The 57,671-nt window shown below is 61.6% G+C and carries 50 protein-coding genes and 2 pseudogenes (1 of these 52 running past the window's edge); 30 read left to right on the forward strand and 22 right to left on the reverse strand.

Going from position 1 to position 57,671, the window contains the following annotated elements; genetic code table 11:
* The 6 genes from araG to BFQ04_RS22735 all read right to left on the reverse strand — a co-directional run.
* On the reverse strand, positions 1 to 1,376 hold a 1,376-nt coding region (gene araG / locus BFQ04_RS22710), incomplete at its 3' end, for an L-arabinose ABC transporter ATP-binding protein AraG (protein WP_065951036.1).
* Positions 1,373 to 2,377, reverse strand: a complete 1,005-nt coding sequence (locus BFQ04_RS22715; RefSeq protein WP_065952735.1) for a substrate-binding domain-containing protein — start codon at positions 2,375 to 2,377, stop codon at positions 1,373 to 1,375. The genes BFQ04_RS22715 and araG, both read right to left, overlap by 4 nt.
* A gap of 140 nt (positions 2,378 to 2,517) precedes the next feature.
* Positions 2,518 to 3,381: an SMP-30/gluconolactonase/LRE family protein gene (locus tag BFQ04_RS22720; protein WP_065952736.1), complete on the reverse strand. Its 864-nt coding sequence runs from the start codon at positions 3,379 to 3,381 to the stop codon at positions 2,518 to 2,520.
* 16 nt (positions 3,382 to 3,397) lie between these two features.
* Complete coding sequence (locus tag BFQ04_RS22725) at positions 3,398 to 4,978, reverse strand: aldehyde dehydrogenase (NADP(+)) (RefSeq protein WP_065952737.1); 1,581 nt, start codon at positions 4,976 to 4,978, stop codon at positions 3,398 to 3,400.
* Positions 4,979 to 4,989: 11 nt separating this feature from the next.
* On the reverse strand, positions 4,990 to 5,979 hold the full coding sequence (araD1, locus tag BFQ04_RS22730; RefSeq protein ID WP_065952738.1) for an AraD1 family protein: 990 nt from the start codon (positions 5,977 to 5,979) through the stop codon (positions 4,990 to 4,992).
* Positions 5,980 to 5,994: 15 nt separating this feature from the next.
* On the reverse strand, positions 5,995 to 7,317 hold the full coding sequence (locus tag BFQ04_RS22735) for an MFS transporter (protein WP_065952739.1): 1,323 nt from the start codon (positions 7,315 to 7,317) through the stop codon (positions 5,995 to 5,997).
* A 192-nt stretch (positions 7,318 to 7,509) separates the two neighbouring features.
* On the opposite strand from BFQ04_RS22735, the gene BFQ04_RS22740 reads away from it, so the two are divergent.
* Positions 7,510 to 9,246 (forward strand): IlvD/Edd family dehydratase, encoded by a 1,737-nt coding sequence (locus BFQ04_RS22740; protein ID WP_065952740.1) that lies wholly within the window; start codon positions 7,510 to 7,512, stop codon positions 9,244 to 9,246.
* 48 nt (positions 9,247 to 9,294) lie between these two features.
* Positions 9,295 to 10,017 carry a FadR/GntR family transcriptional regulator gene (locus BFQ04_RS22745; RefSeq protein ID WP_065952741.1) on the forward strand — a complete coding sequence of 241 codons (723 nt, stop codon included), beginning with the start codon at positions 9,295 to 9,297 and terminating at the stop codon, positions 10,015 to 10,017.
* Positions 10,018 to 10,152: 135 nt separating this feature from the next.
* Here BFQ04_RS22745 and BFQ04_RS22750 read toward each other — a convergent pair whose 3' ends face one another.
* Together BFQ04_RS22750 and BFQ04_RS22755 are read right to left on the reverse strand one after the other, a co-directional pair.
* Complete coding sequence (locus tag BFQ04_RS22750) at positions 10,153 to 12,288, reverse strand: TonB-dependent siderophore receptor (protein WP_065952742.1); 2,136 nt, start codon at positions 12,286 to 12,288, stop codon at positions 10,153 to 10,155.
* A gap of 286 nt (positions 12,289 to 12,574) precedes the next feature.
* Positions 12,575 to 13,666, reverse strand: a complete 1,092-nt coding sequence (locus tag BFQ04_RS22755) for an NADH:flavin oxidoreductase/NADH oxidase (protein ID WP_065952743.1) — start codon at positions 13,664 to 13,666, stop codon at positions 12,575 to 12,577.
* A 91-nt stretch (positions 13,667 to 13,757) separates the two neighbouring features.
* On the opposite strand from BFQ04_RS22755, the gene BFQ04_RS22760 reads away from it, so the two are divergent.
* A complete protein-coding gene (locus tag BFQ04_RS22760) occupies positions 13,758 to 14,057 on the forward strand; it encodes an ArsR/SmtB family transcription factor (protein ID WP_065952744.1) in 300 nt (99 codons plus the stop codon).
* A 17-nt stretch (positions 14,058 to 14,074) separates the two neighbouring features.
* Here the strand turns inward: BFQ04_RS22760 and BFQ04_RS22765 are convergent, their stop codons facing one another.
* Both BFQ04_RS22765 and BFQ04_RS22770 read right to left on the reverse strand, forming a co-directional pair.
* Positions 14,075 to 15,100: a GGDEF domain-containing protein gene (locus BFQ04_RS22765; protein WP_065952745.1), complete on the reverse strand. Its 1,026-nt coding sequence runs from the start codon at positions 15,098 to 15,100 to the stop codon at positions 14,075 to 14,077.
* Between the two features lie 2 nt (positions 15,101 to 15,102).
* Positions 15,103 to 15,954 (reverse strand): hypothetical protein, encoded by an 852-nt coding sequence (locus tag BFQ04_RS22770; protein WP_175413314.1) that lies wholly within the window; start codon positions 15,952 to 15,954, stop codon positions 15,103 to 15,105.
* 342 nt (positions 15,955 to 16,296) lie between these two features.
* On the opposite strand from BFQ04_RS22770, the gene BFQ04_RS22775 reads away from it, so the two are divergent.
* The 10 genes and pseudogenes from BFQ04_RS22775 (at position 16,297) to BFQ04_RS22815 (ending at position 24,624) form a co-directional block, all read left to right on the forward strand.
* Entirely contained in the window at positions 16,297 to 17,187 is an 891-nt protein-coding gene (locus tag BFQ04_RS22775; RefSeq protein ID WP_065952747.1) for a bestrophin family protein, read from the forward strand.
* Positions 17,188 to 17,330: 143 nt separating this feature from the next.
* A pseudogene (locus tag BFQ04_RS30515) lies at positions 17,331 to 18,410 on the forward strand (cache domain-containing protein); the annotation flags it as partial.
* Positions 18,411 to 18,737: 327 nt separating this feature from the next.
* Positions 18,738 to 19,274 (forward strand): annotated as a pseudogene (locus BFQ04_RS30520) (methyl-accepting chemotaxis protein); the annotation flags it as partial.
* 165 nt (positions 19,275 to 19,439) lie between these two features.
* Positions 19,440 to 20,030: an amino acid synthesis family protein gene (locus BFQ04_RS22785; protein ID WP_049708911.1), complete on the forward strand. Its 591-nt coding sequence runs from the start codon at positions 19,440 to 19,442 to the stop codon at positions 20,028 to 20,030.
* A gap of 39 nt (positions 20,031 to 20,069) precedes the next feature.
* Positions 20,070 to 20,903, forward strand: coding sequence for an alpha/beta fold hydrolase (locus tag BFQ04_RS22790; RefSeq protein ID WP_065952749.1), 834 nt, complete (start codon positions 20,070 to 20,072; stop codon positions 20,901 to 20,903).
* Positions 20,900 to 22,381 (forward strand): aldehyde dehydrogenase, encoded by a 1,482-nt coding sequence (locus BFQ04_RS22795; protein WP_065952750.1) that lies wholly within the window; start codon positions 20,900 to 20,902, stop codon positions 22,379 to 22,381. The genes BFQ04_RS22790 and BFQ04_RS22795 overlap by 4 nt, the downstream gene beginning before the upstream one ends.
* Positions 22,382 to 22,393: 12 nt before the next feature.
* Positions 22,394 to 22,879: a flavin reductase family protein gene (locus BFQ04_RS22800; RefSeq protein WP_065952751.1), complete on the forward strand. Its 486-nt coding sequence runs from the start codon at positions 22,394 to 22,396 to the stop codon at positions 22,877 to 22,879.
* Between the two features lie 13 nt (positions 22,880 to 22,892).
* Positions 22,893 to 23,282, forward strand: a complete 390-nt coding sequence (locus tag BFQ04_RS22805; protein WP_065952752.1) for a carboxymuconolactone decarboxylase family protein — start codon at positions 22,893 to 22,895, stop codon at positions 23,280 to 23,282.
* Positions 23,283 to 23,305: 23 nt separating this feature from the next.
* The gene (locus BFQ04_RS22810; RefSeq protein WP_065952753.1) at positions 23,306 to 24,058 is read left to right on the forward strand and encodes a GntR family transcriptional regulator; all 753 of its coding nucleotides are present in this window, start codon (positions 23,306 to 23,308) and stop codon (positions 24,056 to 24,058) included.
* Between the two features lie 2 nt (positions 24,059 to 24,060).
* Positions 24,061 to 24,624, forward strand: a complete 564-nt coding sequence (locus BFQ04_RS22815) for an NUDIX hydrolase (protein ID WP_065952754.1) — start codon at positions 24,061 to 24,063, stop codon at positions 24,622 to 24,624.
* Between the two features lie 141 nt (positions 24,625 to 24,765).
* Here BFQ04_RS22815 and BFQ04_RS22820 read toward each other — a convergent pair whose 3' ends face one another.
* Entirely contained in the window at positions 24,766 to 25,059 is a 294-nt protein-coding gene (locus tag BFQ04_RS22820) for a DUF1330 domain-containing protein (RefSeq protein ID WP_065952755.1), read from the reverse strand.
* Positions 25,060 to 25,128: 69 nt separating this feature from the next.
* Between BFQ04_RS22820 and ribBA the strand changes: the two genes are divergently transcribed.
* From ribBA to BFQ04_RS22845, 5 genes are all read left to right on the forward strand, one after another.
* Positions 25,129 to 26,235, forward strand: a complete 1,107-nt coding sequence (gene ribBA / locus BFQ04_RS22825) for a bifunctional 3,4-dihydroxy-2-butanone-4-phosphate synthase/GTP cyclohydrolase II (RefSeq protein WP_065952756.1) — start codon at positions 25,129 to 25,131, stop codon at positions 26,233 to 26,235.
* Between the two features lie 178 nt (positions 26,236 to 26,413).
* Positions 26,414 to 27,439 carry an ABC transporter substrate-binding protein gene (locus BFQ04_RS22830; RefSeq protein ID WP_065952757.1) on the forward strand — a complete coding sequence of 342 codons (1,026 nt, stop codon included), beginning with the start codon at positions 26,414 to 26,416 and terminating at the stop codon, positions 27,437 to 27,439.
* Complete coding sequence (locus BFQ04_RS22835; RefSeq protein WP_065952758.1) at positions 27,436 to 28,347, forward strand: ABC transporter permease; 912 nt, start codon at positions 27,436 to 27,438, stop codon at positions 28,345 to 28,347. The genes BFQ04_RS22830 and BFQ04_RS22835 overlap by 4 nt, the downstream gene beginning before the upstream one ends.
* Positions 28,348 to 28,353: 6 nt before the next feature.
* Positions 28,354 to 29,163, forward strand: a complete 810-nt coding sequence (locus BFQ04_RS22840) for an ABC transporter permease (protein ID WP_065952759.1) — start codon at positions 28,354 to 28,356, stop codon at positions 29,161 to 29,163.
* Between the two features lie 17 nt (positions 29,164 to 29,180).
* A complete protein-coding gene (locus BFQ04_RS22845) occupies positions 29,181 to 30,335 on the forward strand; it encodes an ABC transporter ATP-binding protein (protein WP_065952760.1) in 1,155 nt (384 codons plus the stop codon).
* 85 nt (positions 30,336 to 30,420) lie between these two features.
* Here the strand turns inward: BFQ04_RS22845 and BFQ04_RS22850 are convergent, their stop codons facing one another.
* The 3 genes from BFQ04_RS22850 to BFQ04_RS22860 all read right to left on the reverse strand — a co-directional run bounded on the left by BFQ04_RS22850 (position 30,421) and on the right by BFQ04_RS22860 (position 33,359).
* Positions 30,421 to 30,783: a hypothetical protein gene (locus BFQ04_RS22850; RefSeq protein ID WP_065952761.1), complete on the reverse strand. Its 363-nt coding sequence runs from the start codon at positions 30,781 to 30,783 to the stop codon at positions 30,421 to 30,423.
* 2 nt (positions 30,784 to 30,785) lie between these two features.
* On the reverse strand, positions 30,786 to 31,781 hold the full coding sequence (locus tag BFQ04_RS22855; RefSeq protein WP_065952866.1) for a hypothetical protein: 996 nt from the start codon (positions 31,779 to 31,781) through the stop codon (positions 30,786 to 30,788).
* A gap of 171 nt (positions 31,782 to 31,952) precedes the next feature.
* Positions 31,953 to 33,359, reverse strand: coding sequence for a purine-cytosine permease family protein (locus BFQ04_RS22860; RefSeq protein WP_065952762.1), 1,407 nt, complete (start codon positions 33,357 to 33,359; stop codon positions 31,953 to 31,955).
* Positions 33,360 to 33,678: 319 nt separating this feature from the next.
* Here BFQ04_RS22860 and BFQ04_RS22865 point away from each other — a divergent pair, with 319 nt between their 5' ends.
* Both BFQ04_RS22865 and BFQ04_RS22870 read left to right on the forward strand, forming a co-directional pair.
* The gene (locus BFQ04_RS22865; RefSeq protein ID WP_065952763.1) at positions 33,679 to 34,164 is read left to right on the forward strand and encodes a flavin reductase family protein; all 486 of its coding nucleotides are present in this window, start codon (positions 33,679 to 33,681) and stop codon (positions 34,162 to 34,164) included.
* A 57-nt stretch (positions 34,165 to 34,221) separates the two neighbouring features.
* Complete coding sequence (locus BFQ04_RS22870) at positions 34,222 to 35,265, forward strand: LLM class flavin-dependent oxidoreductase (protein WP_065952764.1); 1,044 nt, start codon at positions 34,222 to 34,224, stop codon at positions 35,263 to 35,265.
* A 50-nt stretch (positions 35,266 to 35,315) separates the two neighbouring features.
* Here the strand turns inward: BFQ04_RS22870 and BFQ04_RS22875 are convergent, their stop codons facing one another.
* On the reverse strand, positions 35,316 to 36,617 hold the full coding sequence (locus tag BFQ04_RS22875; RefSeq protein WP_065952765.1) for an Nramp family divalent metal transporter: 1,302 nt from the start codon (positions 36,615 to 36,617) through the stop codon (positions 35,316 to 35,318).
* Between the two features lie 318 nt (positions 36,618 to 36,935).
* On the opposite strand from BFQ04_RS22875, the gene BFQ04_RS22880 reads away from it, so the two are divergent.
* Positions 36,936 to 39,344 (forward strand): glucose/quinate/shikimate family membrane-bound PQQ-dependent dehydrogenase, encoded by a 2,409-nt coding sequence (locus BFQ04_RS22880; protein ID WP_065952766.1) that lies wholly within the window; start codon positions 36,936 to 36,938, stop codon positions 39,342 to 39,344.
* Positions 39,345 to 39,400: 56 nt separating this feature from the next.
* Positions 39,401 to 40,666: a carbohydrate porin gene (locus BFQ04_RS22885; protein ID WP_065952767.1), complete on the forward strand. Its 1,266-nt coding sequence runs from the start codon at positions 39,401 to 39,403 to the stop codon at positions 40,664 to 40,666.
* On the opposite strand, the gene BFQ04_RS22890 is transcribed toward BFQ04_RS22885, so the two are convergent.
* The 3 genes from BFQ04_RS22890 to BFQ04_RS22900 all read right to left on the reverse strand — a co-directional run bounded on the left by BFQ04_RS22890 (position 40,663) and on the right by BFQ04_RS22900 (position 43,737).
* Entirely contained in the window at positions 40,663 to 41,838 is a 1,176-nt protein-coding gene (locus BFQ04_RS22890; RefSeq protein ID WP_065952768.1) for a XylR family transcriptional regulator, read from the reverse strand. The two genes, BFQ04_RS22885 and BFQ04_RS22890, sit on opposite strands and share 4 nt — an antisense overlap.
* Before the next feature lie 113 nt (positions 41,839 to 41,951).
* Complete coding sequence (locus BFQ04_RS22895; protein WP_065952769.1) at positions 41,952 to 42,341, reverse strand: hypothetical protein; 390 nt, start codon at positions 42,339 to 42,341, stop codon at positions 41,952 to 41,954.
* Positions 42,334 to 43,737, reverse strand: coding sequence for a PAAR domain-containing protein (locus BFQ04_RS22900; RefSeq protein ID WP_065952770.1), 1,404 nt, complete (start codon positions 43,735 to 43,737; stop codon positions 42,334 to 42,336). The genes BFQ04_RS22895 and BFQ04_RS22900 overlap by 8 nt, the downstream gene beginning before the upstream one ends.
* 525 nt (positions 43,738 to 44,262) lie before the next feature.
* Here BFQ04_RS22900 and xylA point away from each other — a divergent pair.
* The 7 genes from xylA (at position 44,263) to BFQ04_RS22935 (ending at position 52,236) form a co-directional block, all read left to right on the forward strand.
* Positions 44,263 to 45,579: a xylose isomerase gene (xylA, locus tag BFQ04_RS22905; RefSeq protein ID WP_065952771.1), complete on the forward strand. Its 1,317-nt coding sequence runs from the start codon at positions 44,263 to 44,265 to the stop codon at positions 45,577 to 45,579.
* A 122-nt stretch (positions 45,580 to 45,701) separates the two neighbouring features.
* On the forward strand, positions 45,702 to 46,703 hold the full coding sequence (xylF, locus tag BFQ04_RS22910) for a D-xylose ABC transporter substrate-binding protein (RefSeq protein WP_065952772.1): 1,002 nt from the start codon (positions 45,702 to 45,704) through the stop codon (positions 46,701 to 46,703).
* 163 nt (positions 46,704 to 46,866) lie between these two features.
* Positions 46,867 to 48,411, forward strand: a complete 1,545-nt coding sequence (xylG, locus tag BFQ04_RS22915) for a D-xylose ABC transporter ATP-binding protein (RefSeq protein ID WP_065952773.1) — start codon at positions 46,867 to 46,869, stop codon at positions 48,409 to 48,411.
* Entirely contained in the window at positions 48,412 to 49,548 is a 1,137-nt protein-coding gene (locus tag BFQ04_RS22920; RefSeq protein WP_065952774.1) for a sugar ABC transporter permease, read from the forward strand.
* A gap of 405 nt (positions 49,549 to 49,953) precedes the next feature.
* Positions 49,954 to 50,262, forward strand: a complete 309-nt coding sequence (locus BFQ04_RS22925) for a DUF6124 family protein (protein ID WP_065952775.1) — start codon at positions 49,954 to 49,956, stop codon at positions 50,260 to 50,262.
* A gap of 181 nt (positions 50,263 to 50,443) precedes the next feature.
* Positions 50,444 to 51,610 (forward strand): NAD(P)/FAD-dependent oxidoreductase, encoded by a 1,167-nt coding sequence (locus BFQ04_RS22930; protein ID WP_232790591.1) that lies wholly within the window; start codon positions 50,444 to 50,446, stop codon positions 51,608 to 51,610.
* On the forward strand, positions 51,610 to 52,236 hold the full coding sequence (locus BFQ04_RS22935; protein WP_065952776.1) for a helix-turn-helix transcriptional regulator: 627 nt from the start codon (positions 51,610 to 51,612) through the stop codon (positions 52,234 to 52,236). The genes BFQ04_RS22930 and BFQ04_RS22935 overlap by 1 nt, the downstream gene beginning before the upstream one ends.
* Positions 52,237 to 52,359: 123 nt before the next feature.
* Here BFQ04_RS22935 and BFQ04_RS22940 read toward each other — a convergent pair whose 3' ends face one another.
* Together BFQ04_RS22940 and BFQ04_RS22945 are read right to left on the reverse strand one after the other, a co-directional pair.
* Entirely contained in the window at positions 52,360 to 53,136 is a 777-nt protein-coding gene (locus tag BFQ04_RS22940; protein ID WP_065952777.1) for an ABC transporter substrate-binding protein, read from the reverse strand.
* Positions 53,137 to 53,376: 240 nt separating this feature from the next.
* A complete protein-coding gene (locus BFQ04_RS22945; protein ID WP_065952778.1) occupies positions 53,377 to 54,876 on the reverse strand; it encodes a CoA-acylating methylmalonate-semialdehyde dehydrogenase in 1,500 nt (499 codons plus the stop codon).
* A 108-nt stretch (positions 54,877 to 54,984) separates the two neighbouring features.
* Here BFQ04_RS22945 and BFQ04_RS22950 point away from each other — a divergent pair, with 108 nt between their 5' ends.
* The gene (locus BFQ04_RS22950; RefSeq protein ID WP_065952779.1) at positions 54,985 to 55,923 is read left to right on the forward strand and encodes a LysR family transcriptional regulator; all 939 of its coding nucleotides are present in this window, start codon (positions 54,985 to 54,987) and stop codon (positions 55,921 to 55,923) included.
* Positions 55,924 to 55,983: 60 nt separating this feature from the next.
* Here the strand turns inward: BFQ04_RS22950 and BFQ04_RS22955 are convergent, their stop codons facing one another.
* A complete protein-coding gene (locus BFQ04_RS22955; protein ID WP_065952780.1) occupies positions 55,984 to 57,258 on the reverse strand; it encodes a glucarate dehydratase family protein in 1,275 nt (424 codons plus the stop codon).
* Positions 57,255 to 57,671, reverse strand: partial view of an MFS transporter gene (locus BFQ04_RS22960; RefSeq protein WP_065952781.1) — the 3' portion only. The gene runs 945 nt beyond the window's last position; 417 of the gene's 1,362 nt are visible here — the last part of the coding sequence; its start codon lies off the right edge, out of view; it ends in the stop codon at positions 57,255 to 57,257. The genes BFQ04_RS22955 and BFQ04_RS22960 overlap by 4 nt, the downstream gene beginning before the upstream one ends.

The raw sequence follows: 57,671 nt of genomic DNA on the forward strand, positions 1-57,671 counted from the left end.
TCCATCAGGTCGCTGGACACCACGATCACGGCAATGCCCTGCGCCGCGAGGTTGTGGATGATCTGGTAGATCTCGGCCTTGGCGCCGATGTCGATGCCGCGCGTGGGCTCGTCCAGCAGCAGCACTTTCATCGGCATCGACAACCAGCGGCCGAGAATGGCCTTCTGTTGGTTGCCGCCGGACAGGTACATGATCTTCTGCGCCACGTTCGGGGTCTTGACCTTCATGGCCTTGATTTGCCCGTCGGCGTTGCCCTTTTCCCAGCCATCGCGCAACAGCCAGCCGAACGCCGAATGCGCGCCACGGGCACTGATGTTGATGTTTTCGGCGACGCTGGACAGCGGGATGATGCCCTCCTTCTTGCGGTCTTCCGGACACAGCAGCACGCCGGCCGCGATGGCATCGCGCGGTGAGCGTAATTGCAGCGGCTCACCGCACAACTCCAGGCTGCCGGCACTGGCGCGTTCCAGGCCGCTGAGCAGACGGAACAGTTCCGTGCGCCCTGCCCCCACCAAGCCGAACAGGCCGAGAATTTCGCCTTTGCGCACGTTGAAACTGATCGGTTCGCGCAGGCCGGGGCCGAGCAGGCCGTCAACCTTCAGGGCGACGTCGCCATGCTCGCGCGGGCGATAGTCGTAGATGTCCTGGATATCGCGCCCGACCATGCAGGTCACCAACTGATCGTGGCTCAGCGCGCTCATGTCCTCGAAGGTGCGCACGAAGCGGCCGTCCTTGAACACCGTCACCGCATTGCAGATACGGAACACTTCTTCCATGCGATGCGAGACGTAGAGCACCACTTTGCCCTCATCGCGCAGGCGCGTGATGATCGCCATCAAGCGGTCGATCTCCCGCGCCGAGAGGCTGCTGGTCGGTTCATCGAAGGCAATCACATGGGCGCCACGGGACAGCGCCTTGGCGATTTCCACCAATTGGCGCTGACCCAGGGACAGGCGCCCGAGCTTTTCCTCGGGATCGATTTCATCGGCCAGGCCCTTGAGGCACGCCAGCGCCTGCTGGCGCAGCACGCCGCGGTTGACCACGCCAAAGCGCGACGGCAGATGCCCGAGGAACAGGTTTTCGGCGACGGTCATTTCCGGCACCAGGTGCAGCTCCTGATGGATCACCGCCACACCGCTGGCAATGCTGTCGGCGGCGTTCTTGAAGGCCATGGTCTGCTCGCCGATCTGCACCGTGCCGCTGCTGGGAATATAGGCGCCGCCGAGGATCTTCAGCAGCGTCGATTTACCCGCACCGTTCTCGCCCATCAGGGCGTGCACTTGCCCCGGGTGGGCGGTGAAGCTGATGCCATCGAGCGCCTTGACCCCAGGGAAGGTTTTGCCGATACCGTCAAAACGCAGGGCCGCAGCGGTCATTTCCACAGCCCGATCTTGGTCAGTTCTTCCTGGAAGTTGGCGCGGGTGATCAAGGTCACTTCGTCCATGGCGGTGTATTTGGCCGGTTCCTTGCCGGTGGTGACCCACTCGTACATTGCCAGCGCGGTGTTGTAGCCCTCGATATGCGGGCTTGGCAGCATCGAGCCGAAGAAGCCGCTGTCGGCTTTCTTCAATTCGCCGATGGCGTCGGTGCCATTGATGCCGATGCCGATCACGTTGGCGGCCTTGAAGCCGGCGCTTTCGGTAGCACGTACGCCGCCGAGCACGGTGTTGTCGTTCATGCCGCCGATGATCAGGTTTTTCGCGCCGCTGGGCAGCTTGACCAGGGCCGAGTTGGTGGCGTCCATGCTGCCGGGCACGTCGAGGGTTTTAAGCGCGGCGGTGAGGATGTGGTCCTTGGGAATGCCGGCTTCTTCCAGGGATTTGATCGAACCGTCGGTGCGTTTCTTGCCGGTGTCGAGTTCGTTGAAGGTGTTGATCACCGCGTAGGTGTCCTTCCAGTCCCACCCGCGTTTTTTCGCTTCGGCGGCCATGGCGGCGCCCTGCTTCTGGCCCACTTCAAACGCGGCCATGCCCAGGTACGGCACGTCTTCCATGAAGTTGCCCTTGGCGTCGACGAAGCGGTCGTCCACGGCCATCACTTTGAGGCCGTTGACCTTGGCCTTGGCGACGATGGCCGGGCCCAGGGACACATCCGGCGGGCAGATCACAAAGCCCTTGGCGCCGTTGGCGGCCAGGCTGTCGATGGCCGACAGGGTTTTCTCGCCATCCGGCACGGCGATCTTGATCACGGTGAAACCGTGCTCCTTGCCGGCTTTTTCGGCGAAGGCCCATTCGGTCTGGAACCAGGGTTCTTCGGCCTGCTTGACCAGGAAGCCGATCTTCACTTCTTCAGCGGCCAGCAACAGCCCGCTCAAGCTCATGGCCGAGACCGCCACAGCGGCGCAGCACAGGGAACGCAAACCAGGACGACGATTCATACGGGTGACTCCTTGTTGTTGTTTTGTGTTTTTTTTGTAGGAGCGAGCTTGCTCGCGAAAAACCTGAGAGCCCCGCGTTCATCCAGGATGAACGCGTTGTCGTTGACGTTTTTTCGCGGGCAAGCCCGCTCCTACAGGGTTTATCCGGCAAAGCGATGGCAAGGTTTGCCAGGGACATCAACTTCTATGGCCAGCACCGCACCGTCCAGGGGGTGAGCCAGGGGGCTGGCGGCGCTGGTGATATACAGGGTGGTGAGGTTGGGGCCACCGAACACACAACTGGTCGGACGGCTGACCGGCAGTTCGATGATGCGGTCCACCTGACCGTCGGGCGCAAGGCGCAGCAGGCAACTGCCGTCCCAGCGCGCATTCCAGATATAGCCTTGCGCGTCCATGGCCGAGCCGTCCGGCCCGCCGCGCTCGTGCGGACCGAACCACACCTGTGCCGGTGCAAGCTGGCCATCGGCGTGGATCGAATGCTGATAGAGCGTGCCATCCAGGCTGTCGCCAAAGTGCACCTGGCTACCCTCCTCGTTCCACAGCAAGGTATTGGGAATGCCCAGCCCGCTGAGCAACGGCGTGACCTGCGCATCGGCATCGATGCGAAACAGGCCGCCGGAGCGTCGCGTGACGGGCAGGTCTTCACCCTGCTCGCCGATATTGTTTTGCATGGTGCCCAGCCACAGTCGGCCCTGGGCATCACAGCGCGCTTCATTGCCACGGTTGCCCGCTTGCGGGTCGGCGACGCACAGCAGGGTCAAGGCTTCGGTGCTCAAGTCCAGCCGGTACACACCGCTGCTCAGGGTCACCAGTGCATCGCCGCTTTCACAGGGAATGAACGCCGAGACGTGCTCGGGCAATTGCCAGACCCGCAACTGCCCGCCCATCAGGCGCAGCGCCTGCCGGGCGGCGATATCCACCCAATAAAGGGCCTGGGACCGCCCATCCCAGAACGGCCCTTCGCCCAACCGGGCACGGTGTGAGGTGACTGCGCTCAACGTCATGAAGCCTCCGGGTGACTTACAGCGATTCGCGAGACGGCGCGCCATCCACCAGCCGCTGGATACGCAGCGGGTTGGCGTTCTTCAGCGCGTCGGGCAGCAGGCTGTCAGGGTAGTTCTGGAAACACACCGGGCGCAGGAAACGATCGATGGCCAAGGTGCCGACCGAGGTGCCACGGGCATCGGAGGTGGCCGGGTATGGCCCGCCGTGCACCATCGAATCGCAGACTTCCACGCCGGTGGGGTAACCGTTGAGCAGGATGCGCCCGACTTTCTGCTCCAGCAGCGGCGTCAGCTCGGCGAACTGTTGCAGATCGGCCGGCTCGCCAATGATCGTAGCCGTCAACTGCCCGTGCAGGCCGTGCAAGGCGGCGCTGAGCTGGGCCTGGTCGGCGACTTCGACAAACACCGTGGTGGGGCCGAAGACTTCTTCCTGCAGCACTTCGTCGCCGTCGATCAACAGGCGTGCATCGGCTTTGAACAGTTGCGGCTGCGCCTGGTTGCCCGATTGCGCGTTGCCTGCCAGGTGCTCGATCCCGGCGTGGGACCGGAGTTTTTCCAGGCCCTTGCCGTAGCTGCCCAGGGTACCGGCGTTGAGCATGGTCTGCGCCGGTTGATCGGCGATCAGTTGCGCCACTTGTTGAGTAAATGCCGTGAATTCGGGCGACGCGATGCCGATCACCAGGCCTGGGTTGGTGCAGAACTGGCCGCAGCCTTGCACCACCGAAGCGGTCAGGTCGCGGGCCACGCTTTCAGCCCGTGCCTTGAGGGCCTGGGGCAATACGATCACCGGGTTGATGCTCGACATCTCGGCAAACACCGGGATCGGTTGCGGGCGTGCTGCCGCCATGTCGCACAGGGCACGACCGCCCTTGAGCGAACCGGTAAAGCCCACTGCCTGGATCGCCGGATGCTTGACCAGCGCTTCGCCGACGCCGCCGCCAAAGATCATGTTGAATACACCGGCTGGCATCTCGGTGGCTTCTGCTGCGCGGATGATCGCGTTGGCGACCTGTTCGGCCGTGGCCATGTGACCGCTGTGCGCCTTGAAGACCACCGGGCAACCTGCCGCCAACGCCGCCGCGGTATCGCCACCCGCCGTGGAAAAAGCCAGCGGGAAGTTGCTTGCGCCAAACACGGCCACCGGGCCGAGGCCGATGCGGTATTGACGCAGGTCCGGGCGTGGCAGCGGCTGGCGATCCGGCAGTGCCTTGTCGATGCGTGCACCGTAGAAATCACCGCGTCGCAGCACGCTTGCGAACAGGCGCATCTGGCCGCTGGTACGCCCACGCTCGCCCTTGATACGCGCAGCCGGCAAGGCGGTTTCGCGGCACACCAACTCGACGAAGTTATCGCTCAGGGCATCCAGTTCGTCGGCGATCGCATCCAGAAACTGCGCGCGCCGTGCCGCACTCAATGCGCGGTAGGCGGGATATGCCTGCGCGGCCGCCTTGGCGGCGGCGTCGACTTCTTCCGGGGTGGCCTGATAGAAATCCTGAGGCAAGGCCTGGCCGGTGGTCGCGTCGACGCTTTGCAGCTTGACGCTGCCGTTGGCGCTGCGCTGGCCGCCGATATAGTTGTGGCCGAGGAACTGGGTCATGGGGCTCTCCTTTAAAGGGTGATGACGTTGCCGGGTTCGAATGCCGCATCGCTGCTGCCGACACGGTTGACCAGCGGCGCGCCGAACTCGGCCTGGCTGATCTCGAACACATCGCCGGCCTGGGTACGTATACCGTCGGCAAATGACAGCGTGGCGGTGCCGAAGAAGTGAATATGCACATCGCCGGGCTTGAGGAACTGACGGTATTTGAAGTGGTGGTACTCGAGGTTTTCCAGGCTGTGGCACATATTGGCCTCGCCGCTGAGGAATTCGTTCCGCCAGATTTCCTCGCCGTTGCGCAGGATACGGCTGGTACCCGCCAGGTGCTGGGGCAACTCGCCCACGCGCACTTCCGGGCCATAGCTGCAACTGCGCAGTTTGGAATGGGCCAGGTACAGGTAGTTCTTGCGCTCCATGATGTGGTCGGAGAACTCGTTACCCACCGCAAAGCCCACACGATAGGGCTTGCTGTCCGGGCCGATCACGTAGAGGCCACCGATTTCCGGCTCTTCACCGGCATCTTCGGCAAACGGCGGCACCGGGAAGGCAGCGCCCGGGCGCACGACGGTGCTGCCGTCGCCCTTGTAGAACCACTCCGGTTGCACGCCCGCCTGGCCGGCCGCCGGCTTGCCGCCCTCCACGCCCCATTTGAAGATGCGCATGGTGTCGGTCAAGGCGGTCTCGTCGCCCGCCTGGTGCATCTTGTCGCGTGCCGAGGCGCTGCCCAGGTGGGTCAGGCCGGTGCCGCTGATCAGCATGTGCGCGGGGTCCGGATGATCCAGCGGCGGCAGGACCTTCAGGTCGGCCAGCAGGCTCGCATAGTCGTGGCTGTCGCCCAGACCGAGGCCGTGCACCTGTTGTTCCAGGCTCACGCCCGCTTCGATGGCGGCCAGGGCCAGTTCGCGCACGCTGCGCGCCGTGCGCACCTCACGCAGTTGACTGCCCGCGACGACGCCGACGCGGCGTTCGCCGTTGCTTGACTCGAACTGAACTAAACGCATGAATTTTCTCCCAGATTAAGGTCGTGTGGCGCCACGGGCGCTGGCGGCGAATTGGTCGACGGGCAGCACATGCTTGCGCTCCAGCACGCGGTAGACCACGCCGGTCAAGACCAGCCCGAACACCATCACCGCAGACAGGAAATACAGGCCCGAGGCCAGGTTGCCGGTGTATTCCTTGAGCGCACCGATCACGAACGGGCCGATATAGCCGCCGAGGTTGCCCACCGAGTTGATCAACGCAATACCCGCCGCCGCACTGGCGCCGGCAAAGAACCGCCCCGGCAAGGTCCAGAACACCGCCGTGCAGGAAAACATGGCGAATGCGGCCAGGCACAGCGCGGCCATTTGCAGCACTGGCGCGCTCAGCCAGGCGCTTGAGAACAGGCCGATGGCGCCCAGCACATAGAGCACGGCGAGATGGCCATAACGGTCGTTCAGGCGGTCGGAACTGCGCGGAATGATCAGCAAACCGATGATGCCGAAGAGGTAGGGCACGGCCGAGATGAAGCCGGTAGTGAGGTCACTGCCGCCAAACTGCTTGATCAAGGTCGGCAGCCACAGGCCCAGGCCGTAGATGCTCAGGGTCACCGGCAGGTAGAACAGCGCCAGCAGCAACACGCGCTTGTCTTTCAACGCATGCAGCGGGTTGCCATGGCGGGTCTGGCCGTAGGCTTGCAGGTCTTTGTTCAACTCACCCGTGAGCCAGGCCTTTTCTTCCTCGCTCATCCACTTGACCTGTTTGGGACCGTCCGGCAGGTAGCGCAGCACCGGCCAGGTCAGCAGGATCGCCGGGGTGCCGATCACGATAAACAGCCACTGCCAGCCGTGCAGGCCGAGAATCCCATCCATGCCCAGCAGGCCACCCGACACCGGGCCGGTGATCATCATCGCGATGGGTTGGGAGAGAATGAACAGCCCGAGGATCTTGCCGCGATGGCGCACCGGGAACCATTGGGTGATGTAGTACAAAACGCCGGGAAAGAACCCCGCCTCGGCCGCGCCAAGCAGAAAGCGCATCACATAGAAGCTGTGCGGCCCCTGCACAAAGGCCATGCCGATGGTGATGGTGCCCCAGGTGATCATGATGCGCGCAAACCAGCGCCGCGCGCCGAAGCGGTCGAGCATCAGGTTGCTGGGAATCTCGAACAGGAAGTAGCCAATGAAGAACAACCCCGCGCCCAGGCCATAGGCCGCATCGCCGATGCCGACGTCGGCGCCCATGTGCAGCTTGGCGAAGCCCACGGCGGAGCGGTCCACATAGGCAATCAGGTACAGCAGGATCAGGAAGGGAATCAGTTTCAGCGTGATGCGCCGAATAAGCCGCAGTTCCTGGCTCATGGGGTCGATCTCCGATTGTTGTTTTTATAGAAGCTCGGGGGACGCCTCTCGCGAAAATCCGCCAGGGTCATACCTCAGTTGAGAAAGACTATATAGTAGGACTATTTACAAAACAACTCTTCCAAAGCTTGGTTTTTGCGCTTATGTTTAGCTACGGTTAGAACATATAGTCATACAATAAGAGAATCGATCATGTCTGATAAAAAGCCCGGCCTACGCTCCGCCCAGTGGTTCGGTACTGCCGACAAGAACGGCTTCATGTACCGCAGCTGGATGAAGAACCAGGGCATTGCCGACCATCAGTTCCATGGCAAGCCGATCATCGGCATCTGCAACACCTGGTCGGAGCTGACCCCGTGCAACGCGCATTTCCGCCAGATCGCCGAGCACGTCAAACGCGGCGTGATCGAAGCCGGTGGCTTCCCGGTGGAATTTCCGGTGTTCTCCAACGGCGAATCCAACCTGCGCCCTACCGCCATGCTCACGCGCAACCTGGCGAGCATGGATGTGGAAGAGGCGATTCGCGGCAACCCGATCGATGGCGTGGTGTTGCTGACCGGCTGCGACAAAACCACCCCGGCGCTGCTGATGGGCGCCGCCAGTTGCGATGTGCCGGCCATCGTTGTCACCGGCGGGCCGATGCTCAACGGCAAGCACAAGGGCCAGGACATCGGCTCGGGCACGGTGGTGTGGCAGCTCAGCGAACAGGTCAAGGCCGGCACCATCACCCTGGATGATTTCCTTGCGGCCGAAGGCGGCATGTCGCGCTCGGCGGGTACCTGCAACACCATGGGCACCGCGTCGACCATGGCCTGCATGGCCGAGGCGCTGGGCACTTCCCTGCCGCACAACGCAGCGATCCCGGCGGTGGATGCGCGGCGTTACGTACTGGCGCACATGTCGGGCATGCGCGCGGTGGAGATGGTGCGTGAAGACTTGAAGCTGTCGAAAATCCTCACCAAGGAAGCCTTCGAAAACGCGATCCGCGTGAACGCGGCCATCGGCGGTTCGACCAACGCGGTGATTCACCTGAAAGCCATCGCCGGGCGCATCGGCGTCGAGCTCGACCTGGATGACTGGACCCGCATCGGACGTGGCATGCCGACCATCGTCGATTTGCAGCCGTCGGGGCGCTTTTTGATGGAGGAGTTCTACTACGCCGGTGGCCTGCCCGCCGTGTTGCGACGCCTGGGCGAAGCCGACCTGATCCCGCACCCGAACGCCCTGACCGTGAACGGCAAGTCGCTGGGCGAGAATACCAAGGACTCACCGATCTACGGCCAGGACCAGGTGATCCGCACCCTCGATAACCCGATCCGCGCCGACGGCGGCATCTGCGTGCTGCGCGGCAACCTGGCGCCACTGGGTGCGGTGCTCAAGCCGTCGGCCGCCAGCGCCGAGCTGATGCAGCACCGGGGCCGCGCGGTGGTGTTCGAAAACTTCGACATGTACAAGGCCCGCATCAACGACCCGGCGCTGGACGTGGACGCCAACTCGATCCTGGTCATGAAAAACTGCGGGCCCAAGGGTTACCCAGGCATGGCCGAGGTCGGCAATATGGGCCTGCCGGCCAAGCTGCTGGCCCAGGGCGTGACGGATATGGTGCGCATTTCCGATGCGCGCATGAGTGGCACCGCTTACGGCACGGTGGTGCTGCACGTGGCGCCGGAAGCCGCGGCCGGCGGGCCCTTGGCCGCGGTGAAGGAAGGCGACTGGATCGAACTGGACTGCGCCAATGGCCGCTTGCACCTGGACATCCCCGACGCAGAGCTGGCGGCGCGCATGGCCGACCTGGCGCCCACCGAAAAACTCATCGTCGGCGGCTATCGCCAGCTGTACATCGACCATGTGCTGCAGGCCGACCAGGGCTGCGACTTTGACTTCCTGGTGGGCTGCCGTGGCGCCGAAGTCCCACGGCATTCCCACTAATTGGGATGCTATGATGCGGCGAATCTAAGCCAGAGCCTGCCCGTCGTTATGGATCACCAGCCGCCCAAGCCGCGCAAGAGCATGCATGCCCAGATCGTTCAGGACTTGGGCATGCACATCGTTTCCGGTCGCTTCAAGCCCGAAGAAAGACTGCCCATGGAAGCCACGCTGTGCGAGGAATACAAGGTCAGCCGTTCGGTGCTCCGCGAGGCGACCCGGGTGCTCAGCGCCAAGGGCCTGGTGTATTCCAAGCCCCGGGTGGGCGCCGTGGTGCGGCCGCGCTTGAAATGGCACCTGCTCGACCCGGACGTGCTGTCCTGGTTGATGCAGTCCACGCCCCACAGTGAATTCTTCAACACCCTGGCTGGGGTGCGGCGCATTCTCGAACCGGAAATCGCCGCCATGGCCGCGACCACCGCCACCGATGAAGACATCGCCACCATCGAACACGCCTACCAGGGCATGGAAACCGCCAAGACCCACGACGAGCTGTTGCAGGCCGACCTGGATTTTCACCGCGCGATTGCCGACGCCACGCGCAACGACCTGCTCGCCTACATGTGCAACATGCTCTCGCTGCCCTTGCGCGAATCGATCAACATCACCAACCGCCGCCCGGACATCCAGGGCCTGAGCCTGCCCCGGCACAAGGCGATTCTGACCGCGATCCAGAACCGCGATGCACTGGGCGCGCGGCATGCCTCGCTGGTGCAGTTGGATGACACGCGGGTGGCGCTGGATACGGTGATGAATGTGTTGACGCCGTTGTAGCGCGCCCAGGGTATAAATGGGATCAAATGTGGGAGGGGGCTTACCCCCGATGGCAGTGGATCAGTCTCAATATTTTTGACTGATACACCGCCATCGGGGGCAAGCCCCCTCCCACATCTGGAACTGTGTACAACCTCAGAGGGTGTAGGCGATTCCGACCTGCACCGTGCGCGGTGCGCCTGGGTAGGCGTAGATATTGCCGAAGGCGCCCTCTTCATACTCACGGTTGAACAGGTTTTTCACGTCCAGATTGACGCGTACCTGTTCGTTGATTTTGTAGTAACCGAGCAGATCGACCACGGTGTACGCGTCCATCGAGAAGGCCGTGTTGGCGGTCTGGCCGGCGCGCTGGTCGACGTATTTGCCGCCGGCGCCAAGGCCCAGCCCTTTCAGAGCGCCGTCCTGGAACTCGTAGACGTTGAGCAGGCTGAAGCTGTTGCGCGGGATGTTCATCAAGCGCGTGCCGGAGCGCAATGTGTTGTCGCGGGTGACTTCGGCATCCACGTAGGCGTAACCGCCGATCATGCGCCACTCGGGTGTGAGGTTGCCCGCCACGTTCAGGTCGAACCCGCGGCTGCGCACCTGGCCGGCAGCGACGCTGAAGGTGTTGTCCACCGGGTCGGTGGTCAGCACGTTTTTCTTGTCGATCTGGTAGATCGCCGCGTCGACGCTCAGTTGGCGGTCAAGCGCTTCCCACTTGATACCCATCTCGTAGGACTTGCCCTTCTCCGGTGCGAAACCACCGCCCTCACGGCTGGCGCCGGTGTTGGGCTTGAACGAACGTGCGGCGTCGGCATACACCGCGACGGTGTCGGTAAGGTCGTAGATCACCCCCACTCGCGGGGTGACGGCATTGTCGGCGGCCTGCCAGTTTTTACTGCCCGGCACGAAGGTGTCGTAAGCGTGTTCAAAACGTTCGAAGCGCGCACCCGCGAGCACTTTCAAGCGTTCGGTCAAGGCGACCTGATCCTGCACAAACGCGGCGTAGGTCTTGAGGTTTTCTTTGTCGTGGGTGGGCGTGCGGGTCAGCGCCGGACGAGGCTGGCCGTACACCGGGTTGAAGATGTCGATTGGGTAAGTCCCCGCAGCGGCGCTGGAACGCTGGATGATCGACTTGTAATCGTAGTCCTCGTACTCCACGCCTGTGAGCAAGGTGTGGTCGAACCCGCCAGTGGAAAAATGCCCGGTCAGGTTGAGCTGGTAGTCCTTGTCGGTCCACTCCAGCTTGCGGTAGTTGAAGTTGCGTTGCAGGGTGCGGCCGTCGGCGTCCAGGCTGCCCGGCCCGTTGGCCTCGATGGCGTTGCCTTTCAAACTGCCGTCCAGCCACTGGAAGCCGCCGCCGAGGGTCCAGTTGTCGTTGAGCGCATGTTCGAAACGCAATTGCGCCATGTTGTTGTCGTTGTGCAGCTTGCCGGCGTCCTTGTCGCCCCAGAACGTGTCGCGCGAGGGCGTGCCGCGCTGGTTGGGCAAGCGCGTCAGGCCACGGTCCAGCGGATGATTGTTGCGCATGAAGTCGCCTTCGAAGATCACCTTGGTGTCATCGCTGGCCTGCCAGGTGATAACCGGCGCCACGCCGTAACGCTCGGTCTCGACGTGATCGCGAAAGGTGTCGCCGCCCTCGCCCACCACGTTCAGGCGATAGGCCAGGCGGCCTTCTTCGTCCAGCGGGCCGGAGGCGTCCAGGGTGCCGCGCTGCATGCCCTGGTCATTGACTTGGCTGCCCAGGGTGACGCTGCGTTCGGCCAGCGGCTGCTTGGACACCACGTTGAACGTGCCACCCGGGTCGCCACGGCCGTAGAGCATGGTCGCGGGGCCGCGCAATACCTCCAGGCGCTCGATGGTATTGGCATCCGGCATGTTCGGGTAACCCCGATTGATCGGGAAGCCGTTGCGGTAAAACTCACCGGTGGTGAAGCCACGCACGGTGAAGGTGGTCAGGCCCTGGCCACCGAAATTGTTGGCGCGGCCCACGCCGCCGGCATAGTCGAGGGCATCCTGCAGGCGCGTTGCGCCGATGTCTTCAACCACATCCTTGGACACCACGCTGATGGACTGCGGAGTTTCATGAATCGAAGTGTCGGTGCGCGTCGCACTGGCTGATCGTGTGGCGTGGTAGCCCTGCACCGGTCCCTGGGCCGACTCGAAATCCGCCGTGGCGGTCACATTGGTCGCTTGCAGCTCAATGCCGGCTTTGTCAGCAGGGGCGTCCTCTGCCCAGGTAAAGGGCGAAAACGCCTGAAGCACACAGATGGAAATCAGGGTACGACGCATGGATGTTGAACCTAGTGAATGAGCCAGATGGGGCGGCAAACCTGCCAAGAATTCGCCGCGCATCATATATCAAACAATTCTCGTTTGATATCGGTTCTCATTTGTTGTTTTTCGTGTATCAACGTTGTATGGAGTGGCTTGGAATTATCTGAGGCATGAAAAACAAAATGTGGGAGGGGGCTTGCCCCCGATAGCGGTGTATCAGTCGAAACTATCGAGACTGACCCACTGCTATCGGGCGCAAGCCCCCTCCCACAGGAAAGCGGCTACCCTACAACCCGCTAGCTCAACGATAGCGTTCCAACCAATGCGCGTAAGGCGCCGGCAGGGTCCAGGACGATTTGTCCACGCCCAGCTCCTTGGCCGCAAAGTAGGCCCAATGCGGATCCGCCAGGTGTGCACGGCCCACCGACACCAGGTCAAGATGCCCGGCCTGCAGCGCGCCTTCGGCCAGTTGCGGCGTACCAAAGCCCCATGCCGACGTCACCGGAATGCCCGCTTCGCGGCGCACACGCTCGGCGATCGGGCCCATGAAGGCCGGCCCCCACGGGATGTTGGTGTCGGGAATAGTGAACCCGACGCTGACGCTCAGCAGGTCCAGACCACCGGCCTTGAAGCGGCGAGCCAGTTCGATGGACTCGGTCAGGGTCTGCTCATCGCGACCGTCGTATTCGATCACACCGAAGCGTGCGGTAAGCGGCAGGTTTTCTGGCCAGACTTCACGCACGGCGGCCAGGGTTTCCAGGAGGAAGCGGCTGCGGTTGTCGAAGCTGCCACCGTAGGCGTCGGTACGCTGGTTGGAGTGTTCGGAGAAAAAGCTCTGGCCCAGGTAACCATGGGCGAAGTGCAGTTCGATCCACTCAAAACCGGCATCACGGGCGCGACGGGCGGCGTCGACGAAATCCTGCTGGACGCGGGCGATATCGTCCAGGGTCATGGCACGCGGCACGTTGGGCAGGTTCGCGCCGAACGCGATCGCCGACGGGGCGATGGTTTCCCAGCTACGGGCATCCGAGGCAGGGATGTGGTCGTCACCTTCCCATGGACGATTGGCGCTGGCTTTGCGACCGGCGTGGGCAATCTGGATGCCCGGTACGGAACCTGCGGCCTTGATGGCCTTGACCATCGGCACGAAGGCCTCGGCATGGGCATCGCTCCAGATACCGGCGCAGCCTGGGGTGATACGCCCCTCCGGCGCGACGGCAGTGGCCTCGACCACCAGCAGGCCGGCACCGCCGCGGGCCATGCCGGCCAGGTGCACGTGGTGCCAATCATTGACCATGCCGTCGTTGGCCATGTATTGGCACATCGGTGGAATGGCAATGCGATTGCGCAGGGTAACGTCTTTGAGTTTGAACGGTTCGAATAAAGCAGACATCAGATACTCCGAGGGAAAGGTGAGTGATTCGATAGTTCGATGGTAATCGAACTATGGTATTCAGTGCTACCCCCCTGTTATGATTCGCCCCATGCGCGCCTTCAAACACCCTACCCCGCAAGAACTCACGCTGGAGCGTCTGCTCTACGCTCTCAGCGACCCCGTGCGCCTGGACATCGTGCGCTGCCTGGCCGGCGTGCCCGAAGCCACCTGTGGCGAACTGGACGGTGGGCGACCCAAATCCAGCATGTCCCATCACTTCAGGGTATTGCGCGACGCCGGCCTGGTGAACACGCGCAATGTGGGCACCACCCACATGAACTCATTGCGGCGTGAAGAGCTCGAGGAGCGCTTCCCCGGGTTGCTGGCCAGTGTGCTGGCCCAGCGCTGACCGACTCGACCCGCGCTTCAGGCCGCGACGGGGCGCAGCGGTGCGCCATCCAGATGCACACAGTCCTTGCCATTGCGCTTGGCGCCATACAGGTTCTTGTCGGCGATCTTGAGTACCATCGACAGTTCGTCACCTGACGCAAAGCGCGCCATGCCGGCACTGCACGTATAGTTGTGCGGGGCCGCGACGCTGCAACGGATCGCCTGCAGCAAATCCAGCACAAACTCGCAGGCAAGCGCCGGGTCATCGCCTTGCAACAGCACCCCGAACTCTTCCCCGCCGATCCTGCCAAAGCTGTAGCTGCCTTTGGCGTTTTTCAGGCAGAGCGCCATGGCGCGCAGAATCTTGTCCCCGACGTCGTGGCCATACAGGTCGTTCATGGCCTTGAAACTGTCGATGTCGAGCATGATGAAGTAGCCACCGTGGCCACTGTCGAGCAACTTTTCGAAGCTCTGCATGAACGCTCGCCGGTTGAGGATAGACGTCAGGTAATCGGTCTCGGCCAAGGCGCGAAACTCACTTTCCACCAGCAACACCGAACGCAGGTTCTTCAAGTACGAGTAACTGAGGATAAAACCGATCGACACCGACGAGGCGCAAAATATCAACAGATAACCCTGGGTTGCGGCATACAGCTCGGCCTGCATGGGCGACCACAGGATGAGCCACACCGACAGCGCGCCGACCAGATAGTCCTGAACGCTGATAAACAGGATGGCGCTGCCGACCACCAGGGTGACCGCCAAGGGCAAGCCATAGATACGCAGTTGCGGATTCAAGTGAATCACATAGGCAAAACCCACGGACAACAGCACGATATAGATCACCCCCAGCAATCGCCACAGCAGAAAGTTCGTGGTCAGCGAATGAACACGGCAGACAAGCAACAGGCCAAGGGTGACACTCAACATACAGAGATCGAACAGCGTGGCCTGGATCCAACCGATACCGGTCCAGGCAATGATGCCTATCCATTCGGCTTGCGTGACCGCAGGCGACAGCAACCTGCGCATCCTGGGTCTTAACTTCAAGTGAGCCGGCATCCTTACGCTCCCATTTCAATAGCATGCAGGCCTACCGCAAATGAAAAGGCCATGAACCGCTTTACCAGGCTGACGAAGGGTGGCAGCACTTCCAGGCGGGTCTTGGAGTGCGCTTTGAAATAGCCCTTTTCCACGCCCTCTTGAACCATTCGGATAATGTGGGTCTTGGACACCGAAAGTTGCTTGGCCAATGCCAGATAGGACGATGACCTGAACGTTGCCCGATCATTTTCCGGCGCAAAGGCATCGTTATAAATGGCCAGCATCAACAGGTGTCCGGCGTCTCTTTTCACCAGCCAGTAACACTCGGGCAGCAATACATCGACCGTAAGGTCGGCGTCGAGAATAATGGCAAAGCCCCTGAAGTAGAGGGCCAGGAAGCCGCGATCATCCAACTCGCGCATTTGCCGGAAGATCGCCCGGTCAGGGTACAGCCGCGCCAACGACTCAGTGAGCGAGGTCAACATCAAGCGTGCTTCGCGGCAGGCCTCGTCCGAGGGCGCATACACCCGAAAACGACTGTCTTCCGGGTGCGGCGCCACCTCCATGAAGCCCAGCGCGCGTAGTAACAGAAACATTGACTCCAGGCTGTTTTTCGAACAATACCTGCGCGTTACGCACAGGGTTTTAACTTCGGACAACAACGGTAACGGTGTGGCGAAGTACTCACTCAATAACGCAAACGACACCATCAAACGACTGTATTTAAGTGCACTCTTGTAGAAAAACGGTCGTCTGGAATAGGGCACGAGCAGCACGTGGTAATGCGCTCTCAAGCACGATTCAAAATCCTTATGACGTTCGAGCGCTTGCGCGGTATTACACATAGCCGACTTCAACGAACTGACATGCATGAAAGAGCCCTGATCATCCAACTTGATTCCTGATCTCAGCTACGAAATCCCTGCAGCCCGGCCCCAAAACAAATCACGTGGTAAACCCTGCGGTTAATGGCTTTTTGCCTCGAACGCAATGTACAGCGATTGCTGCGCAAGACGTCATCAATACCAAAGTTGTTCCAGTTTCCCGGGTGGCCTCAGGCCTCGGCAGTTCGAAGATGCTTCCTGTTACATTCCTGCCGACACAGGGCCTTGCCGTGACTAAAACATCCAACCGGGTCTCGCCGGGCGAACCTTCATCCGCCATCGGCGTCGTAACCTGGCACTGTCGCCAACTGCACGCCGCGAGGTTCTCGTTTGAAAGCTGCCCTTCTCAAGAAATACCGCCTGATCATCAAGACCATGGGCTATGTGGGCTGGGCCCTGTTCTGGCTGTTGTTGTGGGATATCGCCGTCACGGTGGATTTCATGCTGTTCCTCAACACCAAGATCAACCTGCCGCTGATGCCCCTGACCTTGCTGGGTTCGGCACTGGTGGTGCTGATCAGCTTTCGTAACAGCAGTGCCTACAACCGCTGGTGGGAAGCGCGCACCTTATGGGGCGCGATGGTCAACAACTCGCGCAGCTTCGCGCGCCAGGTGCTGACCCTGCTGGACGATCCCGACAGCGAAGTGAACCCGATCAAATCCACCCTGCTGCGCCGTCATGTGGCCTATGTGAATTGCCTGGCCGCGCACCTCAAGGGCGAGCCCTGCCCGGAGGAAGTGCGCGCGTTCATCCCTGACGAGGAATTCGCGCGCAATGGCGCCACCAACAACTTTGCCAACGATATTCTCACCGGCTCGGCCGCCTTGCTGGCGCGCGAATACAAGGCCGGTCACCTGGACAGCATCCGCCTTGCGCGACTGGAGTCGACCCTGGTGGACCTGTCCAATGCCCAGGGCGGCATGGAGCGCATCGCCAACACGCCGCTGCCCTACCCTTACGTGTATTTCCCACGGCTGTTCATCTCGCTGTTTTGCCTGATCGTCCCCGTGGGCCTGGTGGAATCCCTCGGCTGGTTCACCCCGCTGGCCTCTACGGTGGTGGGCTTCATGCTGCTGGCGATCGAACGTATCGGCACCGACCTGCAAAGCCCGTTTCGCTCCAGCGAACATCAGATCCAAATGGAAGCGATCTGCGAAACCATCGAGAAGAACCTGCAATCCATGCGCCGCGACGCCCTGGCCGGTGATCAAATCGGCTGAGTCCCCGCCCTTCCCCCTCAAGTGCCGGCGCCCTCGGTCGATAAACCGAGGGTACGCATGGCCTCGCCCCCATAACAACGCATGCGACGCTTAGCACGACCGTTTCCCCCTTGCCAAAACTATAAATACCCGCGGGTGAAGTCATGAATATCAAGCAGAAGCTGACATGGGCGTTTGCGGCCATCGCGTGCGTGCCGGTCATCCTGGTCGCCGTTATCGTGGTGCTGAACGTGCGCGAAGGCGCCCTCGCCAACTTTCTCGACAGCAGCGGTCGCGAGATCCGCCAGATCGACAATGGCATGAAGCAGTTTTTCGACGGCATCAGCCAGAACGTGGAGTACGTGGCCAAAGACCCGCGCGTTGTCGCGGCCAAGGACCTGAAAAGCTACGCCGGCGCGGACGCCGCGCAAATCCCCCTCACACCGACCAATACCGAACTGCTGGCGATATTCGACCAGTTCGCCAAAAGCCACCCCAGCACCGCCTACCTGTCCCTGGGCCTGCGCGACGGTGGCTACGCCAGTTGGCCGGACGACACCAAGCTGAACAACTACGACCCACGCGTGCGCCCCTGGTACCAGGCCGCCGTCGCTGCGCCGGGCAAGACCGTGCGCACCGGTGCCTACTACTGGGCCCCGGACGACGTGGTGCTGATCGGTACCGTGCGTACCGTCGCCGATGCCGCCGGCGACATTCTCGGCGTGGTCGGTCTGGACGTATCGCTCAAGCAACTCACTGAACTGGTGCGCACCATCAAGCTTGGCGACAGCGGCTACCTGATGCTGGTGGAAGGCAACGGCAACGTGCTGGTGGACCCCAGCGATGCCAAGCACAACTTCAAGCCCCTGGCCGACCTGGGCCCCAACTACGCCGAACTGGCCAAGGGCGGCGACGGTGTGACCCAGGTCGACATCGACGGCGTGGCCTACATGGCCAACATGGTCAGCTCCAAAGACCTGGGCTGGCGCTTTATCGGGCTGATCAAGCGCGATGAAGTGATGGCCGGCGCCACCCGCCTGACCTGGTTGATCGCGGCCATCGCCGCCGTATTGGCCGTAGTGTTCGCCATCGTCGGCGCGAGTTTCGCCAGCATGATCGTGCGCCCGATTCGCGGCGTGGCCGATGGCCTGCAAGAGATCGCCGAAGGTGAAGGCGACCTCACGCGCCAGCTCAAGGTGCAAGGCAAGGACGAAACCGCCAGTCTGGCCGGCTGGTTCAACCAGTTCCTGAGCATGATCGCCCAACTGGTGCAGCGCATCGGCAACGCATCCTCCGACTTGCAGACCGCCGCCGCCGACACCAGCGAAGTGGCCAATAACATGAACCAGGCCGCCGGTCGCCAGCGCGAAGCCGTGGAACTGGTGAGCACCGCCTTCAACGAAATGGTGGCTACCGCCAATGAAGTGGCCCGCTCATGCAGCGCCGCGGCGGTGAGCGCCGACGAAGGCTATCGCGACGTGCACAACGGCCAGCAGCACATCGGCGAAGCCACCGGCAGCGTGCTCAAGCTCAGCGAAGATCTGCAGAAGTCGACCCAGACCATGCAGTTGCTGGAGCAGGACAGCCAGAACATCAACACCATTCTCGACACCATCCGTTCGATTGCCGAACAGACCAACCTGCTGGCGCTCAACGCCGCGATCGAAGCCGCCCGCGCCGGCGACCAGGGCCGCGGTTTCGCGGTGGTGGCCGACGAGGTCCGCGCCCTCGCCCGACGCACTGCCGACTCCACCGGCGAGATCGACAGCCTGCTGGGCAATCTTGCCCGTCGCACCCAGGAAGTCACCCAACAGATGCAAGGCAGTTTGCTGGTGTCGCACACCAGCGTGGAGCGCATCCAGCAGGCCCGCGACAGCTTCGACAAAATCCGTGGCTCGGTGGACTCGATCCGCGACCAGAACACCCAGATCGCCACGGCCGCCGAAGAGCAGCACCAAGTGGCCGAGGAGATCAACCGACACATCGCGCAGATTCATGCCGATGCACAGCTGGTGGAAGGATTTGCGCATACGGCGCAGACCGGGTCGGGTCGGTTGACCGATATTTCCGGCCAGCTCAAAGGCTTGGTGGGTCGCTTCAAGTTCTGACCTCCCCTCCCAAAGCAGGCGGTGAACCCTTCACCGCCTGATCGCTGCACACCTCACCTCCTCAACAACCCCGCACGCTTGCCCGGGATCTTGCCGCTCGCCTATTGCGCTTCTCGTATTATGGTATACCATCATACGCAGACCCTCACTTAGACGGAGCAGCCCATGAGTTTCGAAATCCGCAAGATCGTCAGTTATGTAGAAGAGACCTTTATCGAGGGCGGCAAAGCCTCCGACACGCCTGTGAAAATGGTCGGTCTGGCCGTGGTGCTGAAAAACCCCTGGCTGGGTCGTGGTTTTGTCGAAGACCTGAAGCCGGAGATCCGCGCCAACTGCTCCGACCTCGGCGCGCTGATGGTCGAGCGCCTGGTGGGCATCATCGGTGGCGCCGAGAACATCGAGGCCTACGGCAAAGCGGCCGTGGTGGGCGCCGATGGCGAGATCGAGCATGCGAGCGCGATCATCCATACCCTGCGCTTCGGCAACCACTACCGTGAAGCGGTCAAGGCCAAGAGCTACCTGAGCTTCACCAACAAGCGCGGCGGCCCGGGTACCTCGATCCAGATTCCGATGATGCACAAGGACGACGAAGGCCTGCGCTCGCACTACATCACCCTGGAAATGCAGATCGAAGACGCGCCGCGCGCTGACGAAATCGTCGTCGTGCTGGGCTGCGCCGATGGCGGTCGCCTGCACCCACGGATCGGCAACCGTTACATCGACCTGGAAGAGCTGGCGGCTGAAAAAGCCCAGTAAGCGACACCGGCCATAAGAAAAAGCATGCAGGAGCGCTCCATGATTCGGCTCACCGCTGAACACACCCCGGCGGGTACCAGTTACCTGGCGACCGGCCAAGGCCAGCCTGTGGTTTTGATCCACGGCGTGGGCCTGAACAAAGAAATGTGGGGCGGGCAAATCGTTGGCCTGGCCACGAAATACCATGTAATCAGCTATGACATGCTCGGCCATGGCGCCAGCCCGCGCCCAGCCGCCGACACGCCGTTGCTCGGCTATGCGGACCAGTTGCTGGAACTGCTTGACCACCTGCAACTGCCCCAGGCCACGGTGATCGGATTTTCCATGGGCGGTTTGGTTGCACGGGCGTTTGCCCTGCATTACCCCGACCGTCTCAAAAGCCTGGTGGTACTTAATAGTGTGTTCAACCGCAGCCCCGAGCAGCGTGCCGGCGTCATAGCGCGCACGGCCCAGGCCGCCGAGCACGGTCCGGATGCGAATGCGCAAGCGGCGCTGTCGCGCTGGTTCAGCCCTGAATACCAGGCGGCCAACCCGGCGCAGATCGCCGCGTTGCGCCAGACCCTGGCGGGCAACGACCCCCAGGGCTACCTCACCACCTATGAGCTGTTTGCGACCCAGGACATGTACCGCGCCGACGACCTCAAAGGCTTGCGCGTGCCCACCCTGGTCGCCACCGGCGAACTGGACCCCGGCTCGACGCCGGAAATGGCCCGACAACTGGCCGACCGTATTCCCGGCGCCACGGTTGCGGTGCTGGCCGAGCAACGGCATATGATGCCGGTGGAATCACCGCGCCTGGTCAATAGCCTGTTGCTGGGGTTCCTGGACACCGTGTACGCCCAAAACACTCCAATAAAGGGGATCGTTGCATGACACTCGCACGCTTCCAGATGTGCATCGGCGGTGAATGGGTCGATGCCCTGTCCGGCAAGACTTTCGACAGCCTCAACCCGGCCCTGGCCGAACCCTGGGCGCAATTGCCCGATGCCGATGAAGCCGACGTGGACCGCGCCGTACAGGCCGCGCAAACGGCTTTCGAGAGTCCGGTCTGGCGCGGCCTCAGCGCCACGGCACGGGGCAAATTGCTGCGCCGCCTGGGTGACTTGATCGCCCAGAACATCGAACAACTGGCGCAATTGGAAAGCCGCGACAACGGTAAGCTGATCCGCGAGACCCGTGGCCAGGTCAGCTACCTGCCGGAATTCTTCCACTACACCGCAGGCCTGGCCGACAAGCTCGAAGGCGGCACCTTGCCGCTGGACAAACCGGACCTGTTCGCCTACACAGTGCACGAAGCCATGGGCGTGGTCGCCGCGATCATTCCGTGGAACAGCCCGTTGTACCTGACCGCAATCAAGCTCGCGCCGGCCCTCGCGGCGGGCAATACCATCGTGATCAAACCCTCGGAGCACGCCTCGGCAACCATCCTGGAATTGGCGCGCCTGGCCCTCGAAGCCGGGATCCCGCCGGGCGTGGTCAACGTGGTGACCGGCTACGGCCCGAGTACCGGCGCCGCCCTCACCCGCCATCCGCAGGTGCGCAAGATCGCTTTCACCGGCGGTGCGGCCACCGCACGGCATGTGGTGCGCAGCAGTGCGGAGAACTTCGCCAAGCTGTCGCTGGAACTGGGTGGCAAGTCACCGAATATCATTTTTGCCGACGCCGACCTCGATAGCGCCATCAACGGTGCGATTGCCGGGATCTATGCGGCGTCCGGGCAGAGTTGCGTGTCCGGTTCGCGCCTGCTGGTGCAGGATGAAATCTACGACGAATTCGTCGAGCGCCTGGTGGCACGTGCCGAGCGCATCCGCATCGGCAACCCTCTGGACGATGCCAGCGAAATGGGCCCCATGGCCACCGCCCAGCAGTTGGCCGTGGTCGAAGGGCTGGTGGCGGACGCCATCGCCGAAGGCGCACGCCTGCGCACTGGTGGCAAGCGCCCGCAGAACCTCGGTGAGGGCTGGTTCTATGAGCCGACATTGTTTGAGTGCGACGCCAACTCAATGAAAATCATGCAGGAAGAAGTGTTCGGCCCGGTGGCTTCGGTGATCCGTTTCAAGGACGAAGCCCAAGCGCTGGCGATTGCCAACGACTCGCAGTTCGGCCTTGCCGCCGGCATCTGGACCCGCGACCTGGGCCGTGCCCATCGACTGGCCCGGGACGTGCGCTCGGGGATCATCTGGGTCAACACCTACCGCGCCGTCTCGGCCATGGCGCCCATCGGCGGCTTCAAGAACAGTGGCTACGGACGCGAAAGCGGCATCGATTCGGTGCTGGCCTACACCGAGCTGAAGACGGTGTGGATCAACCTATCCCAGGCGCCCATGCCTGATCCCTTTGTGATGCGTTAAGAGGCCACACCCATGATCGAACCCGGCATTTACAAAGACGTCATGAGCTCGTTTCCTTCGGGCGTCACGGTGGTCACCACCCTCGACCCGGACGGCGGCATCGTCGGCATTACCGCCAGCGCATTCAGTGCGCTGTCGATCGACCCGGCCCTGGTGCTGTTCTGCCCCAACTACGCATCGGACACCTACCCGATCCTGCGCGACAGCAAGCGCTTCGCGATCCACCTACTGTCCGCCGGCCAGACCGCCGAAGCCTATGCCTTCGCCAGCAAAGGCAAGGAAAAGGCCAAGGGCATCGAGTGGCACCTGAGCGACTTGGGCAACCCGCTGCTGGCCAACGCCACGGCCATCATCGAGTGCGAGTTGTGGCGCGAATACGACGGCGGCGACCACGCGATCATTGTCGGCGCGGTGAAGAACCTGATCCTGCCCACACAGCCGGTCACGCCGATGATCTATCACAAAGGCAAGCTGGGCCCGCTGCCGACCCTGGCCTGAGGAGCGCTGAACCATGAGCAACGACAAATATGCACAAGGCCTGAAAATCCGTACTCAGGTCTTGGGTGAAGCCTACGTACAGCGTTCAATCGACAATGCCGATGACTTCACCCGACCACTGCAGGAGATGGTCACCGAGTACTGCTGGGGCCATGTGTGGGGCCGGGAGGGTTTGTCGCTTAAGGAACGCAGCATGATAAACTTGGCAATGATTTCGGCCCTCAATCGGCCTCACGAACTAAAGCTGCACGTGCGCGGCGCCTTGCGCAACGGGCTGAGTCGTGAACAAATACGCGAAATTCTGCTTCAGGTCGGCATTTATTGCGGGGTTCCCGCCGCCGTGGACAGCTTCCGGCTGGCCCGTGAAGCCTTCGCGCAAGCCGATGCCGAGGCCTCCAGTTAACCGCTACATTCAGAGCAAACCCCATGAAACGCGCGCCCCTCGACGACAGCTTCAAGGTCAATCACAACCCGGTCACCCTGCGCGAAATCGTGCTGGAGAAACTGCGCAGCGCCATCATGAATTTCCAGCTGCTGCCCGGTGACCGCCTGGTGGAGCGCGACCTGTGCGACCGCCTTGGCGTCAGCCGCACGTCGGTGCGCGAAGCCTTGCGCCACCTGGAGTCCGAAGGCCTGGTGGAATTCGCCGATGCCAAGGGCCCGCAGGTGGCGATCATCACCCTGGCCGATGCCGTCGATATCTATGAACTGCGCTGCGTGCTCGAAGGCTTGATCGTGCAGCTGTTCACCCTGCGCGCCAAGGCCAAGGACATCAAGGCCCTGGAAAAAGCCCTCGAGGAAAACCGCAAGGCCCTCAAGGAAGGCGAACTGCAGCAAGTGATCGACTCCGTGCAGGGCTTCTACGATGTGTTGCTCGAAGGCTCCGGCAACCACGTGGCCGCCACGCAATTGCGCCAGTTGCAGGCGCGCATCAGCTACCTGCGCGCAACCTCGGTGTCCCAGCAGAACCGGCGTGGCGCCAGCAACCAGGAAATGGAACGCATGGTCCAGGCGATCAAGAGCGGCGACCCCCTTGCCGCCCACCAGGCCTGCGTCGATCACGTGCGTGCGGCGGCAGCCGTGGCCCTGGATTACCTCAAGCGCAAACAGGAAGAAACCGGCAAGCTCCCCGAGATAACCCTGCCCATCGCGCTCAAAGAACCGCGCATAGGTCACTGACCGTGCCCAGCCCCAGCTTCTGCCCGACCTGCGGCGGCCGTGACCTTAGTCATCAGCTGCCACCGGGCGACACCCACGAGCGCCTGATGTGCCGGGGCTGCGGCTACATCCACTATATCAACCCCAAGATCATCGCCGGATGCATCATCGAGCAGGACGGCAAATACCTGCTGTGCCAGCGCGCAATCCCTCCGCGCCCCGGCACCTGGACGCTGCCGGCGGGCTTCATGGAAGGGGGCGAAACCACCGAAGAAGCGGCGTTGCGCGAAGTCTGGGAAGAAACCGGTGTGCGCGCCGAGATCGTGTCGCCCTACTCGATCTTCAGCGTGCCGAAGATCAGCGAGGTGTACATCATCTTCCGTGCCATCGCGCTGGAGACCACCGGCCAGTTCGGCCCGGAAACCCTGGCCTACACATTCTTCGCCCCCGAAAACATCCCCTGGGACAGCATCTACTACCCGGCGATCCGGCAGATCCTGGAGCGCTATATCGAAGAGCGCCAGGCGGGGGTGTACGGCATCTATATGGGGAATGATGACAGCGGCAAGATTCACTTCATGCGCTGATCTTCAGCCCAGAATCAGTTCAAAATGTGGGAGGGGGCTTGCCCCCGATAGCGGCCTGTCAGTCAGCTTGTTTATAACTGACCCACCGCCATCGGGGGCAAGCCCCCTCCCACATTTGGACCACACTCGGTCTCGTGTGGCCTAGGATGCCAGCCCTTCCACAATCATGATCTGCGCCTCCCCCACCCCCGCTCTGTGCCCCTTCGCCTCCTGATATTCAGCAGACTCATAGCACGCCACCGCCTGCTCGTAGCTATCAAACTCAATCACCACATTGCGCTGCCGTGCCGGCCCGCCTTCCAGCGCCTCACTGCGCCCGCCCCTGGCCAGAAATCGTCCGCCGAACTTCGCAAACGCCGCCGGGGCGCGCTGGGTGTACTGGGTGTATTGCTCTGCATCGGACACGTCCACATGGGCAATCCAATAGGCCTTCATCGAGACATCCTCTTGTTTGGAATTTGTGGTATACCATAATACATACAACCAACAAGCAGAGCACTCCCCATGCCCTTCAACAGCATCGCAGACATCATCGAAGACTACCGCCAGGGCAAGATGGTGCTTCTGGTGGACGACGAAGACCGGGAAAACGAAGGCGACCTGCTGCTGCCTGCGGCGTGTTGCACCGCCGAGACTATCAGCTTCATGGCCCGCGAGGCCCGTGGCCTGATTTGCCTGACCCTCATCGATGAACATTGCCAACGCCTGGGCCTGGAGCAGATGGTGCCCAGCAATGGCAGCGTGTTCAGCACTGCGTTTACCGTGTCCATCGAAGCCGCCACCGGCGTGACCACCGGCATCTCCGCCGCCGATCGCGCACGCACCGTTGCGGCGGCTGTGGACATCAACGCGGGGCCCGCCGATATTGTGCAGCCAGGGCATATCTTCCCGTTGCGCGCCCGGGATGGTGGTGTGCTGACCCGCGCCGGCCACACCGAAGCCGGTTGCGACCTGGCGCGCCTGGCCGGGCACACACCGGCCTCGGTGATTGTCGAAGTGATGAACGACGACGGCACCATGGCCCGCCGTCCCGAGCTGGAAGCCTTTGCCCGCAAGCACGGGATCAAGATCGGCACCATCGCCGACCTGATCCACTACCGCCTCAGCACCGAACGCACCGTGGTACGCATCGGCGAACGCGACCTGCCCACGGTGCACGGCATCTTCCGCCTGATCACCTTTGAAGACCGCATCGACGGCGGCGTGCACATGGCCATGGTCATGGGCCAACTGCGCCGCGATGAACCGGCGCTGGTGCGTGTGCATGTAATCGACCCGCTGCGCGACCTGGTCGGCGCCGACTACAGCGGGCCGTCCAACTGGACCTTGTGGGCCGCCCTGCAACGCGTGGCGGCAGAGGGCTGCGGCGTGGTGGTGGTGCTGGCCAACCATGAATCGTCCCAGGCACTGCTCGAACGCGTACCGCAGTTGACCCAGGCGCCACGTCAGTTCAGCCGCTCCCAATCACGGATTTACTCGGAAGTGGGTACCGGCGCGCAGATATTGCAGGATCTGGGCGTGGGCAAACTGCGCCACCTCGGACCACCGCTGAAATACGCAGGCTTGACCGGTTACGACCTGGAAGTCGTGGAAAGCATCCCCTTCATCTGAGGTGAGAAACCCAGCGCCGGCGGATAGCCGGTATGGCAAAGTGCTTGCGCAAAGTTTGGAATACCATAATATGATATTCCATGGTCCGGACACCCCCAATAAGTGGTCCGGACCGACTGCTCCCGATAGGCGGGCACTCCAAAGCCCCGCTCATAAACACAACAATGAGGGCGTAAACATGGTGTTGAACAAAGGTACAACCGCGCTGCTGTTCGCGGGATTGTTGAGCGTGGCCTCCCACGCGGCCATGGCAGCCGAAAGCGTCAATTTCGTCAGCTGGGGCGGCAGCACCCAGGATGCGCAGAAGCAGGCGTGGGCCGATCCTTTCAGCAAGGCCAGCGGCATCACCGTGGTCCAGGATGGCCCCACCGACTACGGCAAACTCAAGGCCATGGTTGAAAGCGGCAACGTACAGTGGGACGTGGTGGATGTCGAAGCCGACTTCGCACTGCGCGCCGCCGCCGAAGGCCTGCTCGAGCCCCTCGACTTCTCGGTGATCCAGCGCGACAAGATCGACCCGCGCTTCGTCTCCGACCATGGCGTCGGCTCATTCTTCTTCTCCTTCGTGCTCGGCTATAACGAAGGCAAGCTCGGCGCCGGCAAACCGCAGGACTGGAGCGCCTTGTTCGACACCAAGACCTACCCCGGCAAACGCGCCCTCTACAAATGGCCAAGCCCAGGCGTGCTCGAACTGGCGCTGCTGGCCGACGGTGTTGCAGCCGACAAGCTCTACCCCCTGGACCTGGACCGCGCCTTCAACAAACTCGACACGATCAAGAAAGACATCGTCTGGTGGGGCGGCGGCGCGCAGTCGCAACAGTTGCTGGCCTCCGGCGAAGTCAGCATGGGCCAGTTCTGGAACGGTCGCATTCACGCCTTGCAGGAAGATGGCGCACCGGTGGGCGTGAGCTGGAAGCAGAACCTGGTGATGGCCGACATTCTCGTGGTGCCTAAAGGCTCGAAAAACAAAGCGGCCGCGATGAAATTCCTGGCCAATGCCAGCAGCGCCAAGGGCCAGGCGGATTTCTCCAACCTGACCGCCTACGCTCCGGTGAATATCGACAGCGTGCAGCGCCTGGATTCAGTCCTGGCGCCCAACCTGCCGACGGCCTACGCCAAGGACCAGATCACCCTCGATTTCGCCTACTGGGCCAAGAACGGCCAAGCCATTGCGACACGGTGGAATGAATGGCTAGTCAAATGAAAATGACGGCAACCACGCGGGCCGAAGGCGCCATCGGCGGTGCCGTTGGCGCCAGGGCCGGGGCGCCGTCCCTGGCGCAGCGTTGGCGCGGATCGAGCAACCTGATCCCGGCACTGCTGTTCCTTGGCCTGTTCTTCCTGGCGCCGCTGATCGGCCTGCTGCTGCGTGGCGTGCTGGAGCCGGTGCCGGGCCTGGGCAATTACGAACAGCTGTTTGCCAATTCCGCGTATGCGCGGGTGTTGCTCAATACCTTTTCGGTGGCCGGCCTGGTGACGCTGTTCAGCCTGCTGCTGGGCTTTCCGCTGGCCTGGGCGATTACCCTGGTGCCGCGCGGCTGGGGCCGCTGGATCTTGAGTATCGTGCTGCTGTCGATGTGGACCAGCCTGCTCGCCCGCACCTATTCCTGGCTGGTATTGCTGCAGGCCTCGGGGGTGATCAACAAGGCGTTGATGGCCATGGGCATCATCGATCAACCGCTGGAGATGGTGCATAACCTCACCGGCGTAGTGATCGGCATGAGCTACATCATGATTCCGTTCATCGTGTTGCCGCTGCAGGCGACCATGCAGGCCATCGACCCGATGATCCTGCAGGCCGGCTCCATCTGTGGCGCCAGCCCATGGACCAACTTCTTCAGGGTGTTCCTGCCGCTGTGCCGGCCGGGCTTGTTTTCCGGCGGCCTGATGGTGTTCGTGATGTCCCTCGGTTACTACGTCACCCCGGCGCTGCTCGGCGGTGCGCAGAACATGATGCTGCCGGAGTTCATCATCCAGCAGGTGCAATCGTTCCTTAATTGGGGCCTGGCCAGTGCCGGCGCCGCGTTGCTGATCTTCATCACGCTGGTGCTGTTCTACTTCTACCTGAAGCTCCAGCCGGAATCCCCGGTTGGCGCCAGCAACGCGAGGTAAGCCGTCATGCTCCTGACCCCCAACGCCATGAGCCGCAGGATGCGCCTGGGCCTCTACACCACCACCGGTTTGATTGGCCTGTTCCTGCTGCTGCCGATCGTATTCATCGTGTTGCTGTCGTTCGGTTCGTCGCAATGGCTGGTGTTCCCGCCACCGGGCTGGACGCTGAAATGGTACGGCCAGTTCTTCTCCAACCCCGACTGGATGAACGCGGCGATGGCCAGTCTCAAGGTGGCGGTGCTGACCACGTTCTTCGCCGTCGCGCTGGGGCTGCCGACCGCCTTTGCCCTGGTGCGCGGACGCTTCCCCGGTCGCGAGCTGCTCTACGGTCTGTTCACCCTGCCGATGATCGTGCCGCTGGTGATCATCGCCGTGGCGGTGTACGCGCTGTTCCTCAAGCTCGGCTACACCGGCACGATGTTCGCCTTCGTGGTCAGCCATGTGATTGTCGCGCTGCCGTTCACCATCATCTCGATCATCAACTCGCTGAAGCTGTTCGACCAGTCGATTGAAGACGCGGCGGTGATCTGCGGCGCCTCGCGCGTGCAGGCGGTGTTCAAGGTGACCTTCCCGGCGATTCGCCCAGGGATGGTGGCCGGTGCGCTGTTCGCCTTTCTCGTCTCGTGGGACGAAGTGGTGCTCAGCGTGATGATGGCCAGCCCGACCCTGCAAACCCTTCCCGTCAAAATGTGGACCACCCTGCGCCAGGACCTGACGCCTGTGATCGCCGTCGCCTCGACGTTGCTGATCGGCCTGTCGGTACTGGTCATGGTGATTGCCGCCGCCCTTCGTCGGCGCACCGAAACCCGCGCCTAGGCGCCCAGGAGCAGAACATGAGTGCAGTGATCCAAGATGCCACGCAGAACCCCGGCCAACCCCTGGTGAGCCTGCGTAACCTGAACAAGTACTACGGCGACTTTGCCGCCGTGGACAACATCTCCCTGGACATCCAGGACGGCGAGTTCCTCACCTTCCTTGGTTCCAGCGGCTCGGGCAAGAGCACCACCCTGTCGATGCTCGCCGGCTTTGAAACGCCGAGCAGCGGCGAGATCCTGGTGAGTGGGCAATCCCTGGTCAACGTGCCGCCGCACAAGCGCGACATCGGCATGGTGTTTCAACGCTACTCGCTGTTTCCGCACTTGTCGGTGCGCGACAACATCGCCTTCCCCCTGGCCATCCGCAAACTGGCCAGCGCCGAACGTGAGAAACGCGTTGACGCCATGCTCAAGCTGGTGCAGCTGGAACCGTTCGCCCATCGCCGCCCTTCGCAACTCTCCGGCGGCCAGCAACAACGCGTCGCCATCGCCCGCGCGCTGGTGTACGAGCCGCGTATCCTGCTGATGGACGAACCCCTCGGCGCCCTCGACAAGAAGCTGCGTGAAGACCTGCAGGACGAGCTGCGCCAGCTGCACCGGCGCCTGGGCATCACCATCGTCTACGTGACCCATGACCAGGAAGAAGCCATGCGCCTGTCCCAGCGCATCGCGATTTTCAGCCACGGCAAAATCGTCGGCCTGGGCAGCGGTTTCGACCTGTACCAGAACCCGCCGAACGCGTTTGTCGCCTCGTTCCTGGGCAATTCCAACTTCCTCAAGCTCAAGGCCCAGGGCAATGCGGCAGCGTCGTTCGAAGGCCAGTCGCTGTCGATCCGCCTGACCACCGGGCTGCGCACCGAGCAGGACGTATTGCTGATGGTGCGCCCGGAAAAGGCCCTGGCGCTGAGCGTCGAACAGGCCACCGAGCAACCGCTGGCGGCGGGCTGGAATGAGGTTTCGGCGATTGTCGGGGAGGTGCTGTTTCTGGGCGAGAGCCAGACGTGCGCGGTGAAAACCCTGGGTGGGACTTCGATGACGGTCAAGGCGCTGTCTGCTGCGGGCATGCCGCTCAAGACCGGTGACCCGGTGCGGGTGCGCTGGGCCACGGCGGATGCGTGTGTGTATACGCAGTGGGCCGAGAGTGATTTGAACAAGGCGGCCGGGGCGCATTGAGCCTGCCTTGGAAGGCTTCATGTGGCAGCGGCTGGGAGAGTGTCAGCTCGTTTGTAGCTGGCCGTTCCGCCATCGGAGCTTCGTATCAACCTCTGTACCAAATGGCCCAGATGACGGTTGCAATCGCCCAGATATGACAGCTGCGATAGGGCCACAATGCCCATCTTCTGAGCGCTAAAGGAACTGACGCCAACTCTTCCTCGGTGACGAGGCCAGCTTTCACGAAGCGCTTTGAATCGGACAGGAAATCAACCATAAGCCCCATGCGGTGAAACCTATCGATCCGTTGGTTTCTTTTCCAAAAACGTTTATGCCTACGAACTCTTTCGTTGTCACTGAAGTAACTTTCCAGCTCGTCGAGTTTTCTATATTCGGCGTATAGAATCAGCCCCAAAAGGACGTGCGTCCCAGCCATCAGCACGATGCTATAGACAAGAAAGAGCGACATTATTAAGCCCCCTCTGATTGAAATAAAAAAACACCATCGACCTCTAGGATCTCTCCACCCAGGAAAGCACCGACATCTCCCAAAAAAGAACCTCCTGCGTACCCTCCCGCAGCGCCACCGATAATTCCACAGGCCAACTCAGCGCGTCCCTTGGTCGAAATAGCGAAAGCTATCTTACAAACACTCCGCCCAACCCTTGCACCATAGACTCCCCCGATCGAGGCCCCCGTCACGCTACCCGCCAACCGCCCCGTCTCCACGTATTTGGCTCGCCGACACTGCGCCTCCCTCCCGGTCATACAGGCCTCCTTGATCTCCAATCCCGCCGCGCCAACGTCCATCGCCATTCCCACATACATACCCTTGCCCAACCACTTCGACACTTGCGCAATCGCCCCCATCCGCTGGGCATAGCCGGCAATCTCGCCCTTGTGCAAATAGCTGTTGGTGGAGACCCCGAGGACCTCCTTCAACGACTGGTTACTGCGCAAGCCCGTGCCCAATCTGCCCGCGCCACGCAGTTGAGTATCCAGCAATGCAAACAGCATCTGCCGCTGGCGAATGAAAGTCTCGCGATCCAACCCGCCCGTTTTCAATCGTTGATGCAAACGCTCTATTTCCTCCAACGTATGCACTGTTTCATCCAAATGCCGCGCCCAGGCCGATGTCGCGCTGCCGACGCCAATCGAGCCATAGGTCAGCAAGCTCTGCAGCAAGTCATAGTCATTGACCACCGCCGCGCCGGTCGATGAGTGCTGTTCCAAGTCGCGCCGCACCTGCTCGGCATGGCGCATCAACCAGGCTTCGTCCCTGGAGCATTCCACGCTGTGTGCATCGGGAATAATCACTAATTGCCCCGGCGTGACCAGCCCATGGCGCAGGTGCCGGTTGAGCACATCAAAATGGTCGGAGCGCTGGCGGCTCAAGCCTCCCCCCATCAAGCGGGACTTCAAGCTGCTGTAGTCGGTTGTATGGTCGTTGATATAACTCTGCGCCATGCCCTGCATCCCGCGTCCAATAGAGATGGCGTCGGAATATAGGCAAGCGAATACGGCCCGGAAACAAGCAGCAAGGAGTGAAGATAAATAGAGAAGTTGCCTACGCCGCCAGGAAAAACCGACTACAGAAAAATACCCGGCAAGCGCCGGGTATTTGATTTGACGTGATGATCAGTCCGAATAACCCAGCCTTACCGCACGAACCTTCTGCGTCTGCTTGCGCGTCGCCAGGCAGTAATACAAAGGACACGTCACCACCAACCCCACCAGCCACGACAAGTCCGCGCCTTCCACCAGGTTGGCCCAGGGCCCCACATACAACGACGTATTGGCAAACGGCAATTGCACGATGATGCCGATGAAATATGCCACGATCGCATGCAGGTTGAACCGGCCATACACCCCGCCGTCGGCCTGGAAGATCGAGGCGATGTCGTACACCCCGCGCTTGATGATGTAGAAGTCGATCAGGTTGATCGAGGCCCACGGCACCAGCACCAGCAACAGCGCGAGGATCAATCCGATAAATTGCGCGATGAAGTCCGCCGACGCGCCCAGCGCCACTACACAGCAACCGGCGAGGATCACGCCCGACAGCACTACGCGCACCTTGATGCTGGGCGTCCAGCGGCTGGCGAAGGTCTGGATCGAGGTGATAATCGAGAGCACCGCGCCGTACAGGTTCAGTGCGTTGTGGCTGATGATATTGAGCAGGAACAGCACCATCAGGATCGGCCCCAGCGCGCCCGTGGCTTGCTTGACCGCGACCATCGCTTCGGTGCCTTCCGGTGTCGCCAGTGCCGCCACCAGGCCGAAGGCGAACGACAGGATGGTGCCCAGTGTTGCGCCCAGGTAGGTGGCGATAAATGGCCGGGTGATGCCGATGTCCGCCGGCAGGTAGCGCGAATAGTCACTGGTGTAGGGCGAGAAGCTGATCTGCCAGATCACCCCGAGCGACACCGTGGCCAGCCAGCCGGCGGCGTTGAAACCGCCGCGGGTGAGGAAGTCGGCCGGCAGGTCATGGGCAAAGATGTAGACAAACCCGGCGAGCAACGCGCTGCCCATCACCCAGGTGCCGATGCGATTCAAGGTATGGATAAAGCGGTAGCCGATCACGCCGATGGCCGTGGCGCTGAGGGCGCCGATCAGGATGCTCGCCGGCACCGGGACCGACGGCACGATGCCGACGATGGATTTGCCGGCCAGCACGATGTTGGAAATGAAAAAGCCGATGTAGATCAGCGCCGCGAAAAATACGATCAGCAGCGCGCCGTAGCGCCCGAACTGGCCACGGCTCTGCACCATCTGCGGGATGCCCATGCGCGGGCCCTGGGCAGATGCGAGGGCAATCACGATGCCGCCAAGCAGATGCCCAAGGGCAATCGCCAGCAGCCCCCACATCAGATTGAGATGAAACACCTGGGCCACCATTGCGCCGGTGACGATGGGCAGCGGCGCGATATTGGTGCTGAACCACAACGTGAACAGGTCGCGGGCTTTCCCGTGGCGCTCTGAGAGGGGGACGTAATCGACCGTGTGATGCTCGATCAGGGGGTCTTGCCGGGACATCTGAGGCATAGGAATAACTCGCGTTTGTCTGATCTTATAGTTGTTTGACGCCAACCGAGGGGAACTCTAGGGCCGCCCTCAGCATGAACACCATATTATGGTATTCCAAGCTTTTAACAAGACTGATCCGTTGTTTTAGCCCGCCTCCGATCCGGCAATCCCGCCCCGAGAAAACCCATTATCAAGGCATAAATCCCCGTAATAGAGGGTTTTTTGCGGTTCTTGACACGTTTATCGCCCGTTTAAAAAAGCCCTTGCAACTCATGTATTACGGTATACCATCAGACCTATAAATTTAAAAAACCGCTTCATAGCAGAGGACAATCCCATGATCGATGCCGCCGTCTACAAACAAGTGATGGGTTCGTTTCCGTCCGGGGTCACCGTAATTACTACGCTGGACGACGACGGGCAAATCGTCGGCCTCACCGCCAGCGCGTTCAGCTCGCTGTCCATGGACCCGGCCCTGGTGCTCTTCTGCCCCAACTACAGCTCTGACTCCTACCCCGTACTGATCAAGAACAAGCGCTTCGCCATCCATGTGTTGTCCGGCGGACAGCAAAGCGAAGCCTATGCCTTTGCGCGCAAAGGCAAGGACAAGGCCCAGGGCATCGAGTGGACCCTGAGTGCATTGGGCAATCCGATCCTGGCCAATGCCACAGCGGTCATTGAATGCCAGTTGTGGCGCGAATACGAAGGCGGCGACCACGCAATCATGGTTGGCTCGGTCAAGAACTTGATCGTGCCGACACAGCCGAATGGACCCCTGGTGTATTGCCACGGCAAGATGGGTACCCTGCCGGTGCCTGCCTGATACCCCGCTGAACCCATTTTTTTTGCGGAAAACAACAATAGATCCGAGGTACGCGTCATGAAATTTTCGCTGTTCGTACACATGGAACGCTGGGATGAAAGCGTCAGCCACCGTCAGTTGTTCGAAGACTTGACCGAACTGACCCTGATGGCCGAAGCCGGTGGTTTCAGCACCGTGTGGATTGGCGAACACCACGCGATGGAATACACCATATCGCCAAGTCCCATGCCGCTGCTGGCTTACCTCGCGGCCAGGACCACCACTATCCATCTGGGCGCCGGCACCATCATCGCGCCGTTCTGGCACCCGCTGCGGGTGGCGGGCGAATGCGCGTTGCTCGACGTGATCAGCAACGGGCGCATGGAAGTAGGCCTGGCCCGTGGCGCTTATCAGGTCGAGTTCGACCGCATGGCCGGCGGCATGCCTGCCTCGAGCGGTGGCCAGGCCCTGCGCGAAATGGTGCCGGTAGTGCGCGCCCTGTGGAAAGGCGACTACGCCCACGACGGCGACATCTGGAAATTCCCCACCTCCACCAGCGTACCCAAGCCGATCCAGCAGCCCAGCCCACCGATGTGGATCGCCGCCCGCGACCCCGACTCCCATCATTTCGCCGTGGCCAACGGCTGCAACGTGATGGTCACGCCGCTGATGAAGGGCGATGAAGAAGTCCTGGACCTGAAAAACAAATTCCAGGCTGCCCTGGACAACAACCCTGGCGTGCCGCGCCCGCAGTTGATGGTGCTGCGTCACACCCACGTGCACGCCGCTGATGATCCGCAGGGCTGGAAAGTCGGGGCCAAGGCGATCTCGAAGTTCTATCGCACCTTCGATGCCTGGTTCGGTAACAAGAGCGTGCCGGTCAACGGTTTCCTGGAGCCAAGTCCGGAAGAGAAGTTCGCCGCACGCCCCGAGTTCGAACTGGAGAGCCTGCACAAAACCGCGATGATCGGCACTGCAGAAGAGATCATCCCGCGTATTCGGTATTACCAGGAACTGGGCGTGGATGAGTTCAGCTTCTGGTGCGACAACAGCCTGCCCCATGCCGAGAAGAAGAAGTCCCTGGCCCTGTTTATCGAGCAGGTGATGCCAGCGTTTCGTTGACCGTCCGCAGGCGTCGCTTCAAGCAGATGCGACGCCTGCACACCCGGTGATCAGTTGAACAGCTCGACACCCAACTGAAACGCGACCCACAGCGCCAGACCCGTGGCGAAGAGCAACGCAATGTTCTCGAACAGGTTATTGCGGTACTCCTTGCCGAGCAGCGACTTCTGGTTGGACATGATCAGCAGGCCGAGGGAAATCACCGGCAGGCCGATGATGTTCAACGCGCTGACACCAATGGTCAGCGTGACAAAGTCCGGCATGCCCGGCAGCGACCAGACCAGCGGGGTCACCAGGATGAACAGCATGAACCACTTGTGCATCGGGTCATGGTGGAACTCTTTGCCATAGCGTTCCCGGCGTCCGGGGCGCACGTGCTGGAAGGCATCGGTGATCAGCATCGGAAAGGCCGTGGTCTTGCCCGAGATGCTGGCGAACAGCGTCGCGAACACGCCGATAAAGAAGATGTACCAGCCGATCGGGCCGAAGAAGATCTCCAGCGCCTTGCCCAGGTCGCCCAGGGTATTCACTTCAATGCCGTTGGGCCGCAGGATCTCGGCGCCGACAATCCAGATCGCCAGGTTGATCACAATGCCGACGAACACGGCGAACAGCAGGTCGTTACGCTGGATGCGCTTGTGCTGCGGGCCGATCCAGCCCTTCTGGCGCATCACATAGGGGTGCACGAAGTTGGCGATCGAGCCCGCCACCGCGCCGATCACCGAGACCGCCACCAGCAACGCGCCATGCACACCCTCATCCGGCGGAATGCTGAAACCGATCGTGCCTCTGACAATACCCGCCATGTCCGGCCCGGACATCACCGCCAAGGCAATGAACGCCAGGGTCATGATCGCCAGCAGGCCCTTCATCACGCCTTCGATCATCGAATAGATATTGCGCCCCACCAGCAGCCACACTGCCAACACCACGGCCACCGAACACAGCAGCGCGTAGTCGGTCTTGAACAGCATGGCCAGGGCTTCACCCGCGCCCTTGATCATGTAGGCATTCATCAAATGCCCCATCAGCAGCGCATACACCAGCAGGAACCAGGCGAAAAACGGGTTCAACTGGGCATAGCCCTGAAGGATCGTCATGCCTTGGTTATTGCACAGCTGGAAGCGCGCAATGATGTTGACGATCAGGTACCTGAGCAGCAGCGATACCGCGAGCACCCACATCATGGCGTAGCCGTAGTTGGCGCCGGCAACGGAGGAGGTAATCAGATCGCCTGCGCCCAGCCAGGACAGTACCGCGATAACGCCGGGGCCGAGCAGCTTTAGAAGTCGTACAACATGGCCGGGCGCAGGCGCCGCAGCCTTGCCTTCGACGGAAGGAAAACCGGTCATAGGGGGGAGTCTCCGTTATTTTTTTTGTGAGAGCGGTGATAGTCGAACACAGTTGATACGACGTCGTACAACTCCAATAGTCGGTTAAGTATTAATAAATGTTTCGCGCCGCCAGGAGTGCCCGCGATGCGCTGGAATCATCGCCTTGCGACAAAATGTACTAACCAGTTACTTATCTTGCTAAAATCGCGGTCCTGCCCTATTGCCTGTCAATTAAGCGAACGAAATGTTCAACGCAGCGAAGATCAAATGTGGGAGGGGATCTGCGCTAACTGATCGGCATTAGGCTTTGCCCTCTCTCACTCGAGCCCTTTCGACATGAAACGAGCATCGCGCGCCGCTGGCGCCTCTAGATTCTTACTCCTTGGCCTGGGCGTGATCATCGCCCTGCTCGGCCTTGCCCTCGCCGTTGGCGGCGCCAAACTGGTCAGCCTGGGAGGTTCCTGGTACTTCCTGGTCGGTGGCGTGGCCATGGCCCTTGCCGGACTGCTGATTGCCCGGCGCAACCCGGCGGGTGCCTGGCTGTTCGCCGCGTTCCTGGTCGCCACGGCCGTATGGGCCGTCGCGGATGTGGGCCTGGTGTACTGGCCGCTGTTTTCGCGCCTGTTCATGTTCGCGGTGATCGGTATCGTGGTCGCGCTGGTGTATCCGCTGCTGGTCGGTAAACCGGCGCGTGGTGCGTACGGCGTCGCCGCTGTACTGGCGCTGGGCGTGGCGGTGGCGGCGGGCAATATGTTCGTCGCTCACCCAAGCGTCGCGCCGACCGGCGCCGGCCCCGGCATCACCCCGGTGGCCGCGGCTGATGCCCAGAAAGACTGGGCCCACTACGGCAACACCGAAGGCGGCAGCCGCTTCGCCGCGCTGGACCAGATCAATCGCGACAACATCGACAAGCTCAAAGTCGCCTGGACCTACCACACCGGTGACGTGGCGATCAGCGACGGTAACGGTGCCGAGGACCAGCTGACGCCCCTGCAGATCGGCAACAAAGTCTTCATCTGCACCCCGCACAACAACCTCATCGCGCTCGACGCCGACACCGGCAAGGAACTGTGGAGGAACGAGGTCAACGCCCAATCGGCGGTCTGGCAGCGGTGTCGTGGGATGGCCTACTTCGACGCCACTGCGCCGATTGCCCAGCCGACCCAACCCAACAGCTCGCCGATTATTGCCGCCAGCGTGGCCGCCGGTGCGCAATGCCAGCGTCGCCTGCTGACCAACACCATCGATGCACGCCTGATCGCCGTGGATGCCGACACCGGCAAATTCTGCGAAGACTTCGGCACCCACGGCCAAGTGGATTTGAAGGCCGGCCTGGGTAATGTGCCGGACAGCTACTACCAATTGTCGTCGGCGCCGCTGATTGCCGGTACCACCGTAGTGGTGGGCGGTCGCGTCGCGGATAACGTACAGACCGATATGCCCGGCGGCGTGATCCGTGGTTTCGATATCATCAGCGGCCAGATGCGCTGGGCGTTCGACCCCGGCAACCCTGAAGACAAACATGCGCCAGCCGAGGGCAGCACCTACGTGCGCAGCACCCCGAACAGCTGGGCGCCGATGTCCTACGACCCGCTGATGAACACGGTCTTCCTGCCGATGGGCAGCTCGTCCACCGACATCTACGGTGTGGAGCGCACCCAGCTCAATCATAAATACGGTGCTTCGGTACTGGCGCTGGACGCCTCCACCGGCGCCGAGAAATGGGTGTACCAGACGGTCCACAATGACCTGTGGGACTTCGACCTGCCGATGCAACCCAGCTTGATCGATTTCACCCCGCCGGGCAGCGACAAGGCGGTGCCCGCCGTGGTGATCGGCACCAAGGCCGGGCAAATCTATGTACTCGACCGCACCACCGGCAAGCCGTTGACCGACGTGCAGGAAGTGCCGGTCAAAGCCGCGAACATTCCCAACGAGCCGTACTCCCCCACCCAGCCCAAATCCCTGGGCATGCCGCAGATCGGCGCACAGACCCTGACCGAATCGGACATGTGGGGCGCCACGCCGTTTGACCAGTTGCTGTGCCGCATCGACTTCAAGGGCATGCGCTACGACGGCCTGTACACTGCGCCGGGTACCGATAAATCCCTGAGTTTCCCGGGTTCCCTGGGCGGCATGAACTGGGGCAGTATTTCCACCGACCCGGTGCACGGTTTTATCTTCGTCAACGACATGCGCCTGGGCCTGTGGATCCAGATGGTGCCGTCGCAGAACAAGGCCCTGGCGGCCTCCGGCGGTGAAGCGCTGAACACCGGCATGGGCGCTGTGCCGCTCAAGGGCACGCCCTATGCGGTGAACAAGAACCGCTTCCTGTCGGTAGCCGGCATTCCGTGCCAGGCGCCGCCGTTCGGCACCTTGACCGCCATCGACATGAAAACCCAGAAAATCGCCTGGCAAGTACCGGTGGGCACTGTTGAAGACACCGGCCCCCTGGGCATCCGCATGCACCTGCCGATCAAAATCGGCCTGCCGACCCTCGGCGGTACGCTGTCGACCCAGGGTGGCCTGATCTTTATCGCCGGCACCCAGGACTTCTACCTGCGCGCCTTCAACAGCGGCAACGGCGATGAAATCTGGAAAGCCCGCCTGCCGGTGGGCAGCCAGGGCGGCCCGATGACCTACGTGTCACCCAAGACCGGCAAGCAGTACATCGTCGTCACCGCCGGCGGTGCGCGCCAGTCCACCGACCGTGGCGACTATGTGATCGCCTACTCCCTGCCGTAACAACCCCTGTTCGCGCGGTGCGACCGCACCGCGCTTTTGTGTCTGGAAAATCCTGCATGAACCCTACTTCTCATACCTGCATTGGGCGCCTGGTGCTGGGCCTGGCCTTTGCCGCCGCCCTGCCCGCTCAAGCCGACGACACCACCCTGACCGGCGACTGGGGCGGCCTGCGCCGTGAACTCGACGACCAGGGCGTGCGCTTCAGTGGCGACTACAGTGGCGAGACCGCCTACAACGCCCATGGCGGCCAGCATCGCTCGGCGCGCTACTCACAAAACCTCAAGCTCGGCGTGCAGTTCGACCTGGGCAAACTCTACGGTTTCAACAACGGCGACCGCATCCAGCTGACCATCAACGACCGACGCGGCAACAGCGCCTCCGAAGACCTGGTGGGCAACCGCCTGCCGATCCAGGAAAACTACGGCGGCCTTTATACCCGCCTCACCGAGTTGAGCTACGAACGCACGCTGTTCACCCCGGCACTTAACGTCAAGCTCGGCTACATGGCCATGGGCAATGACCTCGGCGGCCTGGACAGCGGCATCCTGTGCAACTTCATGAACGCCGGGTTCTGCGGGCACCCGCTGAACATGTCGGGCGGCAGCGGCTGGGCCAACTACCCGAATGCGCACCTGGGTGCACGGGTTAAATACGACTTTTCGCCCAACTGGCAACTGCGCGTTGCCGCGTTCAATGTCGACCCGTCCAGCAACGGCAATTCCAGCCGCGCCTGGCACCTGGGGCCCAAACACACCACCGGTACCGTGGTGCCCATCGAGCTGATCTACAAACACGCCGGCCGCCTGCCGGGTGAGTACAAGCTCGGTTACTACTACGACAGCTCCGATGTAAAACGCATCGGCAGCGACAAAGCGGTCAGCGGTCGCGGCGGCCACTACCTGTTGATCGACCAGGCGGTGTGGGCCTCTCCGACGTCCCAGGGCCGCAGCCTGCATGCCTTTGCTCAATACTCGGCGGCCAGCGAAGCGGCGTCGCCGTTCAGCAAGTGGTATGGCGCGGGGGTGGTGTTGTACAAACCGTTCGAAGGCCGCCCACGGGACACCGTCGCCCTGGGCTATGGACGCGCCGTGCCGAACCCGCGCAGTCGCGATGTACAGGAACTGGCGGCCGTCAATGCAGGCAACCCCTACCCTGCCCTGGACAGCGCCGAGCAGTTGATCGAACTCAGCTACGGCTACCAGGCCACGCCGTGGCTGACCTTGCGTCCGGATGTGCAATACATCATCGAACCGGGGGCGTTTTCCGGGGAAAGTATCGACAATGCGCTGATACTGGGTTTGCAGGTCAAGGCGGTGTTCTAAGCCGCGCCCTGCTGGTACTGCCTGGGCGTACACCCGAACTCGCGGCGAAACACCGTGTGCAGGTATTGCGCCGAGGTGAACCCGCAGGTCTGCGCAATATCGGCAATCGCCAGCGCCTGGTTTTCCAGGCCCTTGGCGGCGGCGGCGAGTTTGAAGCGCAAGATCTCGTCGTGCACGCTGCACCCGCGCACCTTGCGAAAGTGCGACTCCAACGATGAGCGCGACACCCCGACATACGCCGCCACCTGCGCGGTCTTGATGCCCTGGCACGCGTACTGGCGGATAAACAGCAGGGCCTGCATCACATAGGGATTGCCCAAAGGCTGGTGCAGGCTGGAGGCCTGCACGTTGATTGCGTCCGGCGGCACCAGCACCTGCGTACCCGCGCAGGGTTTGCCATGCAGCATCTGGTGCAGCAGCGCGGCGGCAGTGCGGCCCATGGTTTCGGTGCCCTGGATCACCGAACTGAGCGGCACCCGCGTCAGCGTGCGGGTCAGCGGGTCGTTGTCGATGCCGATCAGCGCCACTTCCTCCGGCACCGCAATGCCTGCTGTCAGGCAGGCCTGCAACAGCTGCCGGGCACGGGCGTCGGTCACCGCAATAATGCCGATAGGCTTGGGCAGGCTGTGCAGCCAGGCAATCTGCTGCTCCACCGCGCTGTCCCACGACGGCGCGCTGGTCCCCAGGCCGCGATAGATCTCTACCTGCAAACCGTCGCGCTGCATCAACCCGCGAAAAGCCTTCTCACGCTCCTGGGCCCAGCGATTGGCCTGGGCTTCAGGCAGGCTGAAACAGGCAAACCGTGTCAACCCGGCCTCGATCAGGTGCTCGTAGGCCAGTTTCATGAGCGCATGGTTATCGGTCGCCACATAGGGAATCCCCTTGGGGTACAGGCTGACGTCCTCATACGACCCGCCCACCGCCACCACCGGTATCCGACTCCCGACCAACGCCTCGCCAATCAGCGGGTCATCGAAATCGGCAATGATCCCATCGCCCTGCCAACGCTCGATACCGCGCAGGCGACAGAGAAAATCCTCCTCCAGGAACAAATCCCAGGACGCACGCGTGCTGCTCAGGTAATTGCCGATACCGGCGATGATGCCACGGTCGTAGATTTTGCTGCCGTTGAAGAGCAAGGCGATGCGGTGCACGGGCGGTAGGGTTTTCATTGGTTTTGTCCTGGGGCCGGTGGGTGCAGATGAGTACTCAGAGGTCTGACTGCTCAGGATAGCGGGCCTTGGATGAGGCCCGCTAGAACAATGAGTCGCAGCGACTCTTCAAACTATCTGACTCTAAGCAGCACAACCACGACCCCCATCCAAATACAAGCAATTATCATCATTGCCAAATCGACAACTAAGAGACGCTTCAGGTATGGGGGAAACTTTTCAATATCGCCTGGATCAACCTCCCCCATAATGATAGAAGCCCTTGGCCAGACAACCATTCCGGCAATTTTCGAAATTTCCAAGAGCGACCAAATCAAACCTCGCCTCCCCAGACTTGTGCCCCATATATACATATAACGACTATTTTTTAGGGCCTCCTTCATGGCATCTAGGTGACAGTGAGTAAGGTAAAGGCTAAATGCAAGGCCAGCAGCTGCAAGTAAAATAGGGCCTCCGGCGAATATGATCGCAACCCAAGGTGGCCAAGTATCGATGTTAGTCATGGTTTGTAGCCTCATAGATTTTTTCACCTATGTATTCGCCACCTTCACCACCGTAAGTGGTACCTGCCCATGCGCCAGCACCGACTAAAGCCGCGACGCAGACAACTCCTCCTATCCCGGTGGTAACACCCAATGCTAAACAGATTGAGCCGCCAGCCGCGCCGGCCAACCCTCCTGCTCCAGCACCAAAAAAGGTAGCGCCTGCAAATTTTCCCGCTTCCGTAAACTTGATCCTCTTGCACGACTGCGCAGAGTCACCGTTACACACTTGCTGAACAGCCAATAACGAAGACACCCCACCAAGACCAATACCGATGTACCCCCCTGCCTTCATATACTTCGTGGCACGGCTGACCGACTCCACATGAGCGGCATACCCCGGAATCTGCCCCGGCCCGCCCGCCTTGTCCCAGTGATGCACCAGGCTGCGGCTGGAAATACCCAGGGCCGATTTCAACTTCGGGTGATCGCCCAAGGTTGTCTGGCCGCGCAAGCGCGTGGAGTTGAGCAAATGGGCATCCAGCTGGTGCATCAACCGCTGGCGATCTGCAAAGAACTGCGACGATCTAAGGTGACCGTGCTGCCGATAGCTTTCCTGATGCAGGCGCTCCATCGCCTGGAGTGTGTCGCGCAGATTGCTCAGGTGCTTCTCCAACACCACCGCACTGACGCCGAGCCAGGTTGAAGTATGGCCGATAAACCCGGCAATTTCGGCACCGTGGCGAAAAAGGAAGTCAGCCTCGTCCGGCGTCAAGGTATCCAGGGAGGCGTCGACCTGTCTGGCGGCCTGCATCAGTTGCGCTTCTTGATAGGTGCAGGAGGTATTGCTCGGATCACTGAGCACAATCATTGAGCCGGCTTTGACATTACCCGTATTGGGATTTAGTGCCTGGAACTTGCGCATCACAGCTGGGTCGAGCGTCGGAAAAAGCGTAGCCTCCAGCGCCTCGCGGGTCATGCTCTTAGGCACGATATAGAAGCCAGGCTCCTGGTCGCTCTCTGCGTTGGATGCTCGACGGGAGGGCACGAAACCATATTGACGCGGCGCTACAGGGCTGGCGCTTACCGTTGATGTGTTGGGTTGAGCAATTCGCTGATTAATAGGCGATGCTGAGTTTTCGTTTTCGTAGGTGGCTGAGTACACCGAAGGAATCAACCGAGCTTGACATGGGCAACTGCTGAAACTATCCAGTGTGCCTGCCACACGTTTACCGTGACTCTCAATATGGGAAATGCCGCCTAGAATCTGGTATGTCCCTTTATGTTTTCCGCAGGTAACCAGGTCACCTTCGCGAGCATGGAGAATCCCGTAGATATTAACTCTTGGATCACCTTCGATAATTCTACCGCCGCACGTCGTTCTATCACCCAGGCCAACAAAATGTCCTTCACTCATGCACTGCGCCCTTTAAATTAGTCCACTGCCAATGCGCGAAACGGCAAAGCAATCAAGCCCTGTCCCGCTCAATCCTTACTGGGTGACTGCCTTCGGCCGCCACTCGATAAATTGCAATAGGTGGATGAGCCTTGCGGTAGGCATTTTTTTTATCATCACGTCCAACACTTGCTTACTGAGCCCCGTTTTTTTGCTCAGTGAGCGAAGACTTATCCAACCCACTCAAAAACTCAGGCGATACGTCGTTGGTATACAACAAGGCTTGTGATGTATTCATCTCTATGTTCCTTATCTCAGTTTAGTTCGCCGCCCTCACTTGATCACATCAAGGCAGTGACTGGCGCTCCGAACTTTGAAGAGGCATTTACCCGCCGTAAAGTCAGACGTTTCCCTAAATCCTGTACTCCCTGAGCCGTCCCGAGTTCCTCACTCAAAATCGCACCACCCCTTGGTGATTTTCATAATCAGCAGCCCCAGTGCCGTTGCTAGTATCCAGACACCGCCAAGAACAATAAGGAAAACGCCATGCCGTACTTCCCCGGTGTCGAGCAGGTCCGCTTCGAAGGCCCTGCCAGCGACGCTCCCCTCGCCTTTCGTCACTACGACGCCAACAAGCTGATCCTCGGCAAGCCCATGCGGGAGCACCTGCGCATGGCGGCCTGCTACTGGCACACCTTTGTGTGGCCGGGGGCGGACATGTTTGGGGTGGGCACCTTCAAGCGGCCGTGGCAGCGCAGCGGTGACCCGATGGAGCTGGCCATCGGCAAGGCGGAGGCGGCCTTTGAGTTTTTCTCCAAGCTGGGCATCGACTACTACAGTTTTCACGACACCGATGTGGCGCCCGAAGGCAGTTCGCTCAAGGAGTACTGCAACCACTTTGCGCAGATGGTCGACCACCTGGAGCGTCATCAGGAACAGACCGGTATCAAGCTGCTGTGGGGCACCGCCAATTGCTTCAGCAACCCGCGCTTTGCCGCCGGTGCTGCGAGCAACCCCGACCCGGAGGTGTTCGCCTACGCCGCCGCCCAGGTGTTCAGCGCGATGAACGCCACGCTGCGGCTCAAGGGTTCCAACTACGTGCTGTGGGGCGGTCGTGAAGGCTATGAAACCCTGCTCAACACCGACCTCAAGCGCGAGCGTGAACAGCTCGGTCGGTTCATGCGCATGGTGGTGGAACACAAGCACAAGATCGGCTTTACCGGCGACCTGCTGATCGAGCCCAAGCCCCAGGAGCCGACCAAGCATCAGTACGATTACGACAGCGCCACGGTGTTCGGCTTCCTGCACGAGTACGGCCTGGAGCACGAGATCAAAGTGAACATCGAGGCCAACCATGCGACGTTGGCCGGGCACAGCTTTCACCATGAGATTGCCACCGCCGTGTCCCTGGGGATTTTCGGCAGCATCGACGCCAACCGTGGCGACCCGCAGAACGGCTGGGATACCGACCAGTTCCCCAACAGCGTCGAGGAAATGACCCTGGCCACCTATGAAATCCTCAAGGCCGGCGGCTTCAGGAACGGCGGCTACAATTTCGATTCCAAGGTGCGCCGCCAGAGCCTGGACGATATCGACCTGTTCCACGGGCATGTCGCAGCGATGGATGTATTGGCCCTGGCCCTGGAACGCGCGGCCGCCATGGTGCAGAACGACCGCCTGCAACAGTTCAAGGACCAGCGCTATGCCGGCTGGCAGCAGCCGCTGGGCAAAGCCGTACTGGCGGGCGAGTTCAGCCTGCAATCCCTGGCCGAACATGCGTTTGCCAACGAACTGGACCCGCAGGCCGTGAGTGGGCGGCAGGAGATGCTGGAAGGAATCGTGAACCGGTTCATCTACACCTGACGCTCCTACAGGGGCGGTGACATTTGCGCGACAAATCTATGCACAGAGCGCCCAAGGACGCTCTACAGTTTCAGGCGCACCACGCTGTGTCTTTTCCAACAACAATAAAAGGACGCACCACCATGAAGTCATTCAAACGTACGCTGCTCGCCACTGCCCTGGCCCTGCTCGCCCTGCCGGTGATGGCCGATTCGGCTCACCCGAAAATCGGTTTTTCCATCGACGACCTGCGCCTGGAGCGCTGGTCCCGCGACCGTGACTACTTCGTCGCCGCGGCGGAGAAACTCGATGCCAAGGTGTTCGTGCAGTCCGCCGATGCCAACGAGCAGAAGCAAATCTCGCAGATCGAAAACCTGATCTCCCGTGGCGTCGATGTGATCGTGATCGTGCCGTTCAATGCCACGGTGCTCACCAACGCGGTGGCCGAAGCCAAGAAGGCCGGGATCAAGGTGGTGTCCTATGACCGCCTGATCCTCAATGCGGACATCGATGCCTACATCTCCTTCGATAACGAAAAAGTCGGCGAAATGCAGGCCAGCGGCGTGCTGCAAGCGGCGCCCAAGGGCAATTACTTCCTGCTCGGTGGCGCGCCGACCGACAACAACGCCAAGGTGCTGCGCGAAGGCCAGATGAAGGTGCTGCAACCGGCCATCGACAAGGGCGATATCAAGATTGTCGGCCAACAATGGGTGAAAGAGTGGAACCCCACCGAAGCCCTGAGCATCGTCGAGAACGCCCTGACTCGTAACAACAACAAGATCGACGCCATCGTCGCCTCCAACGATGCCACCGCCGGCGGTGCGATCCAGGCCCTGGCCGCGCAGAAGCTGGCGGGCAAGGTGCCGATTTCCGGCCAGGACGCCGACCTGGCGGCGATCAAGCGCGTGATCGACGGTACCCAGACCATGACCGTCTACAAACCGCTCAAGTTGATCGCCACCGAGGCGGCCAACCTCTCGGTGCAGTTGGCGCGCAATGAAAAGCCCACCTACAGCTCGCAATACGACAACGGCAGCAAGCAGGTCGACACCATCCTGCTCACCCCGACACCGCTGACCAAGGCCAATATCGACGTGCTGGAGAAGGACGGGTTCTACACCAAAGAGCAAATCGGCGGGCAATGATGACTGCCTCGATAAAACCTCGCCCCCTGTAGGAGCGAGCTTGCTCGCGAAAAACCCGAGAGCGCCGCGTTTATCCAGCAAGCGCGCATTATCGTTGACGTTATTCGCGAGCAAGCTCGCTCCTGCAGGGGTGGGGGCCAGCCTATTTGTGTGAGCCTTTCCCATGTCCGACTACCTGCTGCAAATGAACGGCATCGTCAAACGCTTCGGCGGTGTCAACGCCCTCAACGGCATCGACATCAACGTACGGCCCGGCGAGTGCGTCGGGTTGTGCGGCGAAAACGGTGCCGGCAAATCCACCCTGATGAAGGTGCTGTCGGCGGTCTATCCGTATGGCACCTGGGAGGGAGAAATCCTCTGGGACGGGCAGCCGCTCAAAGCCCAGTCCATCAGCGAAACCGAAGCCGCCGGCATCGTCATCATCCACCAGGAACTGACCCTGGTGCCCGACCTGTCGGTGGCCGAGAACATCTTCATGGGTCACGAGTTGACCCTGCCCGGCGGGCGCATGAATTACCCGGCGATGCTGCGCCGCGCCGAGGCGTTGATGCGTGAACTCAAGGTGCCGGACATGAATGTGGCGCTGCCGGTGTCGCAGTATGGCGGCGGCTACCAGCAACTGGTGGAGATCGCCAAGGCTCTCAACAAACAGGCACGCCTGCTGATCCTGGACGAGCCCTCCTCGGCCCTGACCCGTTCGGAAATCGACGTGCTGCTGGACATTATCCGTGACCTCAAGGCCAAGGGCGTGGCCTGCGTGTACATTTCGCACAAGCTCGATGAAGTGGCGGCGGTGTGCGACACCATCGCCGTGATTCGTGACGGCAAGCACATCGCAACCACCGCCATGGCCGACATGGACATCGCGCAGATCATCACGCAAATGGTCGGCCGCGAGATGAGTAACCTCTACCCCACCGAACCCCATGAGGTGGGTGAGGTGATATTCGAAGCGCGCAACGTCACCTGCTACGACGTCGACAACCCCAGGCGCAAACGCGTCGACGATGTTTCCTTCGTGCTCAGGCGTGGCGAAATCCTCGGTATTGCCGGGCTGGTGGGCGCCGGGCGCACGGAGATGGTGTCGGCATTGTTCGGCGCCTACCCCGGCCGCTACAGCGGTGAGGTGTGGCTGGAAGGCCAGGTGATCGACACGCGTACGCCGCTCAAGTCGATCCGCGCCGGGCTGTGCATGGTGCCCGAGGACCGCAAGCGCCAGGGCATCATCCCCGACCTGGGCGTGGGCCAGAACATCACCCTCGCGGTGCTCGACAGCTATGCCCACCTGACCCGCATCGACGCCGAGGCCGAACTGGGCAGCATCGACCAGCAGATCGCCCGCATGCACCTGAAAACCGCCAGCCCGTTCCTGCCGATTACCAGCCTGTCCGGTGGCAACCAGCAAAAAGCCGTGCTGGCGAAAATGCTGATGGCCAAGCCCAAGGTGCTGATCCTGGATGAGCCCACGCGCGGGGTGGATGTGGGCGCCAAGTACGAGATCTACAAACTGATGGGCGCGTTGGCGGCCGAGGGGGTGTCGATCATCATGGTGTCGTCGGAACTCGCCGAAGTGCTCGGCGTGTCCAACCGCGTGCTGGTGATCGGCGACGGCCAGCTGCGGGGCGACTTCATCAACCAGGGGCTCACCCAGGAACAGGTACTCGCCGCTGCGCTCAGCCAAAATAATAACGATCGGAAGACCGCGTAGATGAATCAGGTCAAACAGCTTTTCACCCGCTACAAAATGCTCGCGCTGGTGATCGCCGTCGCGTTCATCTGGCTGTTTTTCAGCTGGCAGACCGACGGCGGTTTCCTCACGCCGCGCAACCTGTCCAACCTGCTGCGGCAGATGTCCATCACCGGGATACTGGCGTGCGGCATGGTGCTGGTGATCATCAGCGGCGAAATCGATTTGTCGGTCGGCTCATTGCTGGGCTTGCTGGGCGGGCTGGCGGCGATCCTGGATGTGGTTTATCACATCCCACTGCTGGCCAACCTGAGCCTGGTCGCGTTGTGCGGCCTGATGATCGGCCTGGCCAACGGCTATATGACGGCGTACCTGCGCATCCCTTCGTTCATTGTCGGCCTGGGCGGGATGCTGGCGTTTCGCGGGATCCTGCTGGGCATTACCGGCGGCACCACCATCGCGCCGGTGTCGCCGTCGCTGGTGTACGTGGGCCAGGGCTATTTGCCGCATTCGGTGGGCATTGGCCTGGGTGTCCTGCTGTTTGCGTTGACCTTGTTCCTCACCTGGAAGCAGCGGCGCAACCGCGCACTGCATGGTTTGACCGCGCATGCCCTGATGCGCGACGCACTGCGCGTGGTGCTGATCGGCGCAGTGCTGGCCGGGTTCGTGACCACCCTCAACAGCTACGACGGCATCCCGGTGCCGGTGTTGCTGCTGCTGGTGCTGCTCGGCGTGTTCAGCTACGTCACCAGCCAGACCGTGTTCGGCCGCCGCGTGTATGCGGTGGGCAGTAACATGGAGGCCACGCGGCTGTCCGGTATCAACGTGCAGGCGGTGAAACTGTGGATCTTCGGCATCATGGGCGTGATGTGTGCGCTGGCCGGCCTGGTCAACACCGCACGCCTGGCCGCCGGCTCACCGTCAGCGGGGAACATGGGCGAACTGGACGCGATTGCCGCGTGCTTTATCGGCGGCACCTCGATGCGCGGCGGCTCGGGCACGGTGTATGGCGCGTTGCTCGGGGCACTGGTGATTACCAGCCTGGATAACGGCATGTCGATGCTGGACGTGGACAGTTACTGGCAGATGATCGTCAAGGGCAGCATCCTGGTGCTGGCGGTGTGGGTGGACGTGAGCACGCGGGCGGGACGGCGGTAAACCCAACGCCTACCAACACTGAATAACCCTGTGGGAGGGGGCTTGCCCCCTCCCACATTTGTCTGCCTTTCAACATTGGGATTGGTGGCATTTGGTCATGGTTTTTAAAGGGCCAGCAAGGCATGTCCCTTTAAATTGCAGGACGTTTCCTAGACAATCCCTGGCGCCTTGTGCCTGCTGGAATCGGTGGCTAGTCTGCGCTCCGTCACTGCCAAATCAGTGATCGGGTTTAGTCGCCCGGATTTCGAGCAAGCGTTTGGCTCCATGATGTTTTTATGGTGGCTGTGCGCGGGGCGCCCTCGGGCGCGCCGGATGCTCCGGACCGGTCGACTAACCTGCGTACAGCCGCCACCCTACGTTTAGTCGCGAAGCGTGTTGGCTCCATGATCATTCCGGAGTTACACCATGAACAAAGTCCTACCCGACCCACCCCACGATCCCGCAAAAGACCGCGCCGCCTTCAACCGCGCCATCGACCACTACCTGCCCGCCCAAGGCTTCCACTCGGTCAACGAAGACCTGAGCTTCGAAGACGCCCTGCTCTACACCGCCAGCTTGCTCGACAGCGCCTCCGCCACCGCACTCGATTGCGGCGAGCTGCTGCAAAGCCCCGCGCGGGCGAAAATCCTGGCGGTGTGGCACTTGCTGGAAATTGCCAAGACCACGGTTGATCGGTCCATCGAGTGCCTGACCGACACCAAAGCCCCTGCCTGAACGCGGTCAACACTGTGGGAGGGGGCTTGCTCCCGATGATGGCGGATCAGTCACAGAGGTATAGCTGACCCACCGCTATCGGGGGCAAGCCCCCTCCCACATTGGCCGCATTTTTTCTTGGATTATTGCGAACCGGAATTAAATGTCCATAATAGACAAACACGTTCAGTTCGAGGCTTCCATGTCCAATACCGTCATGATCGACCAGACCCCGGCCCGCACCGCAGACTTCATCATCATCGGCGGTGGCATCGCGGGGGCGTCCACCGGGTTCTGGTTGTCGCAGCACGGCAAAGTGCTGGTGCTGGAGCGCGAAAACCACCCGGCCTATCACTCCACCGGGCGCTCGGCGGCGCTCTACAGCGCAGCGTATGGCACTGCTCAAGTACGCGCGCTGACCCTGGCCAGCCGGGCGTTTTTCGACCAGCCGCCAGCAGGTTTCTGCGAACACCCACTGCTCACACCGCGGGGCGAAATGACCGTCGATTTCACCGGCGATCCGGCCGAGCTCGATAGTCAATACCGGAGCGCCAAAGCCACCGTGGCAGAGGTGGAGCGCTTGAGCGCCGACGAGGCCTGCAAACGCTTGCCGATCCTGCGCCGGGAAAAGGTCCACGGTGCCATCTATGACCCCACGGCGTGCGACATCGACACCGATGCCCTGCACCAGGGCTACCTGCGCGGCATACGCCGCAACAATGGCGAAGTGCGCACCGACAGCCATGTGCTGAGCTTGAGCCGCGAGTCCGACGGCCTCTGGCATGTGCATACCCAGGATGCGAACTTCACCGCCCCGATCATCATCAACGCCGCTGGCGCCTGGGCCGACCATATCGGCGGCCTGGCGGGTGCGGCGTCCATCGGCCTGCAGCCCAAGCGCCGATCGGCATTTATCTTCGCAGGTCCCGACGGTGTGAACAGCCATGACTGGCCAATGCTGGTAGCTCTCGACGAAGCCTTCTACATGAAGCCGGATGCCGGCGTGTTCCTCGGCTCGCCAGCCAACGCCGACCCGGTGGAGCCCCAGGACGTACAGCCCGAAGAGCTGGATATCGCCATGGGCATCTACCAGATTGAAGAGGCGACCACCCTGACCATCCGCCGCCCGATACGCACCTGGGCCGGGCTGCGCAGTTTTGTGCACGACGGTGATTTGCTGTCCGGTTTTGATCTGCGGGTGCCGGGGTTGTTCTGGGTGGCGGCACAGGGTGGTTATGGTATCCAGACGTCACCGGCCATGGGCCAGGCGAGCGCCGCACTGGTGCGAGGCGCGACACTGCCCGAGGCACTCACGCGGTTCGGGCTGGACGCTGGTATGCTCTCCCCCGTCCGCCTGGAGCCCCATTGATGACCATCGCCGAACAAGACACTGTCATGCAGAACTTTCGTGGGATCGCCGATGCGATCGCCACCCTGTTCTTCCCGCATGCGGAAGTGGTGCTGCATGATTTGCGTACGCAAACCGTCGACTATATCGCCAACAATCTGTCTAAACGCAGCTTGGGGGATGACTCGTCGCTGGATGACATGCTGGCCGGTGACGTCAGCGAAGTGAATATCGGCCCTTACGAAAAGCTCAACTGGGACGGTCAGAAAATTCGTAGCCTGAGCACAGTGCTGCACGATCATAAAGGTCGTCGGCTGGCCATGCTGTGTATCAACCTGAATATCTCAATGTTTGAGACCGCCAAGGCGGCGCTCGATATGTTCCTGTCTCCGAGCAAGCTGATCGCCCAGCCGGACGCGCTGTTTCGCGATGATTGGCAGGAACGCATCAACACGTTCCTTCACGCCTGGCTGCGCGAACGCCAGTTGAGCCTCAACCTGCTGACCCGCGACCACAAGCGCGAACTGGTGCTCGCGCTGCATGCCGAAGGTGCGTTCAAGGGCAAGAGCGCCTCCAACTACGTGGCCAATGTGCTGGGCATGGGGCGGGCCACGGTCTACAAGCATTTGAAAGAGTTAAAGGCTTGACCACCTGTAGGCGCGAGCGTGCTTGCGAAGAACCTCGCCGATAACGCATGGGTTCTGGTTAACGCGGCGCCTGTGAGTCCTTCGCGAGCACGCTCGCGCCTACAAGGGTTCGAACAGTTGGGATCAGTCGCCGTAGATATCGGCCTTGAAGTACTGCTGGGAAATCTTCTGGTACTCACCACTGGCACGTATGCCGTCGATGGCAGCATTCAACGCGCTGACCAACGCCGTATTGCCCTTGCGCACGGCAATCCCCGAGCCCTCGCCCACGTATTTCGGATCCTGGAGTTCCGGGCCGACAAAGGCGTAGCCCTGGCCGCGTGGCATCGACAGGAAGTCGCTCAGGGGAAGGGTATCGGCAAAGATCGCATCCAGGCGCCCCGCTGCCAGGTCCATGTAGATTTCTTCGTTATTGCTGTAGCGCTTGACGTTGATGCCCCTACGCTCGAACACCTCGGAGGCATACCGGTCGGTGGTGGTGGCGCGCTGTACGCCGACGTTCTTGCCCTTGAGGCTGGCGTATTGGTCATCCACCACCGCGCCGTCCTTCATGACCAGCCGTGAGGAGGTGAAGTAATACTTGTGGGTGAAATCCACCGACTTCTTGCGGTCTTCGGTGATGGTCATGGACGACAGGGCCATGTCGATTTTCTTGACCTTGAGGGACGGAATCAGACCGTCGAATTCACCTTCAATCCACACGCACTTGACCTTCATTTGCGCACAGAGGGCGTTGCCGATGTCGTAGTCGAAACCGACGATCTTGCCGTCCTGAGTCTTGGACGCGAACGGCGGGTAAGCGGCGTCGATGCCGATACGCAGGGTTCTCTCGGCGGCCAGCAGGTGGCTGGAGGCAAGCAGGCTCAGGGCCAGGGCGGGGATGAGGTGGCGTTTCTTCATGATCGGGTTCTCGCGGGTTGTTGGTTTGCAAGAGTGAAGAAAAACGGGACGTGACGATTTGTACTTATAATTCCATAATGGACTTTTATGTTTCGCACGTCAATTCAGCGCCAACACGCAAAAAAAGTGGGAGGGGGCTTGCCCCCGATTGCGCTGTATCAGCCACGTATACAGTGCCTGACACTCTGCTATCGGGGGCAAGCCCCCTCCCACACTTGGACTTGCGGGGTCTGTAAGACTTTACCTGGACACCGGCATCGCAAACTCCGCGCCCTGCTCAATGCTCTCCGACCAGCGCTGCATGATCGACTTCTGTTTGGTGTAAAAGCGCACACCCTCAGTGCCATACGCATGCATGTCGCCGAACAGGCTCTTCTTCCAGCCACCAAAACCATGCCAGGCCATCGGCACCGGGATCGGCACGTTGATGCCGACCATGCCCACTTCGATGCGCCGCGCAAATTCGCGGGCGATGTGGCCGTCACGGGTGAAGCAGCTGACGCCGTTGCCGAACTCGTGGTCGTTGACCAGCTTCACGGCTTCGGCGAAATCGTTGACGCGCACACAGGCCAGTACCGGGCCGAAGATCTCTTCGCGGTAGATGCTCATGTCCCGGGTCACGTGGTCGAACAGCGTGGCACCGAGCCAGAAGCCATTTTCCAGGCCGGCCTCGGTGGGCACGTAGTCACGGCCATCGAGCAGCAATTGCGCGCCGGCTTGTACGCCCTGTTCGATATAGCCACTGATACGTTCCAGCGCCACCTTCGACACGATCGGCCCCATCTCGGCTTTCAAATCGCGGCCATCGGTGATGCGCAGTGTTTTGGCGCGTTCGGTCAAGGCCGCAATGACTTTGTCGCCCACATCCCCCACCAGCACTGCCACCGAGATCGCCATGCAGCGCTCGCCGGCACTGCCGTAGGCGGCGCCCATGAGGGCATCGACGGTGCGCTCGATATCCGCGTCGGGCATCACCACCATATGGTTTTTCGCGCCGCCCAGGCCTTGCACGCGCTTGCCGTTGCGCGCGCCGCTCTCGTAGATGTACTGGGCAATCGGCGTGGACCCGACGAAGCTCACGGCCTTGACGTCCGGGTGTTCGATCAGTGCGTCCACCGATTCCTTGTCGCCCTGCACCACGTTGAACACGCCTTTGGGCAAGCCCGCTTCACGCAGCAGTTCGGCCATGAACAACGAGGCGCTCGGGTCGGTGGGGCTGGGCTTGAGGATGAAGGTATTGCCCGCCGCAATGGCAATCGGGTACATCCACATCGGTACCATCACCGGGAAGTTGAACGGGGTCACGCCGGCCACCACCCCCAGCGGCTGGCGCATCGTCCAGTTGTCCATGCCACGGGAGACTTGGTCGGAATGTTCGCCCTTGAGCAGGTTGGGAATGCCGCAGGCAAATTCGAGAATGTCGATGCCACGGTCGACTTCACCCTGGGCATCGGTAAAGACCTTGCCGTGTTCGGCGACGATGATGCGCGCCAGGTCGTCCTTGCGTTCACGCAGCAGGTGCAGGTATTGGAACAGCACACGGGCACGGCGGATCGGCGGGGTGTCGGCCCAGCCGGCGAAGGCAGCCTGGGCGGCGGCGACGGCTTCGGCCACGGTCTGGCGGCTGGCCAAGGCCACGCGCGCGGTGACTTCGCCGGTGGCCGGGTTGTAGACGTCCTGATAGCGATCATCGCGGCTCACGCGCTGGTCGTTGATGTAGTGCTCGATGGTAGTGGACATGGCAGGCGCTCCAGGTAGTTGGCGTTGGCACCCACCTTAGGCTTTCGCTTTGTTCCTAACCAGAGCAGAATCCAGAACTTATTGTGCAATTTGGCGAACAATGCTCCCATGGAAAAAGCTGAGATCGAAGGGCTGTGGACCCATATCCACTGGCTGTCGGTGCTGGAAGAACAAGGCACCTACACCGCCGCCGCCGCGCGCCTTGGCGTGAGCAAGTCGGCGGTGAGCCAGCGTATTTCCGACCTGGAAAAGGCCACCGGCACCCGGCTGGTCACGCGCACCACGCGCAGCGTTCGACTGACCGACGCCGGCTTGTCATTGACCCGCGAAGTGCGCAGCGCCTATGAACACATCGCCCGCAGCTTTTCTTCGGTGCGCGACCAGGCCGGGGAAGTTCGCGGCCTGGTTCGGCTCACCGCCCCTGTAGCGTTCGCCCGGCAACAGCTGGTGCCGCACCTGCCGCAATTCCTGCAGCAATACCCGCAGGTGCGCATTCAGCTGGACGTGTCCGACGCCTTGAGTTCACTGGCTGCCGAAGGCTACGACCTGGCCGTGCGCCATGGCTTCCAGATCCCCGAGACCCATGTGGCCTGGAAGCTCTGCGACACCGCCTCGGTGCTGGTGGCCACCCGCGAGTATCTGCAGCGCCATGGCGAACCCGGCGCGCCTAGCGAGCTGTCGGCGCACAACTGTCTGTTCTACCCGCGCGGCACCGACCAGCCGGCCTGGACCTTCGAACGCGGCAGCGAACACATCGAACGCCTGACCATCCCCATCGCCGGCAGCTTCGCCACCAACAACAGCGAAGCCTTGAGAGACGCAGCACTCAACCACCTAGGCATCGCCCTGCTGCCGGACTTCAGTGCCCATGCGGCGCTGGCCGAGGGCAAGCTGGTGCAGGTCTTGAAGGGTTGGACGCTCAAAGGCGCGTTTGCCGATGAAATCTACCTGATCCGGCCGTACTCGCCCCATGTGCCGAAGTCGGTGAGTGCGCTGGTGGGCTTTTTAAAGGCGCAGTTGGCCGGCGGGTTTCGATTCGTCGGCTGAGGCAAAAAAAAGCCCGGCGACACACGCGGATGCGTCACCGGGCAAAGCAAGCGACCTGCTTCAGAAACGCGGCTTGAGCGTTTTCCAGTCCGGTTGATAGCGCTGCATCTGTTTCACGTCATCACGCTGACGGATACCGCAACTGAGGTATTGGTCATGCAGCTTGCCCAACTGATCGTGGTCAAGTTCCAGGCCCAGCCCCGGCGCACGGGTGACGCTCACGCAGCCGTCGACGATGGGCAGCTTGCCGCCCTTGATCACCTCCTCGTCCGGCTCCTGCCAGGGGTAGTGCGTGTCGCAGGCATAGTCGAGGTTGGGCACCGCGGCCGCTACATGGGCCATGGCCATCAGGCTGATGCCCAGGTGTGAGTTGGAGTGCATCGACACGCCCAGGCCAAAGGTGTGGCACATTTTCGCCAGCACTTGGGTGTCGCGCAGGCCGCCCCAGTAATGGTGGTCGGCGAGTACGATCTGCACGCTGTTCAACGCGACACTGCGGCGAAATTCGTCAAAGTCGGTCACCACCATATTGGTCGCCAGGGGCAAGCCGGTGCGTGCGTGCAGCTCGGCCATGCCGTCCAGGCCGGGCGTCGGATCTTCGTAATATTGCAGGTCGTCGCCCAGCAGTTCGGCCATGCGAATCGAGGTGTGCAACGACCAGTTGCCGTTCGGGTCGATGCGCAGCGGCACACCCGGAAACGCCTTTTTCAGCGCCTTGATGCAGCGCACCTCGTGCTCCGGCTCCAGCGCACCGGCCTTGAGTTTGATGCTTTTGAAGCCATAGGTCTCGAGCATGCGCCGTGCCTGGGCGACGATCTGCGCTTCAGTCAGGGCCTCGCCCCAACTGTCGGGCTGGTAGGGCGAATCGATATGTTCGGCGTATTTGAAAAACAGGTAGGCGCTGAACGGGATCCGGTCGCGAATCGCACCGCCGAGCAGGTCCACCAGCGGCACATTCAACGCGTGCGCCTGCAGGTCGAGAAACGCCACTTCGAACGCCGAATAGGCATTGCTGACGGCTTTGCTGGCATGGGAGCCCGGCGCCAGCTCCGCGCCGGCAATGCTCTGCGGTTTATACGCCGCCACTGTGGCCTGGACGACAGCGCGCAGGCCGTTGAGGTTGAACGGGTCCAGCCCGATCAGCTGTGGCTGGACCTGTTGCTGGATCGCCAGCGCCGGCGCATCGCCATAGCTTTCGCCGAGGCCGATGTAACCGGTGTCGCTTTCAATCTCGATGATCGAGCGCAGTGCGAAAGGTTCGTGGATGCCACTGGCGTTAAGCAGCGGCGGGTCGCGAAAGGCAATCGGGGTGACGGTGACGCGGACAATTTTCAAGAGACGGCTCCCTGTGGACCTGGACGCATTGTGTGATGTGCCGTGGATGAGGTCGGCGGTGTACCGCTGCGCGGCGCGGTGCGGGCAAAAAACACCAGCACCGCCGCCACCAGTGAAATGGCCGCCAGGCCGTAGAGGCCGCCTTCGATAGACCCCGTGGTCTGCTCCAGCAAACCGAAAGTGGTGGGCGCCACGAAACCGCCCAGGTTGCCGACCGAATTGATCAAGGCAATCACCGCCGCCGCGACCCGCGCATCCAGGTACCCCTGGGGAATCGGCCAGAACAGCGCCGAAGCGGCCTTGAAGCCGATGGCGGCGAAACAGATAGCGACGAACGCGAACACCGGCCCGCCGGTGGTGGACATGAACATGCCGAATGCGGCGATCACCAGCATCAGTGACACCCACGCCTG

The sequence above is a fragment of the Pseudomonas sp. 37 R 15 genome (assembly GCF_900004865.1).
Classification (GTDB): domain Bacteria; phylum Pseudomonadota; class Gammaproteobacteria; order Pseudomonadales; family Pseudomonadaceae; genus Aquipseudomonas; species Aquipseudomonas fluorescens_AM.

Coding starts and splice junctions, on each gene's coding strand:
- BFQ04_RS22715 (WP_065952735.1), bottom strand. CDS start 2,377: ATGAATCGTCGTCCTGGTTTGCGTTCCCTGTGCTGCGCCGCTGTGGCG.
- BFQ04_RS22720 (WP_065952736.1), bottom strand. CDS start 3,381: ATGACGTTGAGCGCAGTCACCTCACACCGTGCCCGGTTGGGCGAAGGG.
- BFQ04_RS22725 (WP_065952737.1), bottom strand. CDS start 4,978: ATGACCCAGTTCCTCGGCCACAACTATATCGGCGGCCAGCGCAGCGCC.
- araD1 (WP_065952738.1), bottom strand. CDS start 5,979: ATGCGTTTAGTTCAGTTCGAGTCAAGCAACGGCGAACGCCGCGTCGGC.
- BFQ04_RS22735 (WP_065952739.1), bottom strand. CDS start 7,317: ATGAGCCAGGAACTGCGGCTTATTCGGCGCATCACGCTGAAACTGATT.
- BFQ04_RS22740 (WP_065952740.1), top strand. CDS start 7,510: ATGTCTGATAAAAAGCCCGGCCTACGCTCCGCCCAGTGGTTCGGTACT.
- BFQ04_RS22745 (WP_065952741.1), top strand. CDS start 9,295: ATGGATCACCAGCCGCCCAAGCCGCGCAAGAGCATGCATGCCCAGATC.
- BFQ04_RS22750 (WP_065952742.1), bottom strand. CDS start 12,288: ATGCGTCGTACCCTGATTTCCATCTGTGTGCTTCAGGCGTTTTCGCCC.
- BFQ04_RS22755 (WP_065952743.1), bottom strand. CDS start 13,666: ATGTCTGCTTTATTCGAACCGTTCAAACTCAAAGACGTTACCCTGCGC.
- BFQ04_RS22760 (WP_065952744.1), top strand. CDS start 13,758: ATGCGCGCCTTCAAACACCCTACCCCGCAAGAACTCACGCTGGAGCGT.
- BFQ04_RS22765 (WP_065952745.1), bottom strand. CDS start 15,100: ATGCCGGCTCACTTGAAGTTAAGACCCAGGATGCGCAGGTTGCTGTCG.
- BFQ04_RS22770 (WP_175413314.1), bottom strand. CDS start 15,954: ATGCATGTCAGTTCGTTGAAGTCGGCTATGTGTAATACCGCGCAAGCG.
- BFQ04_RS22785 (WP_049708911.1), top strand. CDS start 19,440: ATGAGTTTCGAAATCCGCAAGATCGTCAGTTATGTAGAAGAGACCTTT.
- BFQ04_RS22790 (WP_065952749.1), top strand. CDS start 20,070: ATGATTCGGCTCACCGCTGAACACACCCCGGCGGGTACCAGTTACCTG.
- BFQ04_RS22795 (WP_065952750.1), top strand. CDS start 20,900: ATGACACTCGCACGCTTCCAGATGTGCATCGGCGGTGAATGGGTCGAT.
- BFQ04_RS22800 (WP_065952751.1), top strand. CDS start 22,394: ATGATCGAACCCGGCATTTACAAAGACGTCATGAGCTCGTTTCCTTCG.
- BFQ04_RS22805 (WP_065952752.1), top strand. CDS start 22,893: ATGAGCAACGACAAATATGCACAAGGCCTGAAAATCCGTACTCAGGTC.
- BFQ04_RS22810 (WP_065952753.1), top strand. CDS start 23,306: ATGAAACGCGCGCCCCTCGACGACAGCTTCAAGGTCAATCACAACCCG.
- BFQ04_RS22820 (WP_065952755.1), bottom strand. CDS start 25,059: ATGAAGGCCTATTGGATTGCCCATGTGGACGTGTCCGATGCAGAGCAA.
- ribBA (WP_065952756.1), top strand. CDS start 25,129: ATGCCCTTCAACAGCATCGCAGACATCATCGAAGACTACCGCCAGGGC.
- BFQ04_RS22830 (WP_065952757.1), top strand. CDS start 26,414: ATGGTGTTGAACAAAGGTACAACCGCGCTGCTGTTCGCGGGATTGTTG.
- BFQ04_RS22835 (WP_065952758.1), top strand. CDS start 27,436: ATGAAAATGACGGCAACCACGCGGGCCGAAGGCGCCATCGGCGGTGCC.
- BFQ04_RS22840 (WP_065952759.1), top strand. CDS start 28,354: ATGCTCCTGACCCCCAACGCCATGAGCCGCAGGATGCGCCTGGGCCTC.
- BFQ04_RS22845 (WP_065952760.1), top strand. CDS start 29,181: ATGAGTGCAGTGATCCAAGATGCCACGCAGAACCCCGGCCAACCCCTG.
- BFQ04_RS22850 (WP_065952761.1), bottom strand. CDS start 30,783: ATGTCGCTCTTTCTTGTCTATAGCATCGTGCTGATGGCTGGGACGCAC.
- BFQ04_RS22855 (WP_065952866.1), bottom strand. CDS start 31,781: ATGGCGCAGAGTTATATCAACGACCATACAACCGACTACAGCAGCTTG.
- BFQ04_RS22860 (WP_065952762.1), bottom strand. CDS start 33,359: ATGCCTCAGATGTCCCGGCAAGACCCCCTGATCGAGCATCACACGGTC.
- BFQ04_RS22865 (WP_065952763.1), top strand. CDS start 33,679: ATGATCGATGCCGCCGTCTACAAACAAGTGATGGGTTCGTTTCCGTCC.
- BFQ04_RS22870 (WP_065952764.1), top strand. CDS start 34,222: ATGAAATTTTCGCTGTTCGTACACATGGAACGCTGGGATGAAAGCGTC.
- BFQ04_RS22875 (WP_065952765.1), bottom strand. CDS start 36,617: ATGACCGGTTTTCCTTCCGTCGAAGGCAAGGCTGCGGCGCCTGCGCCC.
- BFQ04_RS22880 (WP_065952766.1), top strand. CDS start 36,936: ATGAAACGAGCATCGCGCGCCGCTGGCGCCTCTAGATTCTTACTCCTT.
- BFQ04_RS22885 (WP_065952767.1), top strand. CDS start 39,401: ATGAACCCTACTTCTCATACCTGCATTGGGCGCCTGGTGCTGGGCCTG.
- BFQ04_RS22890 (WP_065952768.1), bottom strand. CDS start 41,838: ATGAAAACCCTACCGCCCGTGCACCGCATCGCCTTGCTCTTCAACGGC.
- BFQ04_RS22895 (WP_065952769.1), bottom strand. CDS start 42,341: ATGACTAACATCGATACTTGGCCACCTTGGGTTGCGATCATATTCGCC.
- BFQ04_RS22900 (WP_065952770.1), bottom strand. CDS start 43,737: ATGAGTGAAGGACATTTTGTTGGCCTGGGTGATAGAACGACGTGCGGC.
- xylA (WP_065952771.1), top strand. CDS start 44,263: ATGCCGTACTTCCCCGGTGTCGAGCAGGTCCGCTTCGAAGGCCCTGCC.
- xylF (WP_065952772.1), top strand. CDS start 45,702: ATGAAGTCATTCAAACGTACGCTGCTCGCCACTGCCCTGGCCCTGCTC.
- xylG (WP_065952773.1), top strand. CDS start 46,867: ATGTCCGACTACCTGCTGCAAATGAACGGCATCGTCAAACGCTTCGGC.
- BFQ04_RS22920 (WP_065952774.1), top strand. CDS start 48,412: ATGAATCAGGTCAAACAGCTTTTCACCCGCTACAAAATGCTCGCGCTG.
- BFQ04_RS22925 (WP_065952775.1), top strand. CDS start 49,954: ATGAACAAAGTCCTACCCGACCCACCCCACGATCCCGCAAAAGACCGC.
- BFQ04_RS22930 (WP_232790591.1), top strand. CDS start 50,444: ATGTCCAATACCGTCATGATCGACCAGACCCCGGCCCGCACCGCAGAC.
- BFQ04_RS22935 (WP_065952776.1), top strand. CDS start 51,610: ATGACCATCGCCGAACAAGACACTGTCATGCAGAACTTTCGTGGGATC.
- BFQ04_RS22940 (WP_065952777.1), bottom strand. CDS start 53,136: ATGAAGAAACGCCACCTCATCCCCGCCCTGGCCCTGAGCCTGCTTGCC.
- BFQ04_RS22945 (WP_065952778.1), bottom strand. CDS start 54,876: ATGTCCACTACCATCGAGCACTACATCAACGACCAGCGCGTGAGCCGC.
- BFQ04_RS22950 (WP_065952779.1), top strand. CDS start 54,985: ATGGAAAAAGCTGAGATCGAAGGGCTGTGGACCCATATCCACTGGCTG.